This window comes from Mycolicibacter minnesotensis, assembly GCF_010731755.1.
Taxonomy (GTDB): Bacteria; Actinomycetota; Actinomycetes; order Mycobacteriales; family Mycobacteriaceae; genus Mycobacterium; species Mycobacterium minnesotense.
The window spans coordinates 679,817-737,487 of record NZ_AP022589.1; the positions used below are offsets into that span (position 1 = coordinate 679,817).

At 66.3% G+C, this 57,671-nt stretch carries 55 protein-coding genes (2 of these 55 running past the window's edge); 22 read left to right on the plus strand and 33 right to left on the minus strand.

From position 1 onward, the window contains the following. From G6N09_RS03390 to G6N09_RS03425, 8 genes are all read left to right on the plus strand, one after another. Positions 1-509: the 3' portion of a crotonase/enoyl-CoA hydratase family protein gene (locus tag G6N09_RS03390; protein WP_083024020.1), read on the plus strand. The gene continues 271 nt to the left of window position 1, outside the view; 509 of the gene's 780 nt are visible here — the last part of the coding sequence; its start codon lies off the left edge, out of view; the stop codon is at positions 507-509. Continuing rightward, the gene (locus G6N09_RS03395) at positions 509-1,660 is read left to right on the plus strand and encodes an acyl-CoA dehydrogenase family protein (protein WP_083024022.1); all 1,152 of its coding nucleotides are present in this window, start codon (positions 509-511) and stop codon (positions 1,658-1,660) included. Before G6N09_RS03390 ends, G6N09_RS03395 begins: the two co-directional genes overlap by 1 nt. Beyond that, positions 1,657-2,697, plus strand: a complete 1,041-nt coding sequence (locus tag G6N09_RS03400; protein WP_109558849.1) for an acyl-CoA dehydrogenase family protein — start codon at positions 1,657-1,659, stop codon at positions 2,695-2,697. Before G6N09_RS03395 ends, G6N09_RS03400 begins: the two co-directional genes overlap by 4 nt. Before the next feature lie 122 nt (positions 2,698-2,819). Next, on the plus strand, positions 2,820-3,326 hold the full coding sequence (locus tag G6N09_RS03405) for a nuclear transport factor 2 family protein (protein WP_083023869.1): 507 nt from the start codon (positions 2,820-2,822) through the stop codon (positions 3,324-3,326). A 17-nt stretch (positions 3,327-3,343) separates the two neighbouring features. Further along, positions 3,344-4,219, plus strand: a complete 876-nt coding sequence (locus tag G6N09_RS03410; protein ID WP_083024016.1) for an SDR family NAD(P)-dependent oxidoreductase — start codon at positions 3,344-3,346, stop codon at positions 4,217-4,219. Between the two features lie 10 nt (positions 4,220-4,229). Further along, positions 4,230-5,186, plus strand: coding sequence for an alpha/beta hydrolase fold domain-containing protein (locus G6N09_RS03415; protein WP_083023867.1), 957 nt, complete (start codon positions 4,230-4,232; stop codon positions 5,184-5,186). A gap of 140 nt (positions 5,187-5,326) precedes the next feature. Further along, positions 5,327-6,403, plus strand: coding sequence for a hypothetical protein (locus tag G6N09_RS03420; protein WP_083024014.1), 1,077 nt, complete (start codon positions 5,327-5,329; stop codon positions 6,401-6,403). Between the two features lie 358 nt (positions 6,404-6,761). Next, a complete protein-coding gene (locus G6N09_RS03425) occupies positions 6,762-7,553 on the plus strand; it encodes an alpha/beta fold hydrolase (RefSeq protein WP_083023866.1) in 792 nt (263 codons plus the stop codon). A 67-nt stretch (positions 7,554-7,620) separates the two neighbouring features. Here G6N09_RS03425 and G6N09_RS19790 read toward each other — a convergent pair whose 3' ends face one another. Continuing rightward, positions 7,621-7,911: a hypothetical protein gene (locus G6N09_RS19790; protein ID WP_083023864.1), complete on the minus strand. Its 291-nt coding sequence runs from the start codon at positions 7,909-7,911 to the stop codon at positions 7,621-7,623. Beyond that, a complete protein-coding gene (locus G6N09_RS03430) occupies positions 7,898-9,073 on the minus strand; it encodes a 3-ketosteroid-9-alpha-monooxygenase, oxygenase component (protein ID WP_083023862.1) in 1,176 nt (391 codons plus the stop codon). Before G6N09_RS03430 ends, G6N09_RS19790 begins: the two co-directional genes overlap by 14 nt. Before the next feature lie 127 nt (positions 9,074-9,200). On the opposite strand from G6N09_RS03430, the gene G6N09_RS03435 reads away from it, so the two are divergent. Next, a complete protein-coding gene (locus tag G6N09_RS03435; RefSeq protein ID WP_083023860.1) occupies positions 9,201-10,880 on the plus strand; it encodes a 3-ketosteroid-delta-1-dehydrogenase in 1,680 nt (559 codons plus the stop codon). A 15-nt stretch (positions 10,881-10,895) separates the two neighbouring features. Here the strand turns inward: G6N09_RS03435 and G6N09_RS03440 are convergent, their stop codons facing one another. Then, positions 10,896-11,573, minus strand: a complete 678-nt coding sequence (locus G6N09_RS03440) for a PadR family transcriptional regulator (RefSeq protein WP_083023858.1) — start codon at positions 11,571-11,573, stop codon at positions 10,896-10,898. 130 nt (positions 11,574-11,703) lie between these two features. On the opposite strand from G6N09_RS03440, the gene G6N09_RS03445 reads away from it, so the two are divergent. The 3 genes from G6N09_RS03445 to G6N09_RS03455 are packed head-to-tail and all read left to right on the plus strand — an operon-like array spanning position 11,704 to position 14,391. Next, on the plus strand, positions 11,704-12,240 hold the full coding sequence (locus G6N09_RS03445; protein WP_083023857.1) for a flavin reductase family protein: 537 nt from the start codon (positions 11,704-11,706) through the stop codon (positions 12,238-12,240). After that, positions 12,233-13,780, plus strand: coding sequence for an FAD-binding protein (locus tag G6N09_RS03450; protein WP_083023856.1), 1,548 nt, complete (start codon positions 12,233-12,235; stop codon positions 13,778-13,780). Before G6N09_RS03445 ends, G6N09_RS03450 begins: the two co-directional genes overlap by 8 nt. After that, positions 13,777-14,391, plus strand: coding sequence for a PaaI family thioesterase (locus tag G6N09_RS03455; RefSeq protein WP_083024012.1), 615 nt, complete (start codon positions 13,777-13,779; stop codon positions 14,389-14,391). The genes G6N09_RS03450 and G6N09_RS03455 overlap by 4 nt, the downstream gene beginning before the upstream one ends. Positions 14,392-14,406: 15 nt before the next feature. On the opposite strand, the gene G6N09_RS03460 is transcribed toward G6N09_RS03455, so the two are convergent. The 4 genes from G6N09_RS03460 to G6N09_RS19795 all read right to left on the minus strand — a co-directional run bounded on the left by G6N09_RS03460 (position 14,407) and on the right by G6N09_RS19795 (position 16,743). Further along, entirely contained in the window at positions 14,407-15,033 is a 627-nt protein-coding gene (locus tag G6N09_RS03460; RefSeq protein WP_234806941.1) for a hypothetical protein, read from the minus strand. Next, positions 15,030-15,818: an Rv1363c family protein gene (locus G6N09_RS03465; protein WP_234806940.1), complete on the minus strand. Its 789-nt coding sequence runs from the start codon at positions 15,816-15,818 to the stop codon at positions 15,030-15,032. The genes G6N09_RS03460 and G6N09_RS03465 overlap by 4 nt, the downstream gene beginning before the upstream one ends. A gap of 135 nt (positions 15,819-15,953) precedes the next feature. Continuing rightward, positions 15,954-16,355 (minus strand): Rv2576c family protein, encoded by a 402-nt coding sequence (locus G6N09_RS03470; protein ID WP_083023855.1) that lies wholly within the window; start codon positions 16,353-16,355, stop codon positions 15,954-15,956. Next, positions 16,348-16,743, minus strand: a complete 396-nt coding sequence (locus G6N09_RS19795; protein ID WP_083023854.1) for a hypothetical protein — start codon at positions 16,741-16,743, stop codon at positions 16,348-16,350. Before G6N09_RS19795 ends, G6N09_RS03470 begins: the two co-directional genes overlap by 8 nt. Positions 16,744-16,885: 142 nt before the next feature. Between G6N09_RS19795 and G6N09_RS03475 the strand changes: the two genes are divergently transcribed. After that, entirely contained in the window at positions 16,886-17,398 is a 513-nt protein-coding gene (locus G6N09_RS03475) for an Rv2253/PknI dimerization domain-containing protein (RefSeq protein ID WP_083024006.1), read from the plus strand. Between the two features lie 45 nt (positions 17,399-17,443). Here G6N09_RS03475 and G6N09_RS03480 read toward each other — a convergent pair whose 3' ends face one another. From G6N09_RS03480 to G6N09_RS03515, 8 genes are read right to left on the minus strand one after another with little or no spacing between them, the layout of a single operon-like run. Then, positions 17,444-19,009: an MCE family protein gene (locus tag G6N09_RS03480; RefSeq protein WP_083023853.1), complete on the minus strand. Its 1,566-nt coding sequence runs from the start codon at positions 19,007-19,009 to the stop codon at positions 17,444-17,446. After that, positions 19,009-20,208, minus strand: a complete 1,200-nt coding sequence (locus tag G6N09_RS03485; RefSeq protein WP_083023852.1) for an MCE family protein — start codon at positions 20,206-20,208, stop codon at positions 19,009-19,011. The genes G6N09_RS03480 and G6N09_RS03485 overlap by 1 nt, the downstream gene beginning before the upstream one ends. After that, positions 20,208-21,677: an MCE family protein gene (locus tag G6N09_RS03490; protein ID WP_083023851.1), complete on the minus strand. Its 1,470-nt coding sequence runs from the start codon at positions 21,675-21,677 to the stop codon at positions 20,208-20,210. The genes G6N09_RS03485 and G6N09_RS03490 overlap by 1 nt, the downstream gene beginning before the upstream one ends. Further along, on the minus strand, positions 21,674-22,756 hold the full coding sequence (locus tag G6N09_RS03495) for an MCE family protein (RefSeq protein WP_083024003.1): 1,083 nt from the start codon (positions 22,754-22,756) through the stop codon (positions 21,674-21,676). Before G6N09_RS03495 ends, G6N09_RS03490 begins: the two co-directional genes overlap by 4 nt. After that, complete coding sequence (locus G6N09_RS03500) at positions 22,756-23,787, minus strand: MCE family protein (RefSeq protein WP_083023850.1); 1,032 nt, start codon at positions 23,785-23,787, stop codon at positions 22,756-22,758. The genes G6N09_RS03495 and G6N09_RS03500 overlap by 1 nt, the downstream gene beginning before the upstream one ends. Beyond that, positions 23,784-24,977 carry an MCE family protein gene (locus G6N09_RS03505; protein ID WP_407662638.1) on the minus strand — a complete coding sequence of 398 codons (1,194 nt, stop codon included), beginning with the start codon at positions 24,975-24,977 and terminating at the stop codon, positions 23,784-23,786. The genes G6N09_RS03500 and G6N09_RS03505 overlap by 4 nt, the downstream gene beginning before the upstream one ends. 15 nt (positions 24,978-24,992) lie before the next feature. Beyond that, the gene (locus G6N09_RS03510) at positions 24,993-25,841 is read right to left on the minus strand and encodes an MlaE family ABC transporter permease (protein ID WP_083023849.1); all 849 of its coding nucleotides are present in this window, start codon (positions 25,839-25,841) and stop codon (positions 24,993-24,995) included. Positions 25,842-25,853: 12 nt separating this feature from the next. After that, positions 25,854-26,666, minus strand: coding sequence for an MlaE family ABC transporter permease (locus G6N09_RS03515; RefSeq protein ID WP_083023848.1), 813 nt, complete (start codon positions 26,664-26,666; stop codon positions 25,854-25,856). A gap of 213 nt (positions 26,667-26,879) precedes the next feature. On the opposite strand from G6N09_RS03515, the gene G6N09_RS03520 reads away from it, so the two are divergent. Both G6N09_RS03520 and G6N09_RS03525 read left to right on the plus strand, forming a co-directional pair. After that, a complete protein-coding gene (locus tag G6N09_RS03520) occupies positions 26,880-27,707 on the plus strand; it encodes an SDR family NAD(P)-dependent oxidoreductase (protein WP_109558847.1) in 828 nt (275 codons plus the stop codon). Between the two features lie 100 nt (positions 27,708-27,807). Then, positions 27,808-28,209, plus strand: a complete 402-nt coding sequence (locus tag G6N09_RS03525; protein ID WP_407662679.1) for a hypothetical protein — start codon at positions 27,808-27,810, stop codon at positions 28,207-28,209. 17 nt (positions 28,210-28,226) lie between these two features. Here G6N09_RS03525 and ppk2 read toward each other — a convergent pair whose 3' ends face one another. Next, positions 28,227-29,057 (minus strand): polyphosphate kinase 2, encoded by an 831-nt coding sequence (gene ppk2 / locus G6N09_RS03530; RefSeq protein ID WP_083023846.1) that lies wholly within the window; start codon positions 29,055-29,057, stop codon positions 28,227-28,229. Continuing rightward, positions 29,054-30,448, minus strand: coding sequence for a WS/DGAT/MGAT family O-acyltransferase (locus tag G6N09_RS03535; RefSeq protein ID WP_083023845.1), 1,395 nt, complete (start codon positions 30,446-30,448; stop codon positions 29,054-29,056). The genes ppk2 and G6N09_RS03535 overlap by 4 nt, the downstream gene beginning before the upstream one ends. 148 nt (positions 30,449-30,596) lie before the next feature. Between G6N09_RS03535 and G6N09_RS19710 the strand changes: the two genes are divergently transcribed. Then, entirely contained in the window at positions 30,597-31,193 is a 597-nt protein-coding gene (locus G6N09_RS19710; RefSeq protein WP_220096727.1) for an Rv3235 family protein, read from the plus strand. A 31-nt stretch (positions 31,194-31,224) separates the two neighbouring features. Here G6N09_RS19710 and secA read toward each other — a convergent pair whose 3' ends face one another. The 5 genes from secA to G6N09_RS03565 form a co-directional block, all read right to left on the minus strand. Beyond that, positions 31,225-34,014: a preprotein translocase subunit SecA gene (gene secA, locus G6N09_RS03545; RefSeq protein WP_083023842.1), complete on the minus strand. Its 2,790-nt coding sequence runs from the start codon at positions 34,012-34,014 to the stop codon at positions 31,225-31,227. A 109-nt stretch (positions 34,015-34,123) separates the two neighbouring features. After that, positions 34,124-34,825 (minus strand): ribosome hibernation-promoting factor, HPF/YfiA family, encoded by a 702-nt coding sequence (hpf, locus tag G6N09_RS03550; protein ID WP_083023840.1) that lies wholly within the window; start codon positions 34,823-34,825, stop codon positions 34,124-34,126. A 119-nt stretch (positions 34,826-34,944) separates the two neighbouring features. Further along, positions 34,945-35,595: a ComF family protein gene (locus tag G6N09_RS03555; RefSeq protein WP_083023837.1), complete on the minus strand. Its 651-nt coding sequence runs from the start codon at positions 35,593-35,595 to the stop codon at positions 34,945-34,947. A 49-nt stretch (positions 35,596-35,644) separates the two neighbouring features. Continuing rightward, on the minus strand, positions 35,645-36,310 hold the full coding sequence (locus G6N09_RS03560) for a carboxymuconolactone decarboxylase family protein (protein ID WP_083023834.1): 666 nt from the start codon (positions 36,308-36,310) through the stop codon (positions 35,645-35,647). A 278-nt stretch (positions 36,311-36,588) separates the two neighbouring features. Beyond that, entirely contained in the window at positions 36,589-37,359 is a 771-nt protein-coding gene (locus G6N09_RS03565) for an SDR family NAD(P)-dependent oxidoreductase (protein WP_083023832.1), read from the minus strand. A 166-nt stretch (positions 37,360-37,525) separates the two neighbouring features. Here G6N09_RS03565 and dosR point away from each other — a divergent pair, with 166 nt between their 5' ends. Then, on the plus strand, positions 37,526-38,167 hold the full coding sequence (gene dosR, locus G6N09_RS03570; RefSeq protein ID WP_083023829.1) for a hypoxia response regulator transcription factor DosR/DevR: 642 nt from the start codon (positions 37,526-37,528) through the stop codon (positions 38,165-38,167). Continuing rightward, positions 38,160-39,866, plus strand: coding sequence for a sensor histidine kinase (locus G6N09_RS03575; RefSeq protein ID WP_083023827.1), 1,707 nt, complete (start codon positions 38,160-38,162; stop codon positions 39,864-39,866). The genes dosR and G6N09_RS03575 overlap by 8 nt, the downstream gene beginning before the upstream one ends. Here the strand turns inward: G6N09_RS03575 and G6N09_RS03580 are convergent. From G6N09_RS03580 to alkX, 7 genes are all read right to left on the minus strand, one after another. After that, positions 39,863-40,918 (minus strand): Acg family FMN-binding oxidoreductase, encoded by a 1,056-nt coding sequence (locus G6N09_RS03580; protein ID WP_083023825.1) that lies wholly within the window; start codon positions 40,916-40,918, stop codon positions 39,863-39,865. The two genes, G6N09_RS03575 and G6N09_RS03580, sit on opposite strands and share 4 nt — an antisense overlap. Positions 40,919-41,096: 178 nt before the next feature. Then, on the minus strand, positions 41,097-42,833 hold the full coding sequence (gene lpqB / locus G6N09_RS03585) for an MtrAB system accessory lipoprotein LpqB (RefSeq protein ID WP_407662680.1): 1,737 nt from the start codon (positions 42,831-42,833) through the stop codon (positions 41,097-41,099). A gap of 23 nt (positions 42,834-42,856) precedes the next feature. After that, positions 42,857-44,506 (minus strand): MtrAB system histidine kinase MtrB, encoded by a 1,650-nt coding sequence (mtrB, locus tag G6N09_RS03590; RefSeq protein ID WP_083023822.1) that lies wholly within the window; start codon positions 44,504-44,506, stop codon positions 42,857-42,859. Positions 44,507-44,528: 22 nt separating this feature from the next. Continuing rightward, a complete protein-coding gene (mtrA, locus tag G6N09_RS03595; protein ID WP_019737852.1) occupies positions 44,529-45,215 on the minus strand; it encodes a two-component system response regulator MtrA in 687 nt (228 codons plus the stop codon). Positions 45,216-45,267: 52 nt separating this feature from the next. Beyond that, the gene (locus G6N09_RS03600) at positions 45,268-45,909 is read right to left on the minus strand and encodes a dTMP kinase (RefSeq protein WP_083023819.1); all 642 of its coding nucleotides are present in this window, start codon (positions 45,907-45,909) and stop codon (positions 45,268-45,270) included. A gap of 95 nt (positions 45,910-46,004) precedes the next feature. Further along, on the minus strand, positions 46,005-47,465 hold the full coding sequence (gene ahcY, locus G6N09_RS03605; protein ID WP_109558858.1) for an adenosylhomocysteinase: 1,461 nt from the start codon (positions 47,463-47,465) through the stop codon (positions 46,005-46,007). Positions 47,466-47,538: 73 nt separating this feature from the next. Further along, positions 47,539-48,144: a TetR family transcriptional regulator AlkX gene (gene alkX / locus G6N09_RS03610; RefSeq protein ID WP_083023815.1), complete on the minus strand. Its 606-nt coding sequence runs from the start codon at positions 48,142-48,144 to the stop codon at positions 47,539-47,541. 87 nt (positions 48,145-48,231) lie between these two features. On the opposite strand from alkX, the gene G6N09_RS03615 reads away from it, so the two are divergent. From G6N09_RS03615 to G6N09_RS03630, 4 genes are all read left to right on the plus strand, one after another. Next, positions 48,232-49,800 (plus strand): adenylate/guanylate cyclase domain-containing protein, encoded by a 1,569-nt coding sequence (locus G6N09_RS03615; RefSeq protein ID WP_083023994.1) that lies wholly within the window; start codon positions 48,232-48,234, stop codon positions 49,798-49,800. After that, positions 49,790-50,710, plus strand: coding sequence for an alpha/beta fold hydrolase (locus G6N09_RS03620; protein WP_083023813.1), 921 nt, complete (start codon positions 49,790-49,792; stop codon positions 50,708-50,710). Before G6N09_RS03615 ends, G6N09_RS03620 begins: the two co-directional genes overlap by 11 nt. 519 nt (positions 50,711-51,229) lie before the next feature. Further along, entirely contained in the window at positions 51,230-53,020 is a 1,791-nt protein-coding gene (locus tag G6N09_RS20215) for a hypothetical protein (protein WP_163752648.1), read from the plus strand. 88 nt (positions 53,021-53,108) lie between these two features. Then, the gene (locus G6N09_RS03630) at positions 53,109-53,873 is read left to right on the plus strand and encodes an alpha/beta fold hydrolase (RefSeq protein WP_083023808.1); all 765 of its coding nucleotides are present in this window, start codon (positions 53,109-53,111) and stop codon (positions 53,871-53,873) included. A gap of 1 nt (position 53,874) precedes the next feature. Here the strand turns inward: G6N09_RS03630 and G6N09_RS03635 are convergent, their stop codons facing one another. The 4 genes in view from G6N09_RS03635 to G6N09_RS03650 are tightly spaced (at most 8 nt apart) and all read right to left on the minus strand, a layout consistent with a single transcriptional unit that may run on beyond the window. Then, positions 53,875-54,948, minus strand: coding sequence for a type I-U CRISPR-associated protein Cas7 (locus tag G6N09_RS03635; RefSeq protein WP_083023992.1), 1,074 nt, complete (start codon positions 54,946-54,948; stop codon positions 53,875-53,877). Positions 54,949-54,953: 5 nt separating this feature from the next. Further along, positions 54,954-55,895, minus strand: coding sequence for a cation diffusion facilitator family transporter (locus G6N09_RS03640; protein WP_083023806.1), 942 nt, complete (start codon positions 55,893-55,895; stop codon positions 54,954-54,956). A gap of 2 nt (positions 55,896-55,897) precedes the next feature. Beyond that, positions 55,898-57,151 (minus strand): mannose-6-phosphate isomerase, class I, encoded by a 1,254-nt coding sequence (manA, locus tag G6N09_RS03645; protein WP_083023804.1) that lies wholly within the window; start codon positions 57,149-57,151, stop codon positions 55,898-55,900. 8 nt (positions 57,152-57,159) lie between these two features. After that, a protein-coding gene (locus tag G6N09_RS03650) for a TobH protein (RefSeq protein WP_083023803.1) crosses the window boundary here: on the minus strand, positions 57,160-57,671 show its 3' end. Its footprint extends 619 nt past the window's final position; 512 of the gene's 1,131 nt are visible here — the last part of the coding sequence; its start codon lies off the right edge, out of view — the gene reads right to left on this strand; it ends in the stop codon at positions 57,160-57,162.

Here is a 57,671-nt window from a genome sequence, read left to right on the forward strand (position 1 = left end):
ACGGAATCCAGCGCCTCCCAAGGGCATTGGCTAGTCTTGAGGTTCCGATCATCGCCGCGGTCAACGGCGCGGCGATCGGTGCCGGTTGCGACCTGGCCACGATGTGCGATATCCGCATCGCCTCCGAACGGGCTTCCTTCGCTGAGAGTTTCGTGCAGATCGGCCTGGTCCCCGGCGACGGCGGCACCTGGTTCCTGCAACGGGCCATCGGATATGAGCGGGCCGCCGAGATGACGCTGACCGGCGACCGCATCGACGCCGCGACCGCAGACGCGTGGGGGTTGGTCAGCCGGGTGGTCCCCCACGACGAACTCATGAGCGCCGCAATGGAGCTGGCGGAGCGGATTGCCAAGAACCCGCCGCACGCGCTGCGGATGGCCAAGCGTCTGCTGCAGGAGTCACGGACCGGTCTGCTGGAGTCGACGCTCGCGATGGCGGCCGCGATGCAGCCGCTGGCTCACCGCGACGCCGAGCATGAGCGCCGCATCGAGAAGTGGCGGAGCGTCTGATGGCACTGCCCCGGCTGGTTCCCCCGGCCACCTCGGAATCGGCCAGCGCCGCAGGACTGCGCGCCGAAGTCCGCGCCTTCCTCGCCGAGCAGCTCGCCGCCGGCAGCTTCACTCCGTCGGTGGATGCCTGGCTGTGCGGTTGGGATGAGAACTTCACCGCAGCACTCGCGGCGCGTGGTTGGCTGGGCATGACGGTTCCGAAAGAATATGGCGGACACGGCCGTTCGTTCATCGACCGGTTCGTAGTCACCGAAGAGCTGCTGGCCGCCGGCGCGCCGGTAGCCGCGCACTGGATCGCCGACCGGCAGGTGGTGCCGTCGCTGCTCAAGTACGGCTCCGAAGCGCAGAAGCACGAATTCCTGCCCAAGATCGCAGCCGGCGAATGCTTCTTCGGCATCGGGATGAGCGAACCGGACTCCGGTTCGGACCTGGCCAGCGTTCGAACGCGTGCGGTACAGGTCGACGGGGGCTGGAAGCTGACCGGCACCAAGGTCTGGACGTCGGGCGCGCACCACGCCCACGCCTTCATCGCGCTGGCGCGCAACGCACCGGTGGACCTGGCCCACCGGCACGCCGGCCTGAGCCAGTTCATCGTGCGACTCGACGCTGCGGGCGTCGAGGTGCGGCCAATCATCTCGATGAGCGGCAGCCACCATTTCAACGAGGTCATCCTGGACGACGCATTTGTGCCGAACGCCATGGTGTTCGGCGAGATCGGCGACGGCTGGCGCCAGGTGACCTCCGAGCTGAGCTTTGAGCGGAGCGGCCCCGAGCGGTGGCTGTCCACCTTCACGCTTCTCGCCGCCGCTGCCGAGAACATGGGCGGCCATCAGATCCCCCACGACGCCCAGTTGGGCGGCCTGGTAGCCAGGATCGCCGGACTACACCAGATGTCGACCGCCGTGGCAGAGGCCCTGGAGCGCCATCAGCCCGCCGACGTCGCGGCGGCCGTGGTCAAGGTGCTGGGCACTACCACCGAGGGCGATATCGCGGACTTCGCCGACCTGCGCTGCGGTGACACGTCCGCCGTCGACTCGTCCTACCGCGAACTGGTCGCCGCGGCGGTGGACCAACGCCCCGGCTTCACCCTGCGCGGGGGCACCAATGAAGTGCTGCGCGGCGTGATCGCGCGCGGATTGGGGATGCGATGACCACCTCCGAACTTACGACCGAGAGCGGAGTCGATCGAGAGTTGGTCGACATGATGAATTCGGTTTTCGCCGAGCACCGCGACGTCCACCCACCGACCGGCACGATCACCCATGACGTCGAATTCTGGTCCAGGCTAGACCAATTGGGATTGGTGAGACTGTCCGGCTCGGTGGACACAGGCGGAAGCGGCGCGACCTGGCATGAAGCCGCAGAACTGATCTCCGCCGCAGTCCGTCACGCGGTTCGGATGCCGCTGGCCGAGCACGATGTCCTGGCCTGCTGGCTTCTCGAGGAACTCGGCCTGCCGATCGACGAGGCCACGCGAACCGTCTGTGTAGTCGACGAGTCGGGCACCGCTGCCGCAGTGCCATGGGCGTCCACTGCCGACCGGATTGTAGTCGTCTGGCCGAACAACGACGTTCACCTGTTGGCCGACGTCGACCGGGCCGATCTCCGAATAGCCCCGGGCTGCAACACTATCGGGGAGCCGCGTGACACCGTCTCTGGCGACGTCTCGAGATTGACCGGCATCGTGGTGACCCCGGAGCTGCTGACCAAGCTGCGGCTCAAGTCCGCCCTGGTGCGTTCGATACAGGTCTGCGCGGCCCTGGACAGGATCCTGGAACTGTCCGTCGAGCACACCTCGGCGCGGGTGCAATTCGGTCGACCGCTGTCGAAGTTCCAGGCGATCCAGCACCTGGTCGCCGACATCGCCGCCGAAGCCGCGCTGGCCCGGGCGGCAACCGAAGCCGCTCTTGCCGCAGCCGTCGACAGCGATTGGTCGGCAACGAATCTCGGGTTCCTCGTTGCGGTGGCACGGTCCTGCACCGGCCACGCCACCACGGTGGCGGTCCGCAACGCCCACCAGGCACTGGGGGCCATCGGCATCACCATCGAACACCGGCTGCATGAATACACCCGTGCCGCATTGGCGTGGCGCTCGGAGTTCGGCTCCGTCCATCAGTGGGACGAAGAGGTTGCCCGCGCAGCGCTGGCCGCCGGCGCCGACGGTCTGTGGAGCTTGATCGCCCACTGACCCGCGGGGTGCGCGGGTGTTCCACTGACCGGTTACCGCCGTGTCACACGGGGCTGGTTCCCGGTTGACTCGCAGGAGCCCACGTTCAGGTTCCGCACGATCGACACCGGGAGACGACTTTCGTGAGTACTGCCTCTGCTATCTCGCTGACCGAGCTGCACAACTTCGTCGGGGAGTTCTGGTACCACTACGACCAGGCTGACTACGCGCAGATGGGCGCTGCCTTCGCCGACGATGCCGTCTACCTGAGCCGTAGCGACTCCGGCTCCTGCCCGTTCGAGGAAGCCCTCGCCGCTGACCTGAGCACCGCGGCGGTGATCGTGCCGTGGCTGACCGAGCACCGTGCGGCCAGCCCGTACCCGTTGCGGCACCACTCCACCAACCTGCACATCACCGGCACCGACGGCGATGTCACGTACGCCCGCTTCTACATCTTCGTCAATCAGATAACCAACTTCGTTCCGTTCGCCGTGTCCAGCGGCGTCACCGAAGTCGGTGTTCGCCGCGGAGGCAAGAGCCGCAGCGGGTTGGAGTTCACCAAGATGTCGGTCGTCCTCGACGCCACCAACTCCGAACCCCTGTCCGGCAGCGGCCTTCCCGGCGCCGAGAACGCCCCGGCGACGACCTGACGGTGAATACTGACTCGTTGAGCGCGCGCGACGTCTTCGGTGGCGGTGTCGCCGTCATCACCGGGGCCGGTGCCGGCATCGGCGCCGGTCTCGCCCGTCATGCACACCGCCTGGGGATGTCTGTGGTCCTGGCCGATGTCGACGGCGCCGCCGTAGCGGCGCTACGCGACGAGATCGTCGCCGACGGCGGTAGGGCCGTCGACGCGCTCTGCGACGTACGCGATCCGGACGCCGTCACCGCGTTGGCAGAACGCACCTACCGCGACATCGGACCGGTACGGCTGCTGGTCAACAACGCGGGCGTGGAACAGTTCGGATACCTGTGGGATACCCCGGTGGCCAACTGGAACCGGGTGATGGACATCAATGTCAGTGGCGTCTTCCACGGCGTCCGATCCTTCATTCCGAAAATGATCGCCGCCGGCTCCCCGGCCTGGATCTGGAATCTGTCCTCGATCGGGGGGGTGGCGGCGGTTCCGCTGCAGACCCCGTACATCGTCAGCAAGCACGCCGTGCTGGCGCTGACCGAATGTCTGCGGTTGGAGATCCAGCTGGCCGGCCACGACGAGCGCGTTCACGTCCAGGCGGTGCTGCCCGGCGCGGTGAAGTCCAACATCTTCGAGGCGGCAGGCGGCGTGGGCGCCGACCTGGCGGATGCCGACGTCGATGCCGCCGACGCACAGCGCGACGCGATGCTGGCGATCAAAGCGGGCGCGATGGATCCTCTCGAAGCCGCCGAAGTGATCTTCGAACAGTCCGCCCACGGTGCGTTCTATCTGTTGACGCAACCCGAGTACGTGCGTTCGGCGATGGCCGAGCGGGCCGAAGTGCTGACAACCCTTGTCCCGCCGCAGTTGCGGGACAAGCGCCGCTTCGATCCCGCCGAACACTAGGAGCCCCACCGTGAACGGGCCACACCGCCCTGCGCTAGACCCCGATGCCGCTGCCAGGGTTGCTGCCTTCGGCCCGCCGACCCCGATCCGGGAACGCGGCCTCGATCAGGTACGTGCATCCTTGGAATCCGCACCGTTGCCGCCGGACATGCCGGAAATGGCTGAGGTCGCCGACGCGGTGATACCCGGCCCGGGTGGCCCGATTCCCGCTCGGATTTACCGCCCACGGCCCGACACAGGACTGTCACCGGTGATCGTGCACCTGCATGGCGGCGGACTGGTAATGGGCTCCAATCACTCGTTCGAACCGATGTCCCGTGCGCTGGCGGCCGCCAGTGGCGCGGCGGTGATCGCCGTCGACTACCGCCTGGCGCCGGAGAATCCGCCGCCGGCACAGTTCGAGGACGCCATGGCGGCCACCGATTGGACAGCCGCCCACGCAACGGAGCTCGGCCTGGATCGGCAACGACTGGTGATCGCCGGCGACAGCGCCGGCGGCGGCGTGGCGGCGGCAATCGCCTTGGCCGCACGCGACCACGGCGGGCCCCCGATCTTCGCCCAGCTCCTGATGTATCCGGGCGTGGACCGCGACATGGCTGCGGCCTCGGTGCTCCGGAACCTCGATGCGCCGATGCTCTCCCACGACGACATCGTCTACCTGCACGAGTTGGCCGATATCGGGGCGGGTTGCCCGCACGACATCCGCCGGGTCCCGGCCTATGCCACCGACCTGCGCGGACTGCCGCAAGCCATCGTCGTCACCGCTGAGCTCGATCCGATCAGCGACTGGGGCGAGCGCTACGCCGGCCGGCTGCGCGATGCCGGAGTGCAGACTACGATCACCCGCTATCCGGGCATGTACCACGGCTTCCTGATGCGCTCCGAGGCAACTGCACGAGGACGGCTGGCCATGGCCGAGATCGGGGCGTTGTTGCGCGCGAAGTTCACCCACCCGCTGCCCTTCTAGGTGGTCCAGCTCCACAACTAAGGGCTGACTAACGTCCCGATGGTTGGACACCAAGGGTTCGGGATACCGGTGGCGCCGCACACAATCGAGACCAGCAATGGCGTAGTTCAACGCCGGAACCGAATGAAGGAGTACTTGTGATGCTCACCGAAGAGCGGCGAATGGAGCTGTCCGACATCCTGCGCCCCGCTTCGCCCCCACGCGAGATCGCCGACGTCTACACCGACGACCAGCGGGAGCGCCTTCTCGACGTGGTGCGCAAGGACGGTCCCTGGAGCTTGATCATCGCCCAGCACTTCGCTTCTCCCGAAGAGCTGATCGCCACGATGAGCGGCCGGTTCCCGGAGGGGTTCACCCCCACCCTGGACTTGTTCCTGACGCCGACGTTTCGCGGCTTCCTGGCCAACCACGGCACCGTGCTCTACCCGGAGCTGCACGACTGCTTCTACAACGCCGAGTTCCTGGAGATGGCCAAGTCGTATTGGAACGCCAAGTACGCCAAGCCGCAGATGATGTTGTTCAACATCAACGGCCCCTGCGCCAATCGCGACCCCGGACACCTCGATTCGCCGAGTTTCCGCGGCGTACGTTACGAGAACGCCCCGACCTGGCTGGTCAGTGTGATGGGCAAGTCCGGGCTGTTTGCGGATTACATGATCAAGATGGCACAGGTCATCACCTGGTTCTCGCTGGACCAGGGCAGCGGATTCACCTACTGGCCGAACGGCCCCCTGCGGGCGCCCGAACGGCTTCAGCCGCCGGTCTATAACCGCGGTGTCGTGGTGCAGAACGAGATGCTGGTGCACCGGGGAGAGGCGAACGGCCCCCTTGAGCAGCAAGTGCCTGCCGGGCTGGCCTTCGACACGCTGTTCGCGGGCGACCCGAACTCCCAGGATCACTGGGTGCTCAAGAACGGCGACGACGTCATCGCGCGCCATCACACCGACGAGCTGCGCTTCCTGGTGCACTGGTCTTCGGAGGTCTACGAGGACTTCGACGAGCTCAAGAAGAACATGGACCATTCCGACGATCTGACGATCGACAAGACCATCGACATGATGGTCGATGACTTGAGCAAGAAGGGTTACAAGCTCGATATCCCGAGCGAGCCACTGCACGACGCCGAGTTCATCGGCGCACTCAACGCGGGCTACGACCTCGGCGGCCCTGCGGTGTATCCGCAAGAAGCGCCGTTGAGCGCATTCCAGTTCGCCTGAGCGCCCCGAAACGTCGATGAGCTACGTGAATCCAAATTCCGTGTGGCCCAAAGTGTGCCTCTCGGGCCAGTGAGGTAGGTGCATGAGAACTTGCCGGAGCCTGGTTCGGAAAGGTATTGCGGTACCCGCTTAGGCGATCTGCTTCAGGCCAACTTGCCGAGAACAATTGGGAACTCGCGTGTTCGAAGGGTATGCAGTAGACGCCGAACGCGTGGCAAGTCCCCGTCTACACCGATTCGCCGCCAGGCCAGTTCCGCAACCGGCTAGGTCGGTCAATCCGAGTCGCGATGGTTGAACACCGCGGGCGGACGCAATCAACTTTCTGCACCGCAATACGTAGATCGGAAAAGGGTACCCAATGAGCTCGATTGAGACAGTAGTCACCAGCGACGGTGTGAAGATTGGCTGCCATACGGCTGGGCAAGGTCCACCTCTACTACTGGTGCACGGTGGGGGCGGCGATCACTCACGTTGGACGAATATTCTTGGCCAACTCAATCAGGGGTTCACCACCTACGCGATGGATCGCCGGGGGCGGGGTGCCAGTACCGACGGTGCCGGCGCGTACAGCATTGAAGCCGAATTCAACGATGTCGCGTCTGTCATTGACGCAATCGGTAGCCCAGTCGACGTCCTTGCCCACTCATTCGGCGCGTTGTGCGCGTTGGAGGCGGCCCTGCGGACACCGCATGTTCGCCGCCTCGCACTGTACGAACCACCGCTGCCTGTCGGTGTCGACTTCTATCCGGCCGGTTTCGTCAAGCACCTCAGCGATCTGCTCGACGCCGGCGATCGCGACGGATTGGTGGCAGCCATGTTCACCCAAACTGATACGCGGGCAAGCGATCTGGCGATAATGCAGAATCTCCCTGTTTGGCGCAAGCGAGTTGACGTCGCACACACGATTCCACGCGAAATCCAGGCGCTATCCGGCACATATCAACCGGACTTCGACAGATTCTCGCAGATTGAGGTGCCGGTGATGCTGCTGACCGGGAGCGACAGCCCGGCGCCATTGAAATTGGCCGCTGAACACCTAGGCAGGGCACTTCCTGACGTAAGGGAGGTGGTCCTGAACGGTCAGGCGCATTTTGCAATGGATACGGCTCCCGACATGTTCTTGCGCGAGATACACATGTTTTTCGAGTGAACTGCGGGCCGTTGTCTACCAACCGAACATTCGGACCACACGAAAGCCCCCACATGAGCCGTCCGACTCAGAGTTCGTCGAGAACGGGCACCGAACCCATGCTTGCCGCTTGCTCTATCGAAGCGCGCAACATCGGGCACACCAGAAAGGGCGCGGGCCGTAGGAGCGTGCCGTCCGTCGACGTCGATACACGGCACTCCCCCTGGCGCGGGCGCTCCTGGCACCGGGCCACGGCAGCGCCGTTCCATTGCACACTGGTCTGTTCCCAGCTGCTCTTGCGGACCAGCACCCGCGCGCCGCACGATGCGCAGGTCACCGGCGTCATTGGCGCATCGCTCAGCCGGTTATCCGGACGCATGATCTGACGTCGTCAGACCTACCAGACGGGGCAACCGGTTGGCAGCGATGTTGTCCTCCACCTCTTTCATCCACGCTTCGCGCGGGCGGGTGGTGTCGATTTCGAACTCGAATCGATCCACCATGTCGTCGCTGACATCCTCGACGTCGACATAGAACTGCTCGTACCAGCGGCGCAACTGGTAGACGGGACCGTCCTCCTCGCACAGCAACGGGTTGTCGATGCGTGCTTTACGCCGCCAGATGGCCACATCCTGCTCGAAGCCCATCTTGACGAAGTCGCCCAGCGCGATCGCCATCTGCATCGCCGCTTCCTCCGGCAGGTTTTCGGACTTCTCCACGGTGATCCCGTACTGCAGCACAAAGGAATCGGCGTCGATCGGATAGTGACAGTTGAGCAGCACCGTGCGTTGATCGCCATGCTGATAGTGGTAGGTCAGGTCGTCGATCATGAAAGACGGACCGTAATAGGAAGCCACCGAAGTGGTTCCGAGAATCGAGGCGCCCTCACCCGAACCGAGATCTGGCCGTGCCTCACTCATGTAGTACTGGGTGGCGACGTGACCCTCGAACACGTTCTTGAAGCCGGTGGGAAGCCCGCCGTGAATATAGAAAAAGTGGGCCATATCGACGATGTTGTCGATGATCTCGCGGCAGTTGATGTCGACGATCGTGGTGTACCAGTGCCAGTCGGTCCAGTTCTCACCCCCGACACCTTCGATGCGCGGAATGGTCACATCGGCAGGCGGAGGGTTCTTCTGCGGGTCATTCCAGACGAACAGCATCCCGTCCTGCTCCATGGTCGGCCAGGTCGCCGTGCGGGCCAACTTGGGAACCCGCCGGCTGTACGGGATCTTCTTGCACCGGCCATCGCCGCCCCACCGCCAGTCGTGGAACGGGCAGGCGATCTCGTTGCCCTTGACCTCACCGTCCGACAGGTCGCCGCCCATGTGCCGGCAGAAGGCGTCGAGGGCGTTGACCTTGCCGTCCTCACCGCGAAATACCACCAACTTGCCGCCGAATGCAGTGATGGCGTGCGGTTTCCCGTCACCGAGTTCACGCACCAGCCCAAGACAATGCCAACCACGCGCGAACCGGGTCGGTGCGGCCTGCGCCTCGATCTGGCGAACCTCTCCGGGCTCTACCGATGTCATTCTGGCCATCCTCGCTGTTCATCGCTTGCAGAAACCGCTGTTGTTTCTAACACCGCCATGCTCGTGAAACGTCGTGGTGTTCCACTGACCGGGCAGCGCTGCGGCGTACTGCGGCGATCCAGCCGAAAATCGGCCGGTGACTGATCCACGCGACCTCACCGTCGACTTACTCGTTATCGGCTCCGGCACCGGGATGGCGGCTGCACTGGCCGCGCACGAGGCGGGCCTGTCGACGCTGATCGTGGAGAAGACCTCCCAGGTCGGCGGGTCGACCGCACGCTCGGGCGGCGCGTTCTGGATGCCCGCCAATCCGATCCTGGTAGGCGCAGGTTCCGACGACACGCCTGCCGCCGGCCGCACCTACCTGGACCAGGTGATCGGTGAGGAGACCTCCCACGATCGCGCGCACGCGTTCCTGCAGTACGGCTCGGCGACCGTGGAGATGCTGCGCCGCACCACCCCGATGAAATTCCAATGGGCCAAGGGCTACTCGGACTACCACCCCGAAACACCCGGAGGCAGCGCAGTCGGTCGCACGTGCGAGTGCCGCCCGTTCAACACGGCACGGCTTGGCCCGGAACTGAAGCGACTGCGTCCCGGCGTGATGAAGTCTTCGTTCCCCATGCCCGTGACCGGGGCGGATTACCGATGGCTCAACCTCATGGTCCGAATGCCGCGAAAGTCGTGGCCCCGCATCCTGCTGCGCGCCTTTCAAGGCATCGGCGGGCTCGCCCTGCGCCGCCGCTACGCCGCGGGAGGCCAGGCGCTGGCGGCCGGAATGTTCGCCGGCGTTCTGCGCGCCGGTATCCCGGTCTGGACCGACACAGCGGTCACGGATCTGCTCAACGACGGCGACCGCGTCACCGGCGCCGTCGTGCAGCACAACGGCAGGCCGGTCACGGTCACTGCCCGGCGCGGCGTCGTGCTGGCCTGTGGCGGCTTCGACCACCTGATGAGCTGGCGGCACAAATTTCAGTCCGAGCGCCTCGACGAACACGCCAGCCTCGGCGCCGAGGGCAACACCGGCGATGCCATCCGGCTGGCACAGGACCTGTGCGGCGCGGACATCGCACTGATGGACCAGGCGTGGTGGTTTCCCGCTTTCGCGCCGCTGCCCGGCGGAGAGCCGACGGTGATGCTCGCCGAACGCTCCCTTCCCGGCTGCCTGTTGGTCGACCAGACCGGCCAGCGTTTCGTCAACGAAGCCATCGACTACATGACCTTCGGTCAGAAGGTGCTCGAACGCGAGCGGGCTGGCAATCCGGTCGAGGTCATGTGGATGGTCTTCGATCAGAAGTACCGCAACAGCTACCTCATGGCAGCCGAGCTGTTCCCGCGCATGCCGATCCCCGCAACGTGGTACGACGCCGGAATCGCGCACCGCGCCGACGATCTGCCGACACTGGCGCGTGCGATCGGTGTCGACCCGTCGGCCTTCGAGGCCACCATGGAGCGGTTCAACCGGTTGGCCCAAGCGGGTGTGGACACCGACTTCGGCCGCGGCACGAGCGCATACGATCGCTACTACGGCGATCCGACACTGGCCCCCAACCCCAACCTGCGGGCCCTGAAGTCCGGACCGTTCTACGCCGTGAAGGTCGTTCTCAGCGACCTGGGTACCTGCGGCGGTCTTCGCACCGACGTCCGCGGCCAGGTACTGCGCGAGGACGGATCGGCGATCGACGGGCTCTACGCGATCGGCAATACCGCGGCCAACGCATTCGGCGCGAGCTATCCGGGAGCCGGCGCGACCATCGGCCAGGGCCTCGTGTTCGGATACATCGCGGCCCGGCATGCCGCGGGCAAGCTCGACTGAGCCTGCCCGCGGTACTCAGTCCAGATCGTCTTCGGCGGCAATCCGCCGTTCGACCTCATACCAGTAGTCGCGCACCGGGAACTTGGTCCCGTCCTGCCCTTCCTGGCTGCTCTTGGCAAAGGTCTCCTCGACCTCGTCCAGGTCTTTGATCATCCGCAGCGCCAGTTCCCGTTCGGCCGCGTAGTAGTCCTCGGACCACCGCAGCGCCAGCCGCGCGTAGGACCACGCCGGTTCCTCAGCCGCCCAGCGCACCTCGGTTGCCGCCGCGCGATGCATCTGCTCAGCGTGGGCGACGTGCGCGGTGAGAACGTCCCTGAGCCGGCCCGGATTCATCAGGTGACCGAGAATGACACGCATCAGCGGGTTGTGTTTGAGGCTCGGCGGTTCGACCGGCTCATCGTTGGCCCACCGCGTCACCGCAGTCAGGCCGGAATCGGTGATCTTGTACATCCGCCTGCTGCGAACACCGGCGTCTACGCGAGAAGTGACCAGACGCTGCTGCTCAAGCCGCTTGAGCTCCGAATAGATCTGGCTGTATGCCGGACTGGAGTAGAAGAACCGGATAGTCCAGTTGAACCACTTCTTGATGTCGTAGCCCGAAAGCTCGTCTCCGCCCGACAGCATCCCCAACAACGCCCATCCCGTAGGCGACACGCTCAGCGTGTCGGGGGCGTTGTCGGTGGCTTCGCTCACTGCACAAGGCTAACAACGAAGAACTTCGCCGCTACGCCCCAGCTACCGCTGACCGGGAACCCGCGTTGCGCCGGCAGTGCCGCAGGACCGACAGTGGCAAACGGAGAAATTCGCCCGCGCGAGGAGAGGCATGTCCGACAAAGCCACCCAAACCCCACCCGGTGACCTGCTCATACCGCTCGCTCCGGAGATGCGTCGCGTCCTGGGGCACTTCTGCACCGGCGTCGCCGTCATCACCGCACATGACGGAAGCCGCCCCCTCGGTTTCACCTGCCAATCGGTGACCTCGGTGTCCCTGGACCCGCCCTACATCTCGTTCTGCCCGGCCAACACCTCGAGTACCTGGCCCCTGATCCGGAACGTCGGGCGCCTGTGCGTCAACATCCTGTCGGAGCAGCAAGGCGACGTGTGCACACAGTTCGCCGTCGGTGGAAGCGACAAGTTCAGCGGAGTGACGTGGTTCCCAGGAGTCAACGGATCGCCCGGATTGGAGGGCACGCTCGCTGCGATCGAAGCCGACGTGGAGTTCGAGCACGAGGCCGGCGACCACACAATTGTGATTGCACGGGTGACCGGTCTGCGAGCCCACCAGGAACGAGCGCCCCTGTTGTTCTACCGCGGCGGCTTCGGCGGCTACAGCGGCTTCGACGGCGGCCGCAATGGGTGACTTCGACTCGGTCTTCGATGTCGTCGTCGCAGGTTCTGGCGGAGGGATAGCCGGCGCCTACACCGCTGCGCGCGAAGGTCTTTCGGTGCTGCTGGTGGAGGCCACCGACCAATTCGGCGGCACCACCGCCTATTCCGGCGGCGGTGGGGTGTGGTACCCGTGCAATCCCGCTCTGAAACGCGCCGGTAGCGACGACACGATCGATGACGCCCTGGATTACTTCCACGCGGTCGTGGGCGATCGCACTCCCCGCGACCTGCAGGAGGCCTACGTTCGCGGCGGCGCAGGGTTCATCGAATACCTGGAGCAGGACCCGGGATTCGAGTTCGTGGCCTTTCCCTGGCCGGACTATTACGGTGCTGTCCCGGGGGCCCGCAACGACGGCTACCGACACGCCGTTCCGGTGCCGCTCCCCGATCAGGAACTCGGCAGGTACCGCGGCTCGGTGCGCGGACCACTTGACGCCGAACGCCTCGGCGCGCCTGCTCCCGAACTGCTGATGGGCGGTCGCGCGCTGGTCGGTCGATTCCTGGCCGCGCTCGACAAGTTTCCCAATGCCCGCTGCTGGCTCAACGCCCCGCTGTCCGAGTTGATCGTCGATGGCGGCACGGTGGTCGGCGCGGTGATCGAACACGACGGCGAGCCCGTTCGGGTCCAGGCCAGGCGCGGAGTCCTGCTCGCCTCAGGAGGTTTCGAACAGAACGCGGCCATGCGGGCGCACTACCACGTTCCCGGCGACGCAAAGGACACGATGGGCGCACCGGGCAATCTGGGCGCCTCGCACCGCGCCGCCATGGCCATCGGCGCGGACGTCGATCTGATGGACCAGGCGTGGTGGTCTCCGGGAATGATTCATCCGGACGGACGGGCTGCGTTCGCACTCTGGTTCACCGGTGGCATCTTCGTCAACCAAGACGGCCGCCGATTCGTCAACGAGTCGGCCCCCTACGACCGGCTCGGCCGAGACGTGTTGGCGCAGATAGATTCCGGCGAGACCACCTTGCCGTTCTGGATGGTCTACGACGACCGCACCGACGGCATTCCCCCGGTTGGCGCCACCAATGTCTCGATGGTCGACGCCGCCGAGTACCACAACGCGGGTCTATGGCACACCGCGGACACCCTCGCCGAACTCGCCGCGGCCATCGGCGTTCCGCCGGCGAACCTGGCCGCCACGATCGAGCGTTTCAACAAACAGGCAACTGTAGCCGTGGACGAGGATTTCGGGCGCGGCGATGAGGCATATGATCGCGTCTTCACCGAAGGGGCCTCACCGCTGGTCCCCGTCGAGAAGCCGCCGTTCCACGCGGCCGCGTTCGGTGTTTCCGATCTGGGCACCAAAGGCGGGTTGCGCACCGACACGCGCGCCAGGGTGCTGACCGCCGACGGTTCCCGCGTGCCCGGGCTCTACGCCGCCGGGAACACGATGGCTGCGGTCAGCGGGACCACCTACCCTGGTGGGGGCAACCCGATCGGCGCCTCCATGTTGTTCAGCCATTTCGCCGCGCTGGACATGGCCACCCGGGAGGACGGGTGCTGAACGGTGAGATCACACCGGAAGACGTGCAACGCTCGGAGGCCGTTTACGAACCGTTGACCCGATCGCTGCGCGAACTCATCGACGTCACGATCCGCAGCCGGGTAAGCGAGACCGACGCGCGCAAAGCGCACGCTTTGATCGAAGAGGCGTGCGAACTTCTGGGGTCCCGACTGGACCCCGACCCGTTCGGCGTGCGCTTTACGACCGAGGGACAGGCGCTGAACTGGGGAAATGTAGCGATCGGTATGCGCAACGCGATAGCTCCTCCGCTGCAGGTCGTCCGCGACGAGGCGGGCGGACGAGCGAGTGTCGATCTGGTGCTGGGCGCGGCCTACGAGGGGCCGCCGGGGCAGGTGCACGGCGGCGTGTGCGCGCTGGTCCTCGATCACCTGCTCGGCGCCACCGCCCACCGGCGCAACGAACCGGCCTTCACCGGCACACTGACCCTGCGCTACGTGGCGCCCACTCCCCTGGGCAGCCTGCGGGCGGAATCCTGGGTGGAGCGCGACGATGGCGGAAAGACCTTCGCTGCCGGTCATCTCCTCGATGCACAGGGACGCATCACCGTCCAGGCCGAGGGCATCTTCATCAGGCCCAAGCGGCCCGCGTGACCACCCGGAGGGATCTCACACCGGGTCGAGCGCAGAGATCAGCCAACGGGTGCCCACCTTGGCCAGACTCACCACCACGCTGCTGGCGGTCAGCGCCGGTTCTGGGCGTTCCCGGCTCACGGTTTCCTGGTTGAGGAACAACAGCACCTTCGCGTCGTTCGGCCGGATCTCCATCAGCCCCGCGTCCACCACCTGCGCAGCCGCCTGAATTCCCTTGGTCCGTACGGCCGGCGCGACGACTTCGTCGGTGAACTTGCTGTAGTAGGTCAAGAAGTCGCCGGCCATCAGCGTCCGGGCCCGTTCCATGTCCTGGTCCAGGGTCTGCGGCGCGTACGACAGCAAGGCCACCGTCGCCGATGATGCGGCACGCACCGCCTCGTCGGCGGCTGCGGTATCAGACTGCCGGGACGGACGGTAGGCGGTCAGGTACAGCACCGTCGCCAACACGGCCGACACCGTCAGTACTGCGCCGAAAAACAGCGGTCTCCGGCGTGCGGTGAGCACCGCCTTGATACGGTCGCCCAGACCGGGCATGGGCGCGGTGTCGGTGATGCGGATGTCCGCACCGGGAGAGCCGTCTGTCTGGACCCGAATACCGACGTCCTCAACAGTTTCGGAAACGGCAGCATCCTCGACCGTCACGGCACGAACTCCACTTTCGACATTTTGATCTGGTCTCCTTCACGCTGCAGATCCACGGTCAAGCGCCACCTTCGGGGAGCTTCTTCGGCCCCTGCCGCGTTGGTCACGGTGGACGAAGCCGACACCAGGACCACGGCGGAGTCCGCCGTCATCGACTGGACGGCAGCGGCGTTCGCTGTCGCTTTGGTAGTCACCTTCGCGTCCTTGGCGACCCTGCTGAAGTCGTCCGCAGCTCCGAGGAATTCTTCGCGGAAGGGACCCGTCGAGTTGTCGACGATTCGCTGCACACTGCCCTGGGGGTCGTGGAAATCGATCGACATCAACGTGACCACCGCCTGACGTGCGGCAGCCACGAACTCGGCACGTTCCCGTTCGACTGCCCGCACGTTCTGCTGCTGTCTCACCATCAGCCCACTCGCTACCAGCAGCGCACAGGCACACAACACGACCGCCGCGGTGGCCAGTTGCCGCCGCCGGAATCCGGAAACCCGATTTCGGGCCCGCGCGCGCCAAGACGTCTCGGACTCCACCGCGGAGACGCCGCCAAGCTCGACAGCGTTCGGTGTCACGTCGGCATCCGAGTCGGAGCCTGCGCCCTGAACCTGCTGCTTGAGCCGGATGGCTCGAGCGCGTGCCCGGGCCGCCACCGCTTCGGCCTCGGCAGCCTCGGCTTCGGCTCGCTCGGCCAGTGTGCCGGCATCCTCGGCTGCCGACTCAGGTGATTCGACCGCCATGTGCTGCGCGGAAGGCTTCACCTGGTCGACGATTTCCTCGGTTTTCGACATAGATCCCACCGGTTTCCCTTCGCCGGGCCGATAGCGGCCGACCTCGGCACACTAAGGCCGGCCGTCGTTGCTGTGACGTCGGCTTCCCACCCAGTGGGCCGTAGCGCACAATGTGCGGTCAGCCGTGGCGTTCGCTCACCAGTGGCGCAACGCGCACAGCGCCCCCTTGGGCCCGTCTGCGGTGGCCACCACCGCTCCGTCCACCTTCAACTCACACCGAAACCTGGGCTCCCCCGGCGAACGGCCACTGGTGGCCGTCACCATCGCCCACCGCTGCGGATCGACCAGCGTGGCGTGAAACACCCACGGGTTGCCGGGCCCCACATCCACCCGCACCTTGGGGCTGAACTCGTAGGGATTGTGGCTGTAGTCGGCCCAGGTCGGCGGATCGGTCTCCCGGTAGTAGATGTCAGCTGCCACGGGGGATTCGGTGGTCACGGTGTAGACGATCTCGTGCGGAACCGGGGTGTCGGCGTGGGCCGACACACCCAGCAGGCACCAGGCGGCGAGCAGCGCCGCGAGCCACGTCCTACCCATCACCACGGCTCCACCGCGGTTCCCCATTCTTCGACTGGCAGCTGAGGTACAGCCCGTCGGGGGCCTGCGCCACCCAGTTCTCGTACCCCGCACAACTCGAGTCCAGTTCTTTGATTCCCGCCATCGACGGGGACCGGAAGTATCGCGGTTCGTAACGTCGCGGCGAACCGCAGAACACCAGCCTGTCCGGCCGGATGGACGGCCCCGCGACGGCAGTCCCGAAGACGTAGTAGGCGGTATCTTGACACGGTTGCCCCAAGACGACGCCCGTGGTCAAACCAGGCACACAGGATGGGTCGTCGCACGAGGCCGGCTCCGCCGCGGCGGGCGCCGCCGCCGTCAACGCCGCGGCCGATATCGCCGCAGCCAGTAACGCTCTTCGCCGCATGCTTGGGCACTCTGGCAGGCGGCCGGCGTTCTACGATGCCGATGGTCCACTCAGCGGACATATTGGCTTATTGCCGGCCCCGGCCGGTGTTTACTTCGGACGCCGCAGTCTCCGTGCCCAAGACCAGTCCGAGGAGCATGTCATGCCACGTTGGTCCGCAGCCGCGGCTGCCTTCGCTGCGGCGGCCCTGGCCGATACCGCCTCCGGCGCCACCGCCCAGGCCGATCATCCCGACTGGGGCATCAACGGCACCTACACCGCCACCTCCAACGGCGAATGGGCGCGGAAGAACGACTTCTTCTACGAACAGGCCAGCCGGCGCAGCACGTGGACGGTCAACACCATGTGCAGTTACCCGGGCGAGTGCACCGGGACCGTGAGCAGCGACGAGAACTGGACGGCGCCGATCTATTCGAAGAGTTCGGTCTGGTACGTCAAGCACCCCATCGACAACTGGATCCCCTGCCCGGATGGCAGCACCGCGCCGGGATTACAGACCTTTCGGTTCAAGGCGATGACGCTGGAAGGCGCGAACGCCGACCCGGCCTCGACGACGCTGGTCGGCGAAGACACCACCACCGGCCCCAGCGGGGCCTGTGGGGCGAGCAAAGCGGTCTACATCAACATGCCCTTCAAGCTCGTCAAGGTCGGCTGAACCGGCCCGGCTGATCCCCTGGACTGCTGGGGTAACCCGACTGCCTTACTTCGGCAGCATGTCTTGCCAATGCTGGGCGCCCGGGCGGACCAGATCGGCCTGGGTGTACACCTTGCCGTCGGGCGCCGCGTACTGGCCGGTGCGCGGGTTGTAGGTGGCAAATCCCACCGAGGGTCCGGCGGCGCGTTGGGCGTAAGCACTCGGTGCGGCGGGCACGGCGCCCTCGACCGGCGCCGGAGCCGGCGGCCCCGGCCGCTCGGCCGGCGGCGGCACCGGGATCGCCTCCGGTGCGCTCGGAGCGGCCGCTTGCGGAGCCTCAGCGGGCCCGAAGATCTGATCCCCGAAGGTGATCCGGTCGTCCGGAGGAACGCCCTGGGCGATCAATGCCGGATCGATCGGATACGGACCCGTGGCGTGCTGGCGCATCGCCAACGGCTCGAACGGCTTGTCGCTCTCGCAGATCTCCACCGTCGGCGCGCGCTTGCCGGGCTGAGCCATGCACGGGAAGTTCCGCGCACCGCGCACCCCGATCGCGGAGTCCTGTGGGAGTTTGCAGTACAGGCCGTCGGGCGTGTCCACGTCGCTCAGGTCCGCCGGCGAACGCCACGACGACGGCGGCAGGAAGCCGACCGAACAGGCCGGCGGGTCGCCGAGCGTCAGGCTGAACTCCGAAATTGCCATGCCCGTAGGGTTGTTCAGCGAAGACCCGTAGGACTGGGTGGCGGCCAGATAGGGCGGCAACAACACCAGCAGCTGCTCGATCGATGGATGGTAGACGAGGCCGATCTGGCCGACGGTGGTCAGATTGGCCAGCAGCACCGGCAGTGTCGGCTTGACCTGGTCGAGCAGGCGAGTCGCTTCGTCGGCTGCGCCCGGGCCGGTGCGCAATATGGTCCGGACCTCCGAGTCACGGGCAGCCACCTGTTCGGTGATTCCCGCCAGGCTGCGGGCCCACGTCTGGATCGCATCCACGCTCTCGGCTTGACCGTCCAACAACGGCCGACTGTCGTCGATCAAACTGCGCGTGCTGTCGGCGACCGTGTTGAGGCGGGCGGCCAGCTCACTGGAATTCTCGAACAAGGCGCTCAGATCGTTGCCGGTTCCGTTGAGCGCCTGGAAGGATTCGTCGAGAACGAGGCCCAGTTTGCCGGTGGGGATGCTGCTCACCAGCTCGCTCATCTGATCGAGCATCGGCCCGACCGGTTTCGGCAGCGACACGTTCTCGGCGGCGATGGTGGAGCCGTTCTTGAGATAGGGACCGGCATCGGTACGCGGTACCAGATCGACGTACTGTTCACCGACCGCGGAGACGCTGCGCACGTTGGCCTGCAGGTCGGCGGGGATCTTCGGGGAGGACGTCAACGACATCGACACTTCGGCGCCGCTTCGGGTGGGCCGGATGTCGGTGACCTTGCCCACCTCCACGCCCCGGTAGGTCACGTTGGAGAACTTGTACAGCCCCCCGGTCGAAGGCATCTGAAGCTTCACCGAGATTCGCCCGATGCCGAGCAGCACCGGAGCCTGCATGTAGACGAAGACCATTGTGCTGACGCCGATCACCGAAGCGATCGCGAAGATGATCAATTGGCTACGAACGAAACGGGTCAGCATCAGTTGCCGCCTTGCGCCGGTGGTGGGGAAGCCTGGCTGCCGTCCATCTCAGTAGTGGTGAGCGGGGGCAGCGTCGCCAACTCGGTGGGAGGCGGGCCCAGCGGCGCCTTCAGCGGATCCCGAGTGTAGGTGTTGTACCAGGGATCCCCGGGCGCCGGTACGAACGATGCGCCGGGCTCACCCCACCGGGTTCCGAGGAGTATGCCGCTCTTCAGGCGGGGAATCGTGAAGTCGAACACGATGAACTGGTTCATGTAGTCGCCGCGGATGCCGCGGTCGATGAATTCCTGCGTGTACGGGTAGGTGGGCAGGTACGACAGCGCGGTCATCAGGTCCGGTCCCACATCGGCCAACGCGCGCACGGTCGGCTCGAGATTCTCGAGGTTTCGGACGATGTCGGCCTGTGAGTCGTTGAGGAGTTGGTTTGCGGTCGCGCTGAATCCACCCAGTCTGTCCAGTGCGGTGACCAGTCGTGGCCGCTGCCTGTTCAGCACTTCGAGGGCGCCGGGGATGCGGTTCAGGGCGGCGGTGAGGACCTCTCGCTGCCCAGCGAACGTCTGGGCCATCCGGTTCAGTGACGAGACCGTGGCGATGATGTTGTCGTGCTGGTTGTCCAGCATGGTCACCACGGTGTTCATCCGGGTCAGCAGATCGCGGATCTGAACCTGACGCCCGTTGAGGGCGGCGTTGAAGTTGTGGACGATGTCGCCGATGCGGGTGAGCCCACCGCCGTTGACGACCACCGACAGTGACGACAGGGTCTGCTCGGTGGAGGGGTAGGTCGAGGATTTCGACAGCGCGATGGTGGTGCCGGGCTGCAGTCGTCCGGTGGGCGCTTCGCCCAGCGGAGGATCCAGGGCCAGATGCATCGAGCCCAGCAGGCTGGTCTGTCCCACGGCGGCGACCGCGTTGGCGGGAATCACCACGTCGGGCCGAACCGAGATCTCGACGTTCGCATGCCAGTTGTCGACGGTCATCCGGCGAATCGCACCGACCACCACATCGTTGACCATGACGGGTGAATTCGATTCCAATGTACCGACATTCGCGATCTGCACCTGGTAGGTGACGGCGCCGGAACCGGTTCCCACCGTGCCGGGCAACGGCAGCGAGTTGAGTCCCTCGAATGTGCATCCCGAGGTGAGCAGGACCGCGGTGCACGCGAGTGCGGCAAGTCTCCGGATGGACCTGGTTCTCATCACGGCGTACCTCCCGGGCTCGATAGGCCGGCTCCGCCGGGCAGCAACAGCTCGGTGACGTCCGACGCCGATGGCACCGGAGGCGGTGGCGCCGGTACCCCGGGAGGAATGGGCGCACCCGGATACAGGGCCGGGTGCCGCTGCGCGGGCAAGCCGTCTGGTGCGTACGCCCCGGGCGGATGCGATGGATCGGTCCATCCGGGAGGGGGTGGCACATCGCCGGCCCCGGTATAGGCCGAGACCGCCGGCGGTATCTCCTGCGGAGCCGGCGCGGTCCCCCCTCCTCCGGGTGCCAGAGCGGGATCGGAGTAGATCACGTTCTTGGGGGCGGGCCCCAGATAGGCGTTGAAGGGCAGCGGGAGATAGTTGAAGTTCATCAGCCGCAGCGCAGGTCCCAAATACTGGGCGCATGCCTTGCCCGACGCCTCGGCGGTGACATTCTCGACCGCTGCGATGGCCGAGCAGATGGTCGCGACCGGGTTAGCGAAATTGTTCATCGCAAACGACCCGCGGGGACCGCCGGTGTCCGGGTTGTAGATGTTGTAGCCATTGACCAGAGCATTGGGCGCGGCGTGCAGAACGTTCTTGACCACCATGCTGTTGTCGGCCAGCACCTGCGTCACATCCGCCAGTCGTTCGAGCTGTTCGGCGGTCTGCGCACGGGAACCGGCGATGAACCGCTGGATCTTGCCCACAACACCCGAGAGTTCGTTGATGGCGGAGTCGAGATCGGACCGGCTGCCGTCGATCACGCTGGTGACGTCGGCGAGGCGGTCCTGAAATTGGACGATCTGGGTGTTGCTGTCACGCAATGCGGCGACGAATGTCTGGAGATTCGTGATGACCCCGGCGATGTCGCCGCTGCCCCTTCCGAGGACCCTGCCGACGTCCGCCAACTGAGTGATGGTCTCGCGCAGCCTCGCGCCGTTGCCCGACATGGCGTCGGCGGTGGTGTCGATAAAGCGCCCCAGTGAGGTGTTCGACACTCCGCTGGACGGGCCCAAGTCGGCGGCAAGGCGGGTGAGCTGCTCCTTGATCTCGTCCCATTCGACCGGAACAGCGGTTCGGTCTTCGGCGATCTCGGCACCGTCGGGCATGGTGGCGCCACTAGCCTCTGGACTCGACTCGTAGGCGGGCGTCAGCTGCACGTACCGGGAGGAGACCAGGTTGGGTGCCACGATGATGGCCTGGGCATCCGCGGGAATGGGCACGGCGCGATCTACGGCCAGGGTTATCCGGGCGCGAGTTCCCAAGGGCTCGATGGATTTGATGGTGCCGACCCGCACACCGACCACCCGGACCTCGTCGCCGGGATAGATGGCCGTCGCCGATGTGAAGTAGGCGATGATCGTCCTGGGGCCCACGAACTTCTGATAGCCGACGAACGCCAGGGCGGCGGCCGCCAAAACCACCATACCGGCGGCCAGGAGCTTTCTGGCCCGCCGATCGAGACGCACCCCGGCGCTCATCGGGATCCTCCGGGAATTCCGTTGTAGGGGAAGGGGAATTCAGCGCGCGGTCCGGCGTTGTCGGGCGGTTGTCCGGCATTGACACCGCGCCGGAATCCGAGTGCGTAGTCGAGGAACGGCTGGATCGCCGGGCCGGGCAGCAGGTTGGAGGCGAACCCGTAGTAGTAGAAGCCGTTGTTGACGGCCTCACCCTGGGTCAGCTGGTACTTGGCCAGGCCCTTGAGGGAATTCTCCAGATTCTCCCGGTTACGTTGCAGCAGCTGCGTGACCGTGTTGAGCTGGGTGAGTGTGGGAGCCAATTCCTGCTCGTTGTCGTCGACGAGTCCGGACAACTGTTGTGCCACTGCCGAAGAGTTGGCAAGCAGGTCCACTATCGCGTGCCGGCGGTCCTGCAGCACTGCGAGCAGGTCGTTGGCATTGAGGATGAGCCGATTCACCTGTTGACTGCGTTCCGAGAGGATCCCGGTGATGTCAGCGGCGGACGCCAGCAGGCTGCTCAACGATTCGTTGCGGTTATTCAGCGACCTGGACAGCCGGCTGATTCCGTCGAAGGTGGGCGCCAGCTGAGGTGCGAGGCGTTCGATGGTCGCCGACAGGGTGTCCAGCGACTGATTGATGGTGGCGGTATCGGTCGCAGCGGTATTCGACGTGAACTCACCGAGCGCATCGGTCAGTGAGTACGGCGAGGTGGTCCGAGTCACCGGGATGACGCCGCGGGAACCGATGCTGCCGGTGCCGCGCGGCTCGATGACCAGAACCCGCTCACCGAGCAGGGTCCCGATGCCGATGTGCGCGGTGGTGTCTGCGCCGAGGCGTACCTTGCTTTCGACGGCGAAGGTCACCAACGCTTTACCGTGATCGAGCGCAACGCCGGACACCGTGCCCACATTGACGCCCGAGACTTTCACACTGTTCCCGGCGGACAGCCCGCCCGCCTCGGCGAACAACGCCTGGTATCTGATCGACGTCGCCATTGCCAAAAGCTGCTTGGGCTGCAGCCCGACCATGATGATCAGGGCCATCAGCACCAGACCAAGGAATCCCAAACGGAAAAGTGACGATTGACGGTATTTCAGCATCAGGGTTCGCCGCACCTTCCGGTGTTCTGAACAACCCACGGGAAGTGAGCAGTGCGGCCCTGCAGATCGGTCACCCGGATTGTGACACCGCAGATGTAGAGATTCAGCCAGCTGCCGTAGGAACCGAGCCGCACCAGTTTGCGGTAGTTCTGGGGTGTCTTCTGGAGCGTCAAGTCGAGTCTGGCCAAGTCGGTTTCGTTCGCCAGCAGGGGCGCCAGGCGAGTCAGTTGATCCACCGTTCCCGACAGCGGCGGGCGTGCCCGGGTCAACAGTCCCGCCAACGAGGCCGTCCCGTTGTCGAGCGCGGTGATCGCCCTACCGATCGGATCGCGTTCCTCCGCCAGTCCGCTCACCAGCCGCTCGAGGCCGTCCACCGCGCCAGAGAACTTCTTGCCGTCCCTGCTCAGTACCGCGAGCGTCTCGTTGAGGTTTTCGATCAGCTGCTCCACGGTGGACCCGTTGTCGGCCAACGCATTGGTGAACGACGAAGTTCTGGCGAACAACGACTCCAGATCCCCGCCCTGACCCTGAAAGACCTGGATCAAGGAGTTGGTTAGCGCGTTGACATCGTCAGGATTGAGGCCGGAGATGACCGGCTTGAGCCCCCCGAGCAGCAGGTCGAGATTCAGGGCCGGCTCGGTCTGGTCGACTCCGAAGCGGGTTCCCGGCGGCTGGATTCTGGTCGATCCCGGGTTGTCGATGAGCTCCAGGTAGCGGTCGCCGACCAGGTTGAGGTAGCGCACGGCAACCTTGGTGCTCTCGGTCAGCCGGACACCGTTGTCGGCATCGAAGGCGACAAGCACGGTGTTGTCCGGCTGCAACGCGATCTTGCGGACGGTTCCAACACGAATTCCCGCGACGCGCACCGAGCTACCGGCCTTGAGGCTGGAGGCATCCTGGAATACCGCCGAATAGGTGTTGGTGGAGCCCGACCGGTACTGGCTGAAGATCGCGAACAGCACCGCGGTGAGCATAACCATGGTCAGACCGAACGCACCGAGCTTGACCGCCGTCTTCCCGAGCCCGTTCATCCTGGCTGACCGATCTGAGCACTGTTGCGCGGCGGACCGTCGATTGGCCCGTACAGCGCCTGCTTGAGTCCGTCGGAGTTCAGCAGGATCCCCTCATTGCCGTACTGCGCCGGGTTGGCGTTGACATCGGTGATCACAAACGGTGGCCGTTTCTGGAATCCGACCTTCGGCAGGTCGGTGCACTGCGGTCCGCCGGTAGCGGCGACCTTGGGCAGGTTCTGCGGGTACCGGTAGCGCTCTTGCCCCAGCACCACCGTCTGCAGGAGCAGCCCGCCGGGGACCGGCGTGCCCGGCGCCTTGGCCAGTTCGACGGCTCCACCCAAACCACAGGTCAGGGCCTCGTGGTATTGGTTGGTCAGGTCGGTGGTCGGGGCGAGCAGATGCATGACATCGGTGATGGCCTGACGGTTGGTGCCCACGACGTCATTGCCAGTGTCGGCCAGGCCGATCACGCTGATCAGCAGCGTGTCGAGACTGTTCTGTTCGCTGACGAGCGTCTCGCTGATCCGAGTCGCCGCAGCAGCCGCTTTGGTCAGATCAGGTGCCGCGTCGGCGTAGGCGTTGACCACGGCAGGCGCGACGGAAAGTTCACGCTCCATTGCGGGCAGGCTCGGATCGATGCGCGTCAGGAACTGGTCGAGATCGGTCATCATTTGACCGATCCGGTCGCCGCGCCCGTCCAAGGCGGTGGCAAGCGCCCCCAGCGTCTCGTTGAGCTTGGTGGGTTCTATCTTCTGCAACACCCTCGACAGCCGCTCAAAGACCGAGTTGATTTCGACCGTGACGTGGTCGGCGTCGAGCACCTGGCCGGTCTGCAAGGAGTGCGTCGACGGATCGGCTGGCGGAACCAAGTCAACGAACTTCGACCCGAACACTGTCGATGAGGTGATGCCGACATGGACGTTTGCGGGGATGACCTGCATGTACGACGGATCCATGGCGAGGTGCAATGCGGCGCGTCCGTCGGGAAGCTGCTCTAGGGACTGCACCGAACCAACTTGCGCCCCATGTAGTTTCACCTTTGCGCCGGCATCCATCACCAGACCGGCACGCTGTGACAGGACTGTGACAGGCACGGTCCGGGTGAAACTGCCCCGGAAGAATCCCAGGGCCAGCGCGACGGTGGCTACGGCCACCGACACGGTGGCCAGCCCCAGCAGGGTGCGTGTTGTCTTTGGAGTCATCGCCATCAGTGCTCCGCCCGCCTAGCCCGACAGGTTGAAGTTGCCGTTGGACCCGTAGACGGCCAGCGATACCAACAGCGTCACCGAGATGACGACGACCAGTGATGTCCGAACGGCCGTTCCCACGGCCACGCCCACACCCGAAGGGCCACCGGCGGCGAAGAAGCCGAAATAGGTGTGCACGAGCAGGACCGCGATCGCCATCAGAATCGCCTGCAGAAACGACCACATCAGGTCTATTGGATTAAGGAATGTGCTGAAGTAATGGTTGTACAGGCCGGCGGACTGCCCAAACATCACCACGGTCGTCAGCTTGCTGGCGACGAAGGACAAGATGACCGCTATCGAGTACAGGGGCGTGATCGCAACCATTCCAGCCACGATGCGGGTGCTCACCAGATATTCGACGGCGTGGATACCCATGGTTTCCAAAGCGTCGATCTCTTCATTGATCCGCATGGCGCCCAACTGCGCAGTGACACCGGCGCCGAACGTGGCCGCCAGGCCGATCCCGGCCACGACAGGCGCCGATATCCGCACGTTGATGAAAGCGGCCAGAAACCCGGTCAGGGCCTCAATGCCGATGTCGCCGAGCGAGCTGTAACCCTGTACCGCCAATGTGCCGCCCGCAGCCAGGGTGAGGAATCCGACGATGACGACGGTGCCGCCGATCATCGCCAATGTGCCAGCCCCCATGCTGATTTCGGCAATCAGCCGGATCACTTCGTGACGATATCTCCTGGCGGCGTGCGGAACGCCGCCCAGGGCGCGGCCATAAAATGCGGTGTGGTCGCCGATTCGCCCGATGGTCTCGATCGGTCTGTTCAGTTCCCGCGCCAATTGCGGGTGAAGCGTACGTATGCCAACCATCGATGCGCCCGGCTAGTCCGATGTCATCTGGATGCCGATGGCCGTAACCACCACGTTGACCACGAACAGCGCCATGAAGGCGTACACCACCGTCTCGTTGACGGCGTTACCCACCGCCTTGGCTCCGCCACCGCTGATCGTCAGACCGCGGTAACAGGCCACCAGACCGGCGATCAGGCCGAACAGTGCCGCCTTCACACACGAGATGATCACTTCGGGAACACCGGTGAGCAATGTGATGCCTGCGGCGAATGCGCCGGGATTGACGCCCTGGATGAAGATCGAGAAGGTGTAGCCCCCCAGGATTCCGATGATGACGACGAGGCTGTTGAGCAGCAGGGCCACCACACCCGATGCCAGCATTCGCGGCGTCACCAAGCGCTGAACGGGGTTGATGCCGAGCACCTCCATGGCATCGATCTCTTCACGGATGGTGCGTGATCCCAGATCAGCACACATCGCGGTGGCGCCGGCGCCGGCCACGATCAGCACCGTCACCATGGGCCCGACCTGGGTTACCGCCCCGAATGCCGCTCCGGCACCGGAGAGATCCGCCGCGCCCAGCTCTCGCAGCAGGATGTTCAGTGTGAAGCTGACCAGGACAGTGAACGGAATGGCGACCAGCACCGTGGGCATCAGCGACACGCGGGCCACGAACCAGGCCTGATCCAGCAGTTCCCTGCCCTGGAACGGCCTACGGAACAAGAACTTGACCGCGTCGGCCGACATGGCGAGCAGACCGCCGACCGCCTGCATGGTTCCGGTTCCGCCGGATCCGAGCGCCCGTAGTCCTGAAGACCAGCGGTCTTGGGCACTGTTCACCATGTACCGCAAACCCTTCGCTGGTGGTTCGACCGAACCCGGTCGGCTCGCCGGCTCGGCGGCCAAAGACACGGTGACAGCCGAGGGTGTCCGGCGACACACTCTGTCCCACCTACCGGGAGGCGTCGCAGCGCCAGGGCGCGGCGGGCGGGAACGTAGCCTGCTGTCCGGGTGCATCACGCCCATCACGCCCATCACAGCGACAGGAGTAACCCTGTGCCACTGCCCACCGAACCCTCCCGCGGTCTCTCGCGCTACGTCGACCGGCGAGTACTGATCACCGGCGGAGGATCCGGCATCGGCCAGGCCTGCTTACTTCGGATTCTTGCCGAGGGGGGCCAGGTTGTAGCAGCGGACATCAGCGCCGACGGTTTGCGCGACACGGTCGCCAAAGCCGGCGACCTCGCAGACCGCCTGTCAACGGTGCAGATGGACATCAGTGACGAGCAGTCAGTTCGCGCAGGCGTGGCCCAAGCGCTCGAGCTGCTGGGAGGCTTGGACACGCTGGTCAACGCCGCCGGAATCCTTCGCTCCTCACATCTGGCCCAGACCACCCTGTCCGACTTCGAGCAAGTGATCCGTATCAACCTGATCGGCACCTTCCTGGTGACGCGGGAGGCCATCGCCGCGCTGCATGAAGGCAAGGGGCCATCGGTGGTGAACTTCAGCTCGACCTCCGCCCACTTCGCCCACCCGTACATGGCCGCTTACGCGGCATCCAAGGGCGGCGTGCTGTCAATGACCCACGCCTGGGCGATGGAGTTCGCGCGAGCGGGCATCCGGTTCAATTCCGTGCAACCCGGCTCGATCGCGTCGGGGATGACCGACGGCTCGGGCCTGTCGCGTCAAAGCGTCGGACCCGGTCTACCCGAGGACGCCGATTTCACGCTGTTCGGCAAGGTCGCGCCGATGTTGCCACTTGACGGCAGGGCGATCTTCGCCAGCCCCGACGCCGTAGCGGGTGTGGTGGCCATGCTGGGAAGCGACGATGCCCACTTCATCACCGGTACCGAGGTTCGGATCGACGGCGGCTCCCACATGTAGTGCGAGGCATTCCACGGCGCCAGCCACCTACGACCGAACGGAGGACAGGATGAAGACCGCAGGCCTACTGTGCGCGCTCTTGGTGCTGACGGTAACCGGAATGCTCACTTCCCCACCGGGCAAGTCCGAACCGTTCTTCGCAAACTACCAACTTGTGCTGACCGGCCGCTACGACTTCCACACCTGGGCATGGACGGTATCGCACTGTCTACCGGCAGCCGACGACTGCGCGCACATCCAAGCGATACCCATGCCCGTGGCCAAGGCCTTCGAATACTCCGGCGACGCCCACCTCGCCGAGGGTCGGTATACCCTCGCCGTCGACGTTCCGGACGGATTACGTTGCGGCAACGTCTATTATGGTCCCGCTATCCCGACGCATGACCTGTACACCTGGGACGCAGGCACACTGCAAGGAACGCTGACATCGTCGTTCGCCAGCGGCTGCGATGGTGCACCGACCGGAACCCTCACCTACCCGCTTTCACTGGTCCGACTCTGAGCCCATGCGCTGACTGATCACGCATCACCCAGCAAAGTGGCGGCGTAGTCGTCGACGTAGCGATAGAGACTGCGATCGGGACGCTCGTAGAGCCCGGTGCCCACGGGCTTCTTGGGCAGGCTCACGCGCCGGTGCTCCACCTCCCGATACGGAATGGAATCCAGCAGGTGCGCCATCATGTTCAGTCGCGCGTGCTTTTTGACTTCGGACTCGACCAGATACCAGGGGCTCGCCGCCGTATCGGTGCGCTCCATCATCTCGTCGCGCGCCCGGGAGTAGTCCTCCCACCGGCGCAACGCTTCGATGTCCATCGGTGACAGTTTCCACTGCCGCAGCGGATCGTTGCGGCGCTTGCGGAATCGGCGCAGCTGCTCGGCCTGTGAAACCGAGAACCAGTACTTGCGCAACAAGATTCCGTCGTCGATCAGTAGCTGCTCGAAAACCGGCGCCTGCTTGAGGAATTGCGTGTGCTCCTCCGGCGTGCAGAAGCCCATGACCTTTTCCACCCCGGCCCGGTTGTACCAGGATCGGTCGAAGAGCGTGATCTCACCGCGGGCCGGCAGGTGTTCGACGTAGCGCTGGAAGTACCACTGGCCTCGCTCACGTTCGGTGGGGGCCGGAAGCGCGGCGATACGCACCGTGCGTGGGCTCAGGTACTCGGTAACCCGCTTGATGACGCCGCCCTTGCCGGCGGCATCGCGGCCCTCGAAGATGACCACCACCCGGGATCCCGTGGCCCGCACCCACTCCTGAAGTTTCACGAATTCGCTTTGTAGGCGCAGGAGTTCTTTTTCGTACACGTCGTCGGCGAGGCGCCGCGTGGCGGCTTCGAACTCGTTGTCGCTCACTGTGCTGCCTCCAGTAGTTCGGCCAGCGCCTCATCCAACAGTGCCGAGACCATTCCTACGTCACTCATGGCCTTGCGGTCGGCATTGACCCCGAAGTAGAGCGTGCCGTTGTAGGACGTCACCCCGATGGTCAGCGCCTTGTTGGGCAGCAGCGGAGGCACGCTGTAGGTCTCGAGCAGTTTCGCGCCGCAGACGTAAAGCTGCCGCTGGGCACCCGGCGCATTGGTGATCAGCAGGTTGAACACTCGGCCGGAGAAGCCGGCGAACGCGGTCGCGACCCGCACCCCCATGGCGTGCAGGGTGGGCGGTGCAAAACCCGCTACCGTCAAGATCGTGCGGGCGTCCACCAGCCCGGTCGAGGTGGGATGTGACTCCGTGGCGTAGGCGATCTGCGAGAGCCGGACTACCGGATTCGGCTCTCCGACGGGAAGATCCACCAGGAACGGGGTCACGGCACCGATTGGCTGGGCAGCGGAGTCCAATTCGTGGTCCGGGTACACCGACAACGGTGCCATCGCCCGCACGGTCCGAGTCGGCCCGACTGGCTCGCCGCGCGACAACAACCAGTTCCGTAGCGCTCCGGTGATCACGGCGAGAACGACGTCGTTGATGGCACAGTCGTAGCGGGCCCGCACCGTTCGATAGTCCTCGAGTGCTCCATGGGCGACGGTGAACAGCCGATTCTGGGATACCTCGGTGTTCAACGGGCTCTGCGGAGCGGTACCGCGCACGATGGTCCGTGCCGCATCGAACGCCTTGCGGCCCACCCACGTCAGCGGACTGCCGATCGTCGATCCGACCGCCTGCAGCTGGGTCCGAGGAGCCGCGACCCAGTCCCCCACCGCACCCAGCACCAGTTCGACGGCCCCGGGCTCATCACGGGGCACCCAGATGTCTTCGTCGAACGGTGGCGGGCGTTGCGACCGGTCGACCAGGACGTGCCCCATGGCCGGTGCCGCCATGCCATTGACCAGGGCCTGGTGAGACTTGATGTAGATGGCGATGCGATTGTCGGCCAGCCCCTCGATCAGATAGACCGCCCACAGCGGCCGGGCCCGGTCCAGCGACTGTTGACTCAACCGCGCGACCAGTTCATGCAGCTGCCGATCGCTGCCCGGCGACGGGACCGCCAGATGACGTACGTGATAGGTGATGTCGAACTCGTGGTCATCCACCCACACCGGGCGCGCCAGGCTCATCGTGACCTGGCGGATCTTCTGGCGGTAGCGCGGGATCTGTGGCAGCCGCCGTTCGACGGTCTCCAACAGCTTGTCGTAGCCCAGCCCGCCCCGAGGGTTGCGCAGGATGAACAGCGACTGCACATACATCGGCGTCGTCGTGTTCTCCAACCGGTAGAACGACGCCTCCGACGCCGACAGCCGGTTCACCATCGTGGCCTGTCCTCCCTGCTGACTCGATCCGGCCCGACGCTGATGCAGCCCCGGATCGGAGAAAAACACTGCCGCTCACGGTAGCCCGCCGCCGGACCGCCGCGCAGGCGGATACGCCGCAGCCGTGACTGTGCGATGATCGCCGCACATGCCTGCCACTCTCCAGCAGGACCGTCGCCCCGACCGTCATTGGAGAGCTGCCGTGCCCACCGAACCCTCCCCACACCACAGCCCGGCCGTCGCGCCGGTGATCGACTACGAACCGCCCGCCCGCGCAACGGTGCCCCACCGGCCTAAGCCCTCGCCCATCTCCCCGGGACCCGCGCGGCCCCGCGCTGGGCGTGCCACCCGAACGAGGCCCGACCGGCACGTCCGTAATGCGTTGCCGGCCCGGTTACAGTCGGCCGCGGTGTTCGCCGACGCGGCACTGCGCCGCGTCCTGGAAGTCGTGGATGGGCGTCGGCCATCGACACATCTGCTACCGCTGCTTGCCGCAGGGCTCGCCGAGACCGTGTTCACGCTCCGGCCGCCGACGCCGGCGGGCCGATCGGAGCCTGCCACTTTGCAGCGGGTACGCGTGCAATCGGTCGGCTCGGGTGAGCCGACCGGCGCGGTGGAGGCGTTCGGTACCTACCGCCGAGGACAGCGCACGCACGCGCTGGCCTGCCGCATCGAGTCAGGCCCCCGCCCCGGCCTAGACGGAAACGGCACAGCCTGGCGAATCGTGGCCCTGCACATCGGTTGAGTGCCTTGGGTTCCCGGCCGTCGGCAGGACCTCAGCTCTTGCGCGGCACCTTCGGCAACCGGCCGCCGCGACCCTCACGACGGGCGGCCTCGCGCCGCTCGCGACGGGAGGTTCCAGCGGGCTGCAGACTACCGCCGCCCCGCACTGTGGCAGAACCGTCCTCGTCGGGACCCGAATAGGTCAGCCCCGCCGCACCATCGGCTCCGTCCGCTCCGTTAGCGCCGTCCGCTCCGTTGGCGCCGTCGATACCCTTGGCCCGCAACGCGAACTCCGCCAGCCCCTCCGGGGCGTCCACGGGCGCGACCGCCTGCTTCGGGACAGCTTCAACAGCGACATTGAACAGGAATCCGACCGATTCCTCTTTGAGCCCGTCGAGCATGCCGCGGAACATGTCGAAGCCTTCGCGCTGGTATTCGACCAGCGGGTCACGCTGCGCCATTGCCCGCAGGCCGATGCCTTCCTTGAGGTAGTCCATCTCGTAGAGGTGCTCGCGCCACTTGCGGTCGAGAACGCTCAGCAGTACGCCGCGTTCCAGCTCACGCATGGCCCCTGCTCCGGCAACGTCATCGACCTGGGCCTCGCGCGCCGCGTAAGCGTTTTCGGCGTCGGCGATCAGGGCGTCCAACAGTTCGTCGCGGGTCAGGTCATCGGCCTCGCCAACGTCGTCGGCGTGCAGCAGTTCGTGATAGTCGATGCCCACCGGGTAAAGCGTCTTGAGCGCTGTCCACAACTGCTCGAGGTCCCAGTCCTCCGCATATCCCTCGCCGGTGGCGCCGTCGACGTAGGCGGTGATCACGTCCACGAGCATGTCGTGGGCCTGCTCGGCAAGGCTCTCGCCGTCAAGGATGCGGCGACGCTCGGCGTAGATCACCTTGCGCTGCTGGTTCATCACCTCGTCGTACTTGAGGACGTTCTTGCGGATCTCAAAGTTCTGCTGCTCGACCTGGGTCTGGGCACTCTTGATCGCCCGGGTGACCATCTTGGCCTCGATCGGCACATCGTCAGGCAGGTTCAGACGTGTCAGCAACGTCTCCAGCGCCGCACCGTTGAAACGGCGCATGAGCTCGTCGCCCAGCGACAGGTAGAACCGTGACTCGCCCGGGTCTCCCTGGCGGCCGGACCGGCCGCGCAGCTGGTTGTCGATGCGCCGAGACTCGTGTCGCTCGGTGCCCAGCACGTAGAGTCCGCCGGCCTCGATCACTTCCTCGGCCTCGGCGGCCGCCTCCGCCTTGATCTGACGCAGCGCCTCATCCCATGCGGCCTCGTACTCCTCCGGGGTCTCCACCGGGTCCAGGCCCTGGCTGCGCAGCCGCTGGTCAGCGAGGAAGTCGACGTTGCCGCCGAGCACGATGTCGGTACCACGACCGGCCATGTTGGTCGCCACAGTGATCGCGCCGCGGCGGCCCGCCTCGGCGATGATGTGCGCCTCACGCTCATGCTGCTTGGCATTGAGGACGTTGTGGGGAACGCGACGCTTGGTCAGTTGCTTGGACAGGTACTCCGAGCGCTCCACGCTGGTGGTGCCGATCAGCACCGGCTGGCCCGCCTCGTAACGCTCAGCGACGTCATCGACGACGGCGAGGAACTTGGCTTCCTCGGTCTTGTAGATGAGGTCGATCTGGTCGATGCGCGACATCGGCTTATTGGTCGGAATCGGCACCACGCCCAGCTTGTAGATCTCGTGCAGCTCGGCGGCCTCGGTCTCGGCGGTGCCCGTCATGCCGGCGAGCTTGTCGTAGAGCCGGAAGTAGTTCTGCAGGGTGATGGTGGCCAGGGTCTGATTCTCGGCCTTGATCTCCACCCGCTCTTTGGCCTCGATGGCCTGGTGCATGCCCTCGTTGTAGCGCCGACCCACCAGAACGCGGCCGGTGAACTCGTCGACGATGAAGACCTCACCGTTGCGGACGATGTAGTCCTTGTCCCGGTTGAACAGCTCCTTGGCCTTCAAGGCGTTGTTGAGGTAACTGACCAGCGGCGAGTTGGCGGCCTCGTAGAGGTTCTCGATGCCGAGCTGGTCCTCGACGAATTCGACCCCGACCTCGTGAACACCGATGGTGCGCTTGCGCAGGTCCACTTCGTAGTGGACGTCTTTCTCCATCAGCGGCACGATCCGGGCGAACTCGCCGTACCAAGTGGAGCTTCCATCGGCCGGCCCGGAGATGATCAGCGGGGTGCGGGCCTCGTCGATCAGGATGGAGTCGACCTCGTCGACGATGGCGAAGTAGTGCGGCCGCTGTACCAACTGGTCCAGCGAATGCGCCATATTGTCGCGGAGATAGTCGAAGCCGAACTCGTTGTTGGTGCCATAGGTGACATCGGCGTTGTAGGCGACGCGTCGCTCGTCCGGGGTCATCTGCGACAAGATCACCCCGACCTCCAGCCCGAGGAACCGGTGCACCCGGCCCATCCACTCGCTGTCGCGTTTGGCCAGGTAGTCGTTGACGGTGACGACGTGCACGCCCTTGCCGGCGATCGCATTGAGGTAGGCCGGCAACACACAGGTCAGGGTCTTGCCCTCACCGGTCTTCATCTCGGCGACGTTGCCGTAGTGCAGCGCCGCGCCACCCATGAGCTGAACGTGGAAGGGCCGCTGGGTCAACACCCGCCACGCAGCCTCACGGGCCACCGCGAACGCCTCGGGCAGCAGGTCATCGAGGGTCTCGCCGCCTTCATGGCGGGCGCGGAACTCGTCGGTCTTCGCCCGCAGCTCGGCGTCGGTGAGCGCTTCGACATCCGCGGAGAGGGTGTCGATGTAGTCCGCGACCTTTCTGAGCCGTTTGACCATGCGGCCTTCACCAAAACGCAGCAACTTGGACAGCACGGCTATGTCCCCTACTCAGTCTTCGGCATTACGAGCGTCACCCATGGTAGGTGACACCGATGCCAAGGGCGGCAGCGCGCCGCCAACGCAGTTCGGAAAGGCAGTGGCCTCAGACGAGTCGGATCAGCCCGTAGTCATAGGCATGCCGCCGGTAGACCACCGAGGGTTGGTCGGTCTCCTTGTCGTGGAACAGGAAGAAGTCGTGACCCACCAGCTCCATCTCGTAGAGCGCGTCATCGACTGACATGGGCGTGGCGGTGTGTTCCTTGGTGCGCACGATCTGGCCGGGCTCATGCTCGTGGCCCTCACCGTGTCCGGCAGCCTCACGGTGGTCAGGTTCGGCGGTGCCGTCCAGGTCGAACGCGCCCGCGAGGAACTCCGGGTCCAGATTGGTGACACCGGTGGCCTCGGCCACCGACACCGGCGTCTTGTCACCGTAGGAGACGTTGCGCCGGCCCTTGTCACGACGCAACCGGCTCTCCAGCCGGTTGATCGCCGCCTCGAATGCGGCGTAGAAGCTGTCCGCACGGGCTTCCCCACGAATCACCGGGCCGCGACCGTGGGCGGTGATGTCGATCTGCTGGCAGGATTTTCGCTGACGACGATTGTTGGCGTGCTTGAGTTCGACATCGAACAGGCGAATAGACCGGTCGAGACGCTCTACCCGGGCTAGCTTCTGCGCAACGTAAACGCGGAAGTGGTCTGGAATCTCGACGTTCCGACCCTTGACCACAATCTCGGCGCCCGCCTCATCGGGTCGGTCCTGAACATCGACCGAAGCCACGCTGGATTCCACAAACTGATTTGCCATGTTCGACACTCTCCTATCGTCTCGACCACGTACTCATAAGGTCCACCGGCCCTTGATGACGACCGTAGCCATGCCGCCGGAGACGTGCCACTGATTTGACACACCCATTTGGCACAGGCTCATACCGAAGCGATCACGAGCGCCGCCGACACCGGCACCCGGGCATGCCGCAGCACCCGCACCGTCTCTGCCAAGGTGGCGCCGGTCGTGACCACGTCATCGACAACCAGGACGTCGCCCATCGCTGCGCAGCGCTCCGGCAACCGGCGCCGGCGCAGCACCACCTGACCGGCGACGTTGCGTTCCCGGGCTGCACTGCCCAGACCGACCGAGTCGCGCGTCAGGGCCCGCATCCGCAACATCGGTGCCACCGTCACGCCGCAGTGACGGCCCGCCACCGCCGCGGCTATCCGGGTGATCGGATCACCTCCGCGCCGGCGAGCGGCACTGCGCCGGGTGGGAGCAGGGATCAGCGTCAGCGGCAGTCCCACCAGCTGCCAACACAGCAGGCGCTGCACCGCCGCGTCCAGTGCCCCAGCCAGCGGGACGACCAGATCGGCGCGCCCCCGTTCCTTGACCCCGACGATCGCCTGGCGGCGAGCCCCGGCGTAGCGGCCCAGCGCGAACACCGGCACCTGCGGGTCCAGACGCGGGGTGACCACCCGCGGCTCGCCGGGACCGATCATCAACTGCGCTGAGCAGAGGGCACACCACCGGGTGCCGGGCACACCGCAGCCCCCGCACTGCAGGGGTAGCACCGCATCAAGCACACTTCGAGATGCTGCCCCCAGGCTCTGACAAGTCGACCTGCGCCGGTTTCTACTCCCCCGCCAGGTCCGCCGACAGGTCAGCGACTGCCGTCCCCTCCGGAACCCGCACCTCCTCGATGGGCTCGGGCCGGTCGTCGAATTCCAGGCGCAGCGCCCGGCAGATGGTCGCGTGCATGTCATACATGCAGGTGATGTAGGTCAGCTCCATGATCTCGGGGTCGGACAGATTCTCTTTGAGCACCGCGAAGACCTCATCGGACACCCGGCCGCCGTCGTAGACCAGGGCGTCGGTGTAGGCCAGCACCGCCCGCTCGATCCGGGAGAACGCGTCGCTGACCTGCCAGGACGGCAACGCCGCGATCTTGTCCTCGGGTATGCCCAGTGAACGCATCTGTTTGCAGTGTTGCGAGAACACGAACTGACTGCCGCGGGCATAACCGGCGCGGGCCTGGCCGAGCTCGCGCAGCAGCGGGTCGAGCGAAGCGTTGCGGTAGAGGGCGAAGCCGCGCACGGCGTGGGAGAACACCTGCGGCGCCTGGGCGAAGACCGTCCACCAATCCCCGGGTGTGCCGTGGATGGTGCGATGGCCCCCGGGCTGCGCCGCGGAGGATTCGGGGTCCAGCGGGTCTACACCCGCACCGAACAGCCGGTCATAGAAGAACAGGATCTGCTCGTCGGTGACCTCAGCGCGCGGAATCTCGCGGAGTCGGGGCATGAGTTTGTGTCCTTTCCGGCGTTCGAGTCAACGACTCCTACGCTAGGCGGCACTTCGAGGCAAGAGGTATTTGGTCCCCAATTCAACTGACGCTCGACCCCAATTCACTTCTGGCATAACCTATTTCGGCCTACCCGTGATGGGAATTGGCCTATCGAAGGTACATGGCGTCAATGCCAGTGCCGGCCGGAACTCGACCGTGGTGTTTCCACTACCGGTAGACATCATCACGCCGTTCCTGGGGGCGCGGCGCAGGCGCTGCGCGCGAACAAGCCAACCTAGCGCGACACCATTCCACCGTCGGCGTGGATGGTCTGGCCAGTGATGTAGCTACCGGCGTCGGAGACCAGAAGCAGTACCGGGCCGACCATCTCGTCGGGATCGGCGATGCGCTGCAGCAGTGTGGCGGCGGCCAGGGACGCGACGAACTCCGGCGGATTGTTACGCACCATGTCGGTGTCGACCGGGCCAGGAGCAATCGCGTTGACCCGGATCCGCGACGACGCCAGCTCAGCCGCCATCGACCGGGTGTAGGAGACCAGGGCGGCCTTGGCCGCCGAGTACATCGACGTCGCCGGCGAGAAGACGAAAGCACCGGCCGACACCACGTTGACGATCGCGGCGTGCTCACTCTTTCGCAAGTACGGCAGCGCCGCCTGAACCAAGAACACCGGCCCCTGAAGATTCACTCCGAACGATTTGTTCAACGCCTCCGGTGTGATCTGGCCCAACGGCAGCGCCAGCGCATTGGCCGCGTTGTTGATGACGATGTCCACACCGCCGAACCGCTGCACCGTGGCGTCGACCAGATGCTGGATCGCATCGACATCACCGAGGTGGGTGGGTACGCCCAGTGCCTGGGCACCGGCCTGGCGCAGTTGCTCGGCGGCGCGCTCGCAGGCCTCGCTCTTGCGGCTGGCCACGACCACGTTGGCACCGGCGGCGGCAAGCCCATGGGCCACCGATAGTCCGATGCCGCGAGTACCGCCAGTGACGATGGCGGTGCGCCCGGTCAGGTCGAACAACGCGCTGAGAGCAGACCTGTCCACGGCAATCTCCTTGTCTTGACAAAGGCGCCTGCAGCGTAGTTCACCCCCACAGCCCGGCCTTTCGGCGGATCGGGGCTTTGTACCCTGTGATTCCGCGAGCCACGCCGTTACCGTGAGCAATGCCAGCGTGCGCCCTGCGGCGACGGCTCCAGCGAGAGGACGCGAAGTGGTCACGGTGTTTCTGGTCGATGATCACGAAGTGGTCCGCCGCGGCCTGATCGACCTCCTGGGCGCCGACCCCGAGCTGGACGTGGTCGGCGAGGCCGGCTCGGTGGCCGAGGCCCTGGCCCGAATACCGGCACTGAACCCCGATGTCGCGGTACTCGACGTCCGGCTGCCGGACGGCAACGGCATCGAACTGTGCCGTGAGCTGTTGTCGCGAATGCCTGAGCTGCGGTGCCTGATCTTGACTTCGTTCACCTCCGATGAAGCCATGCTCGATGCCATCCTGGCCGGCGCCAGCGGCTACATCGTCAAGGACATCAAAGGCATGGAGCTGGCGCGCGCGGTCAAGGAAGTCGGCGCCGGACGGTCATTGCTCGACAACCGGGCAGCAGCCGCCCTGATGTCCAAGCTGCGCGGTGCCGCCGCCAAACCCGACCCGCTATCCGGCCTGTCTGAACAGGAGCGGAAGCTGTTGAGCCTGTTGGCCGAAGGCTTGACCAACAAGCAGATCGCCGACCGGATGTTTCTGGCGGAGAAGACCGTCAAGAACTATGTCTCTCGCCTGCTGGCCAAGCTGGGGATGGAACGCCGGACTCAGGCCGCGGTCTTCGCCACCAAGATCGAGCGTTCGCACCATGACTGATCATGCCCCTCACGAGCACTCATACCCCTTGCGCGACAAACTGTCTCAACTGCGCCTAGGCGATCTGTTGGCCGGCGTCCAGGATCGTGTTGAGCAGATCGTGGAGGGTCGAGATCGCCTCGACGGCCTGCTGGCGGCCATGCTGGTGGTCACCTCAGGCCTAGATCTGGACGCCACCTTGCGTTCTATCGTGCAGACGGCGACCAATCTGGTCGACGCAAAATACGGCGCGCTGGAAGTGCACGACCACCACCGCCGAATGCAGCAGTTCGTCTACGAGGGCATCGACGACGACACGTTCGCCCGAATCGGTCGGCTACCCCAGCAGGTCGGAGTAGTCGGCCTGCTGATCGACGAGCCGCAGATCCTGCGGTTGGACGACCTCTCCAAACATCCTGCCTCGATAGGCTTTCCGCCGGCGCACCCTCCGATGCGGACATTCCTGGGTGTGCCGGTGGGTGTTCGCGGCGAGGTGGTCGGCAACCTGTACCTCACCGAGAAGGCCAACGGGCAGCCGTTCAGCGAGGACGACGAGGTGCTGGTGCAGGCGCTGGCCGCCGCGGCCGGCATCGCCATCGCCAATGCCCGCCTGTACGCCCAGGCCAAGGCGCGACAGTCCTGGATCGAATCCACCCGCGACATCGCCACCGAACTGTTGTCCGGCACCGACCCCAGCACGGTGTTCAGGCTGATCGCCGAAGAAGCCGCCAAGCTCACCGGTGCCGAGTCGGCGCTGGTAGCCATACCGGTCGACGAGGACACCCCCGAAACTGAGGTCCGCGAGCTGCTGGTAGTCGAAACTGTAGGCACCGCAATGGCTTCGATCACCGGGGAAACGGTCGCGGTCAGCGATTCCGCGGTCGGGCAGGCGTTCGCGCAACGAGAGCCCCGCCGGGTGGAACAGCTGACGTTGAACGGCGTCGGCGCTGCGGGCCCGGCGCTGATCCTGCCGCTACGGGCAACCGACGCCGTGGCCGGAGTCGTGGTCGCGATGCGACACCCCAACGCAGCACCGTTCAGCGCCGAGCAGCTCGCCATGATGGCAGCTTTCGCCGATCAGGCCGCGTTGGCCTGGCAGTTGGCCACCACCCAGCGCCGCATACACCAACTCGACGTGGTGACCGACCGGGACCGAATCGCACGCGACCTGCATGACCATGTGATCCAGCGGCTGTTCGCCGTCGGATTGTCGCTGCAGGGCACGATTCCGCGGACCCGCGACGCCGCGGTGCAGCGTCGACTGTCCGACGCGGTCGATGAGCTGCAGGGGATCATCGGCGAGATCCGCACCACGATTTTCGATCTGCACGGCGGATCCGCGACGGTGACACGACTGCGGCAACGACTGGACAACGCCGTGGCCCAGTTCTCTGGATCAGGACTGCACACCACCGTTCAATTCAACGGCCCGCTGTCCGTGGTGGAGCCGCCCTTAGCCGATCACGCCGAGGCGGTGGTCTCCGAAGCCGTCAGCAACGCGGTCCGGCATTCGGGTGCGACCACCTTGACCGTCCGAGTCACCGTCGAAGACGACCTCACCATCGAGGTGACCGACAACGGCCGCGGAATGCCGGAGGAGGTCACCCCCAGCGGCCTGACCAATCTGCGCCGGCGCGCCGAGGAGTCCGGCGGGACGTTTCGCGTCACGTCAGCCCCGGAAGGCGGCACCGTGCTGCACTGGTCGGCACCGCTTCTCTAGACCGCGTCGCGCGTCGATCCGATGCTCAGCGGCGTGTGCCACGCGACGGTGTCGCCCAACGGTCGCCGCGGAGTTGCCGGCAACGGGTCGGCGTTGATAGGGGCCCAACCCACCCGCAGCAGCATCTGCGGGTAGCCGCTGGTTCCGAATACGTCACGCCGGACTGCCGCTCGGGTTTCGGTGATCTCCAGCGGCTCGGTGACTGGACAGCTGGCCAGTCCCAATGCCGTCGCAGTCAGCAGCACCACACTGGTGGCCTCCCCGGCACGCAGCTGCGCCAGCCGATCATCAGACTCGGTGCCCAATGCCAGCATCACCGCGCGGTCATCGTCGGGAGCAGCCCCGGGGGGCTGGTCTAGGGCCGGACCGGCGAAGAGCCGGCCCGGAATCGCAGCCCCGGCATCCGGGGCCGGGATGCTATGCGCCGGCACCCCGGCCACCGACCCGTAACGCCCGCTCCACGCCGCCAGCTCCGCGAGGTAGTCGTAGTCGGTGCGATGTTGGAACACTGCACGGGCCACCACTGAGTTCAGCCGATCCAGCGCGTCGACCCGGCGCAACATCACCCCCGCCCGGGCCGCACGCGCGCCCATCAGCGCGACGTCGGCGTCGGCCACCGGCCAGTCACTGAAGTTCCGGCGATCAGTGCGCCGCCGCGGAATCGCCGCCGCCAGCGCAACGTCGACCTGCGCGAGATCAAGTTGGGGGCAGGGCGAACACAGCTCGATCGACGCCAGGTGGTCGGGTCGCGCCGGGTCGGGCAGCCGGCGCACCTTGACCCGCTGTCCGAACGCGGCGAACGCCACCACACAGTGGTGCAGCGCGGCACCACAACTCAAGATCATGCCCCGGCCGTCAGGGTCGACGTTGCGCAGCTGCAGATCGGGCTCGACGTAAAGATCCAGCCGCGGAGACGACAGCGTCAGGTCGGCCTGCCACCGCCACGGCTGAGAGTTGTGCACCGACGGTGCCCGAGTCGCCAACAACAATGCGGTTCGGATCGTCTCCCGCACCGACACCGCGAGCGGCTCACCCGCCGTCTGCTCCGCCACGGTCCGTCCCCTCTCTGGTCTCGCAGCCTCAACCGAGTTCCCGTTGAGCCCAAGAGAACCTGCCAGCCGTAACGATCCTCTGGTCCCCCCGGCCCGGACAGGGCACGAAGACCCGCACCTTCGACCGGGAGTCGGGACTTCTGGCCCTGCCTGCCCGCTCCCCGGCGGGCGTGAGGGCCTAGCCCGGCAGTACGGGCACGGCGCCGGTCACCATGAAAGGCCCCAGCGGCGCCCAGCCCTGCTCCTCCTCGGCGGCCGCGGACGACAGTGCCAGTACCCCGCGCGGGTCGGCCACATAGACCGTGGACGGGTCTGCCACGATCGTCGACACCGGCAACTGCAGATTGCCGCTGGGCGCATCGGAGTTCACCCCGTCGATGTTGACGTAGGACACCGGATGCTTCGGATCGGATCGGCTCACGACGATGTCGTCGCCGGTGCGCCAGGCCAGCGAGACCACCGAGGAGCCGAGTCCGAAGCCGAGCCGGCGCGGGTAGTGCAGCACGAATTGGCCGCCGGGCATCTGCTCGACGCCGGCCAGAATCACCTGGCCGCCGATCACCATGGCCGCACGGGTGCCATCGCGAGACAGCTGCAATTCGCTGATCGGTCCGGGGAACCGCGCGGAGACCGCCCCGGAGTCCACCGGGATTCGGGCCGGTCGCCCCGAAGCCACCTCCTGGATGGCCCGCAGCACGTTGTTGCCGTCGACCACCACCCACACCGCCTCGTCCAGCGACCAACTCGGCCGAGACAGCGTGTGTCCCTCGGCCGCCTGCACGGCCTCGCCCCCGAGGTCACCGATCCACAGCGTGGCCTCGGGCTCACCGGGGTGCACGACCACCGACGCCACTTGGCGTCCACTGCGCGACAACGCCGAGGACTCCTGGTCGGGCTCTCGGCCGAAGGCCCCGGGCACCCGGTTGGCCTGCTGCCCGTCCAGGACGAGCAGCGATCCACCCACCAGTGCGTGGACGCCGGCACCCGCGCCGTCGGAGGCACCGGGGTCGGTGGTGGCCACATCGGAGGTCGTCCATCCGTCGGGGAACCTGTCGTCCAGTGCGGCACCGTCGGCGTCGATCACATAGGGACCCTTGATGTCGGCTCGGGCGAACGTCCAGATCAGTTGCGCGGCAAGCAGTTGCCGGGTGTTGGGGTCGGTGGCCGACAGACTGTCCAGGTCGATCTTCGCACCGCCGTAACCGCGCCCCACTCCGCTTTTGCCACCGTCGGCGCGGGTCACCGGACCGCGCAGCCTCAGTGGTGGTGCCAGCAGATTGCGGACCCCGGCCATCTCCGGGCGAGGTCCGGCGATCAGCTTGGACACCAACTCGGTCGCCAGCTGATCGGAGTCGGACACCGCGACATAGCGGGGGTCGGGAACCACCGTCTTGCCAGTCGGATCGACAAAGTAGAGCGTATTGCGCTTGTAGGTGGCCTGGAACTGCTGCCAGTCCAGAAACACCCCGTTGGGCAGTCGGTCGATACGCCAACCGTCGGAGGTCTTCAGCAGCTCGATCGGCTCCGGCGCCGGCAGCGCACCCTCAGCCGTCTCGAACACACCCATGTCCGACAGCGAGCCCAACATGTCGGCACGCATGGTGACCGCCACGCGGCCGGCGCTGCGGGTCTCGACGAACACCACGTTGTCGATCAACAGGGCGCTGCCTGCGTCATCCCAGGAGTCGGACGCATCTTGGGTAAGGAACTGACGGGCCGCCCGATGCCGGTTGGCCGGGTCGGCGGTCGCCTTGAGGAATTCGCGCAACAGCACGTCGGGATCCATGCCCGGCGTGGGCTTGGGCAGCACCGAGGGCGGCGGCGCCTCCACCGTGCCGATCGCCTGTGGCGCCGACGTACTGGGCACCCCGGCGCACCCCGCCAGGCCGACGACCAGTCCTGTCACGGCCAGCATCACCGTCGTCCGGCCGCGGCGCATCATCCGACCCTCTCGGCATGTTCCCGGGCCCGCTGACGACGCTCCCGGCGTTCGGCGGGGCTCACCGGCTTCATCGGCAACGGGCTGGTGGTGACCTTGTGGCCGCGCACCAGCGGCAGGGTGAGCCGGAAGCACGCCCCCTTGCCCGGCTCACCCCATGCCTCCAGCCGGCCCTGGTGCAGGCGGGCGTCTTCCACACTGATCGCCAGCCCCAGCCCGGTTCCACCAGAACGCCGCACCCGCGACGGGTCGGCGCGCCAGAACCGGCTGAACACCAGCTTCTCCTCCCCTGGGCGCAAACCCACCCCGTGGTCGCGCACGGTGACGGCCACCGTGTCTTCGTCGGCGGCCATCCGGATCACCACCGGCCTGCGCTCGGCGTGGTCGATGGCGTTGGCAATCAGGTTGCGCAGGATGCGTTCCACCCGGCGCGGATCGACCTCAGCGATCACCGGATCACCCGGCATGTCCACCTTGAGCTGGACACCGGCCTCGGCGGTCAGATGACCCACGTTCTCCAGCGCGCTGTTGACCGTCGTGCGCAGGTCCACCGACTCCACGGACAATTCGGCCACCCCGGCGTCGTGCCGGGAGATCTCCAACAGATCGTTGAGCAGTGACTCGAATCGGTCCAGCTCACTGACCAGTAGTTCGGTGGACCGTCGTAGCGAGGGCTCCAGCTCGTCGCTGTGGTCATAGATCAGGTCGGCCGCCATCCGCACCGTGGTCAGTGGGGTGCGCAGTTCGTGGCTCACGTCGGAGGTGAATCGGCGCTGCAGATTGCCGAATTCCTCGAGTTGGGTGATCTCCCGTGACAGGCTCTCGGCCATGTCGTTGAACGACACGGCCAGCCGGGCCATGTCGTCTTCGCCGCGCACCGGCATGCGTTCGGACAGATGCCCCTCGGCGAAGCGCTCGGCGATACGCGACGCAGACCGCACCGGTAGCACCACCTGCCGCGACACCAGCAGCGCGATCCCGGCTAGCAACACCAGCAGCACCAGACCGCCGGTGGCGATCGTGCCCCGCACCATGCTGATCGTGTTGCGCTCGGTGCCCAGCGGATAAATCAGGTACAGCTCAAGATTGGTGATCCGCGAGGTGGTCGGGGTGCCGACCACCAGAGCCGGCCCGGAAAATCCCTCGACGTGCACGGTCGCGTACTGGTAGCTGACCTGCCCGGCCTTGACGAACTCGCGCAGCGCGGCCGGAACCTGATCGACCGGCCCAGCCGCAGTCGCCGCTCGTGGCCCCTCGCCGGGCACCACCAGCACCGCGTCGAAGGCACCGGCGGTGCCGCTGCCGGCGGCGGGGTCAGTTTTGGACATCAGGGTGTTGCGCGCCAACTGCAAACTCGAGGACAGTGAACGCGCTTCTTCGCCACCGACGATCCCGCCGGCGGTGACCCGCGCACGCACGATCTGTTCGGTGGCCGCCCGGACCTTGACGTCGAGCACCCGGTCGGTGATCTGACTGGTCAACACGAAGCCCAGACCCAGGATGACCACGGCCGACATACCCAGGGTGAGCACCACAACCCGGAGCTGCAATGAACGGCGCCAAGCGACCTGCACCGCACGGCGCAGTGTGTTCACACCGAGCAGCAGTGGACCCGATCGCCGGGGGCGCCGTCGGGAGCTGAAAATCACCGCAGCTGCTCCCCGGTGGGGATCACGGAGGTCCGGCCTTGTAGCCCACTCCTCGAACGGTCAGCACCACAGTCGGGTTCTCCGGGTCCTGCTCCACCTTGGCCCGCAGACGCTGGACGTGCACATTCACCAGCCGGGTGTCGGCCGGATGCCGGTATCCCCAGACCTGTTCGAGGAGCACCTCACGAGTAAACACCTGCCGCGGTTTGCGTGCCAGCGCCACCAGTAGGTCGAACTCCAGGGGGGTTAGCGAGATCTGCTCGCCGGCACGACTCACCTTGTGCGCCGGCACGTCGATGTCGATGTCGGCGATCGAGAGCATCTCGGCCGGTTCGTCGTCATTGCGGCGCAGCCGGGCCCGCACCCGGGCCACCAACTCCTTGGGTTTGAACGGCTTCATGATGTAGTCGTCGGCACCCGACTCCAGCCCGAGCACCACGTCGACGGTGTCGGTCTTGGCGGTGAGCATCACGATCGGCACACCGGAGTCTTTGCGCAGCACGCGACACACGTCGATGCCGTTCATTCCGGGCAGCATCAGGTCGAGCAGCACCAGGTCGGGCCGAAGCTCATGCACCGCGGTGAGCGCCTGGGTGCCGTCACCGACGACCGCGGTGTCGAAACCCTCCCCACGCAACACGATGGTGAGCATCTCGGCCAGCGACGCGTCGTCGTCGACGACAAGAATCCTTTGCCTCATGGCGTACATGGTGTCACCAGAACGAGACAAAACGCTGCTATCACACGCGCGTTTCGCAGAGTTACCCGCGCATCTGCGCAGTCAGATCAGCCGCCAGGCCGGCTGCGTCGACCGTGGGGCCGACCACCCGCCAGCGTCCGCCGAAGCCCGCCTGGGCCAACCCACGGTAGACCGCGCCGGTGCGGCGCTGCAGACCGTCGTCGCGCTCATAGCTGTCGCGGGCACGAGCGGCGTCGGCGTCCTCACGGTGCCGGGCCCGCTGCGCAGCGAGTTCGGTGGGCACATCGAGCAGCACCTGCCAATCCGGTGTGGGCAGTCCGAACCGGCCGAACTCCAATTCCCGCACCCAGTCCACCACCTCGCCGTCGGCGTCCTGGTGCAGCCGCGCCGCGCTGTAGGCGGCGCTGGAGGCGACGTACCGGTCGAGGATCACCACGTCGTGGCCGCCGAGCAGGGCGGCGATATGGTCCTTGGCGCCGGCGCGGTCCAGGGCGAAGAGCATCCCCATGGCATAGACCGAATCGGCCAGGTCCCCGTGCCCGCCGCGCAGCGCTTCGGCGGCCACATCGGCGGTCACCGACGCTCCGTAGCGCGGGAATGCCAGCGTGGCGACCGTTCGACCGTCACCTTCGATGGCCGTACGCAATCCCTGGGTCAGGGTGTTCTTGCCGGCGCCGTCAACGCCTTCGATCGCGATCAGCACGCGCCGAGCCTAATCCGCCACCGCGAACGTGAAGTTGGCTTCACGCTCGATGGTCGACGGTGAACCCAACTTCACGCTCGGCGATGGAGCCGAGATCAGTACCGGTAGTGGTCCGGCTTGTACGGGCCTTCGACGTCAACGCCGATGTACTCGGCCTGGTCCTTGGTCAGCTTGGTCAGCGTGGCACCCAGGGCCTCGACGTGGATGCGGGCCACCTTCTCGTCGAGGTGCTTGGGCAGCCGGTAGACCTCGTTGTCGTACTCGTCGCCCTTGGTCCACAGCTCGATCTGAGCGATCACCTGGTTGGAGAAGCTGTTGCTCATCACGAACGACGGGTGGCCGGTGGCATTGCCCAGGTTGAGCAGACGCCCCTCGGACAGCACGATGATCGACTTACCGGTGTCGGGGAAGGTCCACACGTCGACCTGCGGCTTGACGTTGTCACGCACGGCGCCCGAGCTCTCCAGCGCGGCCATGTCGATCTCGTTGTCGAAGTGGCCGATGTTGCCCAGGATGGCCTGGTTCTTCATCGCCTTCATGTGCTCGAGGGTGATGATGTCCTTGTTGCCGGTGGTGGTGATGACGATGTCGGCCTCACCGATGGCCTGCTCGACGGTCTGGACGTCGTAGCCCTCCATCAGTGCCTGCAGCGCGTTGATCGGGTCAATCTCGGTGACCGTGACCCGGGCGCCCTGGCCCTTGAGGGAGTCCGCGCTGCCCTTGCCGACGTCGCCGAACCCGCAGACCAGCGCCTTCTTGCCGCCGATCAGGGCGTCGGTGCCACGGTTGATGCCGTCGATCAGCGAGTGCCGGCAGCCGTACTTGTTGTCGAACTTGGACTTGGTGACCGAGTCGTTGACGTTGATCGCCGGGAACACCAGCTCACCCGCAGCGGCCAGCTGGTACAGCCGCAGCACGCCGGTGGTGGTCTCCTCGGTGACACCCTGGACCGACTCGGCGATCTTGGTCCATTTGGTCTTGTCGGTCTCGTAGCGCTCGCGCAGCCGGGCCAGGAAGACCTTCCACTCGGCCGAGTCGCCGTCCTCGGCGGGCGGAACCACGCCGGCCTTCTCGTACTGGGCACCGCGCAGCACCATCATGGTGGCGTCGCCGCCGTCGTCGAGAATCATGTTGGCCGGCTCGCCATCCCAGGTCAGGGCTTCCTCGGCGCACCACCAGTACTCCTCGAGGCTCTCGCCCTTCCAGGCGAAGACCGGAGTGCCCTTGGGCTCCTCGATGGTGCCGTGCGGCCCGACGACCACGGCGGCGGCGGCGTGATCCTGAGTGGAGAAGATGTTGCACGACGCCCAGCGGACTTCGGCTCCGAGGTCGACCAGGGTCTCGATGAGCACCGCAGTCTGGATGGTCATGTGCAGCGAACCGGTGATGCGGGCGCCCTTGAGCGGGTTGACCCCGTGGTACTCGTGCCGCAACGCCATCAGGCCCGGCATCTCGTGCTCAGCCAGCCGGATCTCCTTGCGGCCGAACTCGGCCAGCGACAGGTCAGCGACCTTGTAGTCGATGCCGTTGCGGCTGTCCGCGGTCAAACTCATCAGTACGCCCCCGTTTGGTTCGGTGAATTGGCTCCGATACAAGCTACCGGCGCAGGCCCGAGTCTGCTCGGGCGGGTCATTCGGTGTCGATGACGCCGTAGGTCTGTGCCGCCGGGGTGAACAATCGGGCCAGGTCGGCCGCCACGTCGTGATCGGACTCCGGCGGCATGGAGACATAACTCATGGCCAGCCTCACGACGGCGCGGGCCAGGATGCCGGCGTCGTCTTCACTGACCTTGACCCAGCTGTGCATGAACGACGAGGTGAGTCGTTGCGAGCTGCGGGTGATGATCGGCCCGCTGTCGGTGGTGATGATCTGCAGCAGGTCCGGTTTGGCAGCCCCGGTCAGCAACGAGATCACCAACGGGTCGGCGGCGGAGTCAGAGAAGAAGGTCCGAAACCCCTCCAGGAATGCGGCGTGAATGTCACCGACGTTGTCGGTCATGGCGTTCTCGACTGCGTCGACCAAGCGGTCGGCGAGCCGGACCGCATAGCCCTGGGCAAGGCCCTGTCGGGAACCGAATTCGTTGTAGATGGTCTGCCTGCTGACCCCGGCCGCCTCCGCGACCGCCGCCAACGTGATCGAGGACCAGTCGCGCCGGGTGAGCAGCTCCCGCATCGCGTCCAACACCGAGTCGCGCAGCACCGCCCGTGATGCCTCGGCGTAGGAAGTGCGTTTCACCGTCGTCACGTTAGCGCCTGCCCCGCCGCGCACTGCAGATCCGTATAACTTGAGTGCACAACGCACTCAGGGATGGGCACGACCGCGATGACGACTGCAGGCTCGGCCACTGGTAGACGGCCGCGTACCGCCGTTGGGGTCCGCGACTACGCGACGGGCTTGGCCTTCGCCCACCTGCTGACCAGCGCCGAGGCCACCGCCGTGGTGGTATCGCTCAATGATGAGACTGCGGTCGGGCCTAACCGCCTGCTGCATTGGCCGAATCTTGCCCTGGTCACAGCGCTGGTTGCGTTGGGGACGTTGACGGTCGCGGTCGCGGGCGCAGTGAGTATCGCGCCGTCGGTGCGTTGGTACGCGGCCGGTCAGATGCCCGATTCCCGGCAGTGCCAGGCGGCGATCAACATCTTGCGGCGCCAGTCGCTGATCGTGTTCGGAACGTGGCTGGTGAGCGGTGTCATCGCATTGGCCGTGTTCCACTCCGACAACGTCGGACTGATCGTGTTGCTCAGCACTGTGATCGTCTTCGGCGGGACGGCGTCGGTGAGCACCAGCATGCTGTTCACCCAGCGCACCTTCCGCCCGATGATGGCGCTGGCCTGGCAGGGTTCCGGCGTCCGCGTCGCCGCCCCAGGGGTGCTGACCCGGTTGGTGACCATGTGGTTCGTCACCTGCGCGCTGCCGTCATTGGCCATCGTGACGTTGATCGTCTGCCGGCGGATGGGATGGATCATCGACCCGAGCTCGTCGGTGGAGATCCCCGTTCTGGTGCTGTGCGTGGTGGCGGTGGCCCTCGGAGTCCGCGCCATGATCCTGGTGGCCCGGTCGATTTCCGATCCGGTCGGCGAAGTGGTCAACGCGATGGCCCGGATCGAGCGCGGCCAGTTGGACACCGCGGTCGGCGTCTACGAACACTCCGAGATCGGCCGGCTTCAGGCCGGGTTCAACCGTATGGTGGCCGGCCTGGTCGAACGTGATCGGCTCCAAGACCTCTTCGGCAGGCATGTCGGCTCCGACGTGGCCCGGTTGGCGGTGGAGCAGGATCTGGCACTGTCGGGCTCGGTGCAGGAGGCGGCGATTCTGTTCATCGACCTCGTGGGGTCGACGGAGCTGGCGGCAACCCACCCGCCGGACGAAGTCGCCGGGGTACTCAACGACTTCTTTCGCATCGTGGTGGACACCGTCGACGCGCAGCGCGGTTCCATCAACAAGTTTCAGGGCGACGCGGCGTTGGCGGTGTTCGGCGCCCCGGTGCCTTCCGAGGACGCGGCCGCCCAGGCCCTGGCAACGGCCCGCATCCTGATCAACCGGCTGCGCCGGCTGCCCTTGGTCGACTTCGGGATCGGCGTCTCGGCGGGGCGGGTGTTCGCCGGCAACATCGGCAGCGAGAACCGCTACGAGTACACGGTGGTCGGTGATGCCGTCAACGAAGCGGCACGTTTGGCCGATCGCGCCAAGAGCGTCAGCACCCGCGTGCTGTGCTCGCAGACCGCGCTGGAGCGCGTCGCCGACACCGAGCGGGCGCACTGGACCGACCACGGTTCGGCGACGCTGCGCGGTCGCGCTCAGCCCACCCAGATGTCGATGCCGCTCCCCCAGCCCGCGACCGGGGGTGACCTGGATTCGAGGCGCGTGTCAGACTCCGAACATGGCTTATGAGATCACCCGTCCGCAGATGGAGGGCAATATCGCCGTCGGCGAAGGCCGCCAGCTCGGATTCGCCGAGTTCGGCGCTCCGCAGGGCCGTGCGATGTTCTGGCTGCACGGCACACCCGGCGCCCGGCGGCAGATTCCCCTCGATGCACGGGTGTACGCCACCGAAGCGAACATCCGCCTGATCGGGGTCGATCGGCCCGGCATCGGCTCCTCCACGCCCTTTCAGTACGAAACGATCTCCCAGTTCCCCGACGATCTGCGCACCGTGGCCGACACACTCGGGATCGACAAGATGGCGATCATCGGGCTCTCCGGCGGCGGCCCCTACACCCTGGCATGCGCAGCAGCCATGCCCGAACGCGTGGTTGCAGCAGGCATTCTGGGCGGCGTCGCCCCGGCGGCAGGCCCCGACGCCATCGACAGCAACCTGATGCGGCTGGTCCGGCTGGCCGAGCCGGTGCTCGATCGCGCCGGGCGGCCCATCAGCATGGTGGCCGCCGCCCTGATTCGAATGGTCCGGCCCGTGGCCTCGCCCGCCTTGGAGCTCTACGCCCGACTCTCCCCCGAGGGTGACCGCGAGATGCTGTCGCGCCCGGAGTTCAAGGCAATGTTCCTCGATGACCTGCTCAACGGTTCCCGCAAACAGCTCGCTGCACCCATCGCCGATTCCGTCTTGTTCGCCCGCCCCTGGGGTTTCCGACTCAACGACGTGCAGGTGCCGGTGCATTGGTGGCACGGCGACGCCGACCACATCATCCCGTTCGCCCATGGCGAGCACGCGGTGTCGTTGCTCCCCGACGCGCGGCTCTACCCGATGCCCGGCGAGAGTCACCTGGCCGGCCTGGGGCGCGCCGAGGAGATTCTGCGCACTCTGATTCAGGCTTGGGACAGCTCGATCGAGTCCACGCCCTAACCGCACGACCCCCGATTGGGGAACGGCCTGCCCGGATCGGCCGGTTGCAGGCCTGATCGACGGGCGCTCGCCCTTCCCAGCCCACCCTCTTTCGCCTCTGCATGCCCGCCGCACAGGCCGGCTACGAACAGGCCCGTTGCCGGTCTCACGCGCAGCGCACAGCACACCCGGACACCTTATTGACAATGATTTTCATTACCAATAAGGTTGTCCACAGCTGACTCGCAGGGACCGAAGGAGACGCCGTGACCTGACCCGAACTTGTGCACCACCCGTTCCACCCTTGACGGGCCGGCTATCGTCGGCGTCCGTAACTTCCCGGCCTCTCCGCCACAGCGTCCGATCGGAATGACGCGTCCGCAGGAGTGAATCCTGCTCTGAGATAACCCATTCCCGTCGCCCTTTTCGCAGCACAAACTCGCGCTCTGTTGACTCGCGCCGCCGATGCACCTCATCGGCCGGCGTGGTCTCGGCATGGGTTCACGCGACGGATCACCCAACACAACTGGAGGAATACACATGAATAGTCGACACGATTCGGGACGGCACGCCCGAGGACGTGGCGCCGCCGTCGGCACCACCAGCGCGGTCGGAGCGTTCATGACATTCGCCCTGGCGCCGATGGCAGCGCCGCAGGCGCACGCCGATTTCGACTGGCTGGCGGACCTCTTCGACGTCAGCGCCGCATCAGCCGACGTGGCAGGCCCTGCCGCCGCAGGCGACTTCTATGCCAGTGTGCAGGATTTCATCACCGACTCCGCCAGCGCCGATCTCCTCAACCTGATCAATGGCTTCGGACTCTACGAGGCTCTCTTCGGCCGGCTCCTGGTCGGCAACGGCCTCGATGACTTCACCGGCACCAATACCTCGCTGTTCGGCTGGCTGCCCGGCATCGGAGACCTCGGCGACGGCGGATTCCTCCTCGGTGACGGTGGCGCCGGCTCCGATACGGCCTTCATCGACAACGTGCTCATCGCCGCAGGGGCCGGCGGCAACGCCGGCATGATCGGTAGCGGTGGCGTCGGCGGTGCCGGGCTGGACGCCGGCTATTACGGCGGAAGCACTCTGATCGAGGCCACGGCAGGTGGCGTCGGCGGCTCCGGCGGCTGGCTGTTCGGCGACGGCGGGAACGGCGGCATCGGCGGCGCAGGCTGGAGCGGCATCCTCACCGATGGACTCGACGGAAGTATCGGCGCTGCTGGTGGCGCCGGAGGTAACGCGATCTTCTTCGGCAACGGCGGAGCCGGGGGCAACGGCGGCGCAGGTGGGATCGGCAACGCGGGCACCGCTGCCCTGCTGGAGCAGCTCGGTGGCAACGGTGGCAACGGTGGCGCAGGTGGTGCCGGTGGAGCCGGGGGTCACGGCGGCAAGTTCTTCGGCGACGGCGGAGACGCGGGTAACGGCGGCGCAGGCGGCGCGGGCGGCGTCGGCGGCTCGGGCGCGGACAGCCTCGCGCACGCACACGACCACGAGCACGAGCACTACGTTCACGAAGCCACCGAAGGCGGCATCGGCGGCATCGGCGGGAACGGCGGGGCCGCAGGCAGTGCTGGACTGGTACGCGCTCTGTTCGGTTCGCAGGGCAACGCCGGAACCGTTGGAGCTGGTGGTGACGGTGGCGCAGGCGGCAACGGTGGCAGCGGCGCGATCAACGATGACAGATTCGTCTCCTCTGGTGCGGCCGGCGGCGCAGGCGGCACAGGCGGAAGCGGAAGCGTTGGCGGCACAGGCGGCGCAGGCGGCAACGGTGGCACAGGAGTCAACGGCGGCGCCGGCGGAGCGGGCGCCGACGGTGGCATCAGCACCACCACGACAGGCGGGACCGGCGGCGCAGGCGGCGCCGGCGGCGGCGCCTACGTTCTGGGCGGAGTGGGCGGCGCAGGCGGCGCGGGCGGAGCCAGCAACTCCAGCAATGGCGGCCAGGGCGGCAGCGGCGGAAACGGCGGCGGCTCTGCCGGCGAGAACATCACCTTGCCGGACAGCAGTGTGGTCTACGGCGCCGGCGGCCAGGGAGGCGCCGGCGGACACGGCGGCGACAACATCAATGGCCATGGCGCCGGTGGTGACGGTGGAGCCGGCGGGAGTGGCGGCAATGGCGCCCTAGACGAATACGACGCGCTTCTCGCGCCCGGGGGCGACGGCGGCGCCGGTGGCAATGGCGGTGCCTCCGGGAACTACGCCGGCGACGCCGGTGCGGCCGGCGGCCAGGCCATCGACGCGACCGGTGGCGCGGGAGGCGCCGGCGGAATCGGTCACCCGCACGACCACGATCATGACCACGACGGTGACGACCACGACCACGACCACTAGCGCCCAAGTAAACGGTCAACAGTGATCAGGGAAGGCGCTCGACTGGGCCAGCCCAGTCGAGCGCCTTACTGCGTGCCATGATCAGCGCATGGCGGTAGTGCTGGTACACGGCAACCCGGAATCTGATTCGATCTGGAATCCCTTGGCGCAGGCGCTCAACCGTGACGATATTGTGCGACTCTCACCCCCGGGGTTCGGCGCCCCACTGCCACAAGGCTTTTCCGCGACCTACCTGGCCTACCGTGACTGGCTCGAATCGGAATTGGAAGCCCTGAGCGTCTCCGGTGAACCGATAGACCTCGTCGGGCACGATTGGGGCGGCGTGCACGTGGTCAACGCGATGATGCATCGACCGGAGCTGGTGCGTAGTTGGGCCACCGACATCATCGGAGTGTTTGACCCGGACTACGTCTGGCCCGAGACGGCCCAGATATGGCGAACCCCCGGAGCGGGCGAGCGGCTGGTCGAGAACATGCTCGGCGGGACCGTCGATGAGCGGACGGCACTGTGGTCGGCCACCCTGCCGCCGGACATCGCCAGGTCCCTCGCTCAAGCACAGGGCCCGGAGATGGGAAGGGCAACGCTGTTGCTGTACCGCTCCGTGGAGGGTCCCGGCGCTATGGCGCAGGCCGGCGGCGGACTGGAGCGGGCGCAGGCCCGTCCGGGACTTTCGCTGCTGGCCACCGACGACCCCTACGTGGGCTCCGAGAGCATCCGACGACGCTGCGCCCAGCAAGCGGGCGCCCGTACGGCTGAGCTCGAAGGGCTCGGTCACTGGTGGATGACTCAAGACCCGGTGCGCGGTGCCGCCGCCCTGACGTCGTTCTGGAGATCCGTCGCCGCAGCGGGGTGACTCAGTTGGTCGTGCTCAATCGGCTCTCGATGAAGTGCGGCAGCCGGAACCGCCGGGGTCCATGCGTCACCGGCGCGCTCTGCGGAGCTCCGCCGTTCTGAGCGGCGCTGTAGGCCGCGGAATTGCCGGTGACGTGCAATATCTGCCCCCGCCAGGTGATGTCGGCTTCCCGGTAGGCCTCGATCAGGGCACGCTCCAACAGCGCGTCGGCCTCAGCGATCGACAGCGCCGCCAACTCGATGAATTCCCCGTCGCGCGCATCGAGCCGCAACGTGGTGGGGCCGGTCTCCACCAGGTCGCAGTTTGCCCGGATGCTCAGTTCCGCGTTGGAACGCGCCAGTCCGGCCAGCGCGTAGGCGGCCAAGAGAACCCGGCACGCCTCGTCCCCGGCCGGCCCGCAGTCGAACCGCAGTTGCCGCAGTGCGGCGAAGCTGAGCACCTGGGTGCGAATGATCCGGCTGCAGCAGACACCGGCGTCGGAGACCGCACGGGAGTCCCCGGGCGCCCCGTTGACCAGGACGCCGATGATCTCGCCGGACAGCACGCCGCGGAATCGGCTCTGACCCGTGCCCAGGGCGGCGTCGATCGCACCGAAGATCAAGCTTCCCGGGCTCAGCTCCAACAGAGCACGGGCATTATCGGGGGTGCTCTCCCGCGCCGAACGATAGGCGGGGTGCGCGATGGCAGGCTTGCCGTCGATGGAGCCGGTGAGGAAATGTCCGTCGAAAATGCGCTGCGGCAGTTCAAGATCGGTGTACACCAGCCGGCCGCCCTCGTAGGAGACCTCCATGCGCGGCACCCTGCTCAGCAGCGGGTGCTGATCACGGACACTCCGCAGAATCGCGGCTTCGACACGCTGGACCTGACTGTGGTTGTCATCGATGAGCGCCGTTGCAGTCGGCTCCCCGTCGATCAACCGTGTCTCCGCGCCCGCGCCGCCGCGTCCCGCGCGATGCACCGGGCTGATAGCCGCGTGCGGCCCCCCGGCAGGCGCCAGCTCGGTGGACACGCGCAGCGTGCTGCCGCCGCCGGCCTGACAGGCCGCGGCGAGCTGGGCAAAGGAGAGTGTGGACAAATCGATCAACCTTTCTGCTCCGCCGAGTCTGGCACAGGCGTGCGATCCAGATCCGGCTCGAGATAGATGACCAGCGCCGCAGGGACGGCGGCGCGGATATTGGCTTCGGCCGCATCGATGGTGGCCGCGACGCCAGCCAGGTCCAGCCGGGGAACCAGCGCGATCTTGGCCCCCACCAGCATCTCGTCCGGGCCCAGGTACTGGGTGCGGATGTGGATCAGGCGGGTGACGTTCTCGGTCCCCTCCAAAGCCGCACGAATGGCTTGGTCCTCGGCGGCCGTGGCCCCCTCACCGATCAAGAGGCTGTGCATCTCGACCATGAGGAAGACGGCGACCGCACCGAGCAGCGCGCTGATCCCCAGGGTGCTCACGCCGTCCCACACCGGGTTTGCGGTGAGCACACTGAGCCCCACGCCGGCCAATGCCAGCACCAGACCGATCAGCGCCGCGGTGTCCTCCAACAACACGACCGGAAGCTCGGGATTGCGGGACGCGCGCAGAAACCGCCACCAGCTGCCCTGGCCCTTCAGCGGCCGTGACTCCCTGACCGCGGTCCGAAAGCTGTAGGTCTCCAACCCGATAGCCACCACCAGGATCGCGATCGCCACCACCGGGGAGTTCAACTCCACCGGATGGCGCACCTTCTCGTAGCCCTCATAGAGCGCGAACATCGAGCCCAGGCTGAACAACACCAGAGCCACAACGAACGACCAGAAATAGCGGCTGCGGCCGTGCCCGAACGGGTGCAGGGCGTCGGGCGCCTTGGCGGCGGCGCGCTGCCCGAACAACAGCAGCGCCTGATTGGAGGTGTCGACAACCGAGTGCACCGCCTCGGCGAGCATGGCCGCACTACCGGTGATCAGGTAACCGGTGAACTTCGCCACCGCGATACCCGCGTTGGCCGTCAGGGCCGCAATGATGGCCCTGGAACTACCTGACGACGACACTCCTACAGCCCTATCGTCGCCCGAAACAGGACCGCAGGTTTGCGGGCGAGCAGCCGAATCGGCCCGTCGTCGCTGGGCACCCAGGCCGATTCGCCCCGGTGCAGTGTCAACGTCTTGGACTTGGCATGCACCGTGATCGATCCCTCGGTGCACAGCAGGATCTGAGGACCCTCATGGCGCGCGGGGGCATCGACCTCATGTCCCAGATGGTCACCGTCAAGGGTCAGCCGCGACAGCGCGAACTCCTCGGCCGGAGTCTGGTAGACCAGCTCGAGTCCGTCGGTATAGGTGGCCGGTCGCAACGCCTGCTCGGTGGTGGGGGTGAAATCCAGCACCCGCAGCAGCTCCGGGACGTCGACGTGCTTGGGCGTCAATCCGCCACGCAAGACGTTGTCGGAGTTAGCCATGACTTCCAGACCGACGCCGTGCAGGTAGGTGTGCAGGTTGCCGGCGGAAACGAAAATGGCCTCGCCCGGGGCCAGCGTGACCCGATTCAGCAGCAGTGAGGCCAGCACGCCGGCATCACCGGGATAGCGCTCGCCGAGCTCGAGCACCGTCTTGGCCTCCGCGGAGAACTCGCCGGCGTCAGAACTGAGGTACTGGATGGCGCCTTCAAGCACCGCCGGTACCAGCACGTCCAGATCAGGCTGGGGCGCGGTGATCCAGGTGGTGAACAGTGCCCGCAGCCCGTCTGCATCGGATTGCGCAGGCGATGAATCGTTGCCGGACTGGCCACCGAGCAAGTCGATGAACGGATCCAGATCCGATACCGCCAACGCCCGTAACAGCTCGATCGTGCGGGCTACCGGGCGGAAACCGGCGAGCGCCTCGAACGGCTGCAGTGCGACCAGCAATTCCGGCTTGTGGCTGGTGTCGCGGTAATTGCGAATGGGTGAGGACACCGCAACTCGGAGCCGCTCCTCACGTTCGTAACCCTCGATCGCCTGCATAGCGCTGGGGTGGGCCTGCAGTGACAGCGGCTCATCGGCCGCCAGTACCTTGACCAGAAACGGCAGCCGGTCACCGAATCGGGCCTGCGCCACCGAACCCAGCTGGCCCTCCGGGTCCTTGGTCAGCACGTCAAGCAGCGACACCTCACCGGTGTCGGTTTCCAGGCAGGCCGGGTCCCCCGGGTGCGCGCCCAGCCACAGCTCGGCCTCCGGATGCGCCGCCGGAACCGGACGACCGGTGAACTCAGCGATAGCTGTCCTTGAGCCCCAGGCGTAGGTCCGTATCGCACCGTGTAGTTGTTCCACTGTTCCCGTCAACCCCGCAGAAGTCGCACATAGGCGGCGGCCATCTCCAACCGCACGGCCAGCACCGCAAGCTGCTGTTCGGTCGGACCCGAGCCGGCCGAGGCAAGGCTCTCCGTCGGGCCCGCGACGTCCTCCGAGGCGCCCAGTGCCATCGGAACGTCCCCGGCTGCGACCAGGTCGACATCGCCCAAGCCGTTGATGCGGGCCGCGACCACGGTCCGCTCTTCGTGCAGCGTCAGGACCAGCACCCGCAGCCGGTCGCCTGCCGGACCGTCGATCTGCTCGTCGTGAAAGATGTCGGAGACATCGCGCCCCACAGCGGACCGCGCGCGCAGCGCGCTCACGGCGTCGGCCAGGCCGACCGCCGCCACCGCAGTGCGGCCGATCCGCAGCATCGTTGCCGACCCGTGTCGGGCCAGCGCCAACGTCGCCGCGCAGTCACCGGCCAGAGCGACCTCGCGGCCGACCATGCGGTCCGCCAACAGTTTCGCCGGGTTGGTGAACAGCTCACGTGCGGCGC

Coding starts and splice junctions, on each gene's coding strand:
- G6N09_RS03395 (WP_083024022.1), top strand. CDS start 509: ATGGCACTGCCCCGGCTGGTTCCCCCGGCCACCTCGGAATCGGCCAGC.
- G6N09_RS03400 (WP_109558849.1), top strand. CDS start 1,657: ATGACCACCTCCGAACTTACGACCGAGAGCGGAGTCGATCGAGAGTTG.
- G6N09_RS03420 (WP_083024014.1), top strand. CDS start 5,327: ATGCTCACCGAAGAGCGGCGAATGGAGCTGTCCGACATCCTGCGCCCC.
- G6N09_RS03425 (WP_083023866.1), top strand. CDS start 6,762: ATGAGCTCGATTGAGACAGTAGTCACCAGCGACGGTGTGAAGATTGGC.
- G6N09_RS19790 (WP_083023864.1), bottom strand. CDS start 7,911: ATGCGTCCGGATAACCGGCTGAGCGATGCGCCAATGACGCCGGTGACC.
- G6N09_RS03430 (WP_083023862.1), bottom strand. CDS start 9,073: ATGGCCAGAATGACATCGGTAGAGCCCGGAGAGGTTCGCCAGATCGAG.
- G6N09_RS03445 (WP_083023857.1), top strand. CDS start 11,704: ATGTCCGACAAAGCCACCCAAACCCCACCCGGTGACCTGCTCATACCG.
- G6N09_RS03450 (WP_083023856.1), top strand. CDS start 12,233: ATGGGTGACTTCGACTCGGTCTTCGATGTCGTCGTCGCAGGTTCTGGC.
- G6N09_RS03465 (WP_234806940.1), bottom strand. CDS start 15,818: ATGTCGAAAACCGAGGAAATCGTCGACCAGGTGAAGCCTTCCGCGCAG.
- G6N09_RS03470 (WP_083023855.1), bottom strand. CDS start 16,355: ATGGGTAGGACGTGGCTCGCGGCGCTGCTCGCCGCCTGGTGCCTGCTG.
- G6N09_RS19795 (WP_083023854.1), bottom strand. CDS start 16,743: ATGCGGCGAAGAGCGTTACTGGCTGCGGCGATATCGGCCGCGGCGTTG.
- G6N09_RS03475 (WP_083024006.1), top strand. CDS start 16,886: ATGCCACGTTGGTCCGCAGCCGCGGCTGCCTTCGCTGCGGCGGCCCTG.
- G6N09_RS03480 (WP_083023853.1), bottom strand. CDS start 19,009: ATGCTGACCCGTTTCGTTCGTAGCCAATTGATCATCTTCGCGATCGCT.
- G6N09_RS03485 (WP_083023852.1), bottom strand. CDS start 20,208: ATGAGAACCAGGTCCATCCGGAGACTTGCCGCACTCGCGTGCACCGCG.
- G6N09_RS03490 (WP_083023851.1), bottom strand. CDS start 21,677: ATGAGCGCCGGGGTGCGTCTCGATCGGCGGGCCAGAAAGCTCCTGGCC.
- G6N09_RS03495 (WP_083024003.1), bottom strand. CDS start 22,756: ATGCTGAAATACCGTCAATCGTCACTTTTCCGTTTGGGATTCCTTGGT.
- G6N09_RS03500 (WP_083023850.1), bottom strand. CDS start 23,787: ATGAACGGGCTCGGGAAGACGGCGGTCAAGCTCGGTGCGTTCGGTCTG.
- G6N09_RS03505 (WP_407662638.1), bottom strand. CDS start 24,977: ATGGCGATGACTCCAAAGACAACACGCACCCTGCTGGGGCTGGCCACC.
- G6N09_RS03510 (WP_083023849.1), bottom strand. CDS start 25,841: ATGGTTGGCATACGTACGCTTCACCCGCAATTGGCGCGGGAACTGAAC.
- G6N09_RS03515 (WP_083023848.1), bottom strand. CDS start 26,666: ATGGTGAACAGTGCCCAAGACCGCTGGTCTTCAGGACTACGGGCGCTC.
- G6N09_RS03525 (WP_407662679.1), top strand. CDS start 27,808: ATGCTCACTTCCCCACCGGGCAAGTCCGAACCGTTCTTCGCAAACTAC.
- G6N09_RS03535 (WP_083023845.1), bottom strand. CDS start 30,448: ATGGTGAACCGGCTGTCGGCGTCGGAGGCGTCGTTCTACCGGTTGGAG.
- G6N09_RS19710 (WP_220096727.1), top strand. CDS start 30,597: ATGCCTGCCACTCTCCAGCAGGACCGTCGCCCCGACCGTCATTGGAGA.
- hpf (WP_083023840.1), bottom strand. CDS start 34,825: ATGGCAAATCAGTTTGTGGAATCCAGCGTGGCTTCGGTCGATGTTCAG.
- G6N09_RS03560 (WP_083023834.1), bottom strand. CDS start 36,310: ATGCCCCGACTCCGCGAGATTCCGCGCGCTGAGGTCACCGACGAGCAG.
- G6N09_RS03575 (WP_083023827.1), top strand. CDS start 38,160: ATGACTGATCATGCCCCTCACGAGCACTCATACCCCTTGCGCGACAAA.
- lpqB (WP_407662680.1), bottom strand. CDS start 42,833: ATGCTGGCCGTGACAGGACTGGTCGTCGGCCTGGCGGGGTGCGCCGGG.
- mtrA (WP_019737852.1), bottom strand. CDS start 45,215: ATGTACGCCATGAGGCAAAGGATTCTTGTCGTCGACGACGACGCGTCG.
- G6N09_RS03615 (WP_083023994.1), top strand. CDS start 48,232: ATGACGACTGCAGGCTCGGCCACTGGTAGACGGCCGCGTACCGCCGTT.
- G6N09_RS03620 (WP_083023813.1), top strand. CDS start 49,790: ATGGCTTATGAGATCACCCGTCCGCAGATGGAGGGCAATATCGCCGTC.
- G6N09_RS20215 (WP_163752648.1), top strand. CDS start 51,230: ATGAATAGTCGACACGATTCGGGACGGCACGCCCGAGGACGTGGCGCC.
- G6N09_RS03630 (WP_083023808.1), top strand. CDS start 53,109: ATGGCGGTAGTGCTGGTACACGGCAACCCGGAATCTGATTCGATCTGG.